Source organism: Clostridium sp. Ade.TY (assembly GCF_000498355.1).
Taxonomy (GTDB): Bacteria; Bacillota; Clostridia; order Clostridiales; family Clostridiaceae; genus Clostridium.
In genome coordinates, this window is record NZ_AVSV01000027.1 from 57672 (window position 1) to 115342 (window position 57671).

Consider the following 57671-nt stretch of genomic DNA (forward strand, 5'->3'; position numbering starts at 1 on the left):
TAGCTTGTAAGGAAAAGATTATGAATGAAATAATGAAAGTTCATCAATATGGTGTATCATGTGCTCCATCTATAGTACAATATGGAATGGTTGAAGGATTAAAATATGGATTTAATGATGTTATATTCATGAAAAATGAATTTTTAAAAAGAAAAAATTATGTAGTTAATAGATTGAAGAAAATGGGAATTGAAGTTAATAATCCAAAAGGAGCTTTTTATGTATTTCCATCTATAAAAAAATTTAATTTAACTTCAGAGGAATTTTGTGATAGACTTTTAGAAAAAGAAAAAGTTGCCTGTGTACCTGGGACTGCTTTTGGCAATAACGGTGAAGGTTATATTAGAATATCATATTGTTATTCAATTAAAGAGTTAGAAATTGCGCTTAATAAAATAGAAAACTTTATAAAAAGTATTTAGTATATAAAATTAATAAAAATACGTTTGTTATACAAAAATAACAAACGTATTTTTTATTTTGTAAAAATTAAAATGAAAGAAGATGTAAATATTAATTCAAAAAATAAATTTTATATGTAATTTAGATAAGTTTATTGGTGAAAAAATAAAAGTTTAAAAAGATAAACTTTCAAAATGTATATTTACTACGAACAAAAATGCAAATGTGTATTTGAAAATGAATATATTAAAATAAAAAATATTTTTACAAAATTTGTAATAAATATAGCGAAATGAAAATGAATTGAAATTCAAAAAATATTTACAAAATAGCCATATAAGTTATAGTAAACGTATTCAAAAATAATAATATCAATTAACTAAATAATAATAAAATTGGATTATCTTTAATGAATTAATAATAAAATACTATAAAAATTGTTATAATAAATTGACAAAACGACTATATATAATATAATTATTAATAACAGATAGATGTATATTTATTACAAAAATGGAATGGAGGGGGTAAAATGCTAAAGTACATAGGAAAAAGAGTTTTTACTAGTATTTTAACAATATGGGCAGTTGTTACTATAACATTCTTTTTGGTAAGAGCAATGCCAGGAGGACCGTTTGATGGTGAAAAAGTAACACCTGAAATGAAAGTTATATTAAATGAAAAATATGGATTAGACAAGCCTTTAAGCGAACAATATGGGATTTACATGAAAAATTTATTAAAAGGTGATTTAGGAGAATCAATGCAATTTAGAGGAAGAGAAGTAAAAGAAACAATAGAATATTCTTTTCCAAAATCTGCGAGACTTGGAATTGTTGCTGTAGTATTTTCCTTAGCAATTGGAACTCTACTTGGTGTAGTATCAGCATTAAAATCGGGAAAATGGCCAGATAAGGTATGTATGTTTATATCTACTTTAGGTATAACAGTACCAAGCTTTGTAATAGGAGCAGTACTTATTTATTTCTTTACAGTTGAGTGGAAGCTATTACCTGCTGTTGGGTTAAAAGGGCCAAGCTCTTATATTATGCCAGTTATTGCATTAGCAGGAAGTTCAATGGCATTTATAACAAGACTTACAAGAAGTAAACTTATTGATGTATTAAAATCAGATTATATAAGGACAGCTAAAGCTAAAGGTTTAAGTAGTAAAGTTGTTATATTTAAACATGCTTTAAGAAATTCACTTATTCCTGTTGTAACATATTTAGGACCACTTATAGCATCAATTTTAACTGGATCATTTGTTGTAGAAAAAATATTTGTTATACCAGGTCTTGGAAATGAATTTGTATCAACTATAACAAATAGAGATTATACTGCATTGCTTGGAGTTGTAGTATTCTTTTGTACATTAATTGTAGTATGCAATTTGTTAGTTGATATATTATACGTAATTATAGATCCAAGAATAAAACTAGATGATGTTGAAGGATAAAGGAGGCATAGTATATGGAAAATTTAGAATTTGATAAAAGTATGTTTGCTCCTGTATCACAAGAGGAAAAAACTTTTGAGAAAAATATAAGACCAAGTGTTGGATATTGGAGTGATGCTTGGAGAAGATTAAAAGCAAATAAAGTGGCATTAATATCTTTAATAATTATAATTGTTTTAGTTATCCTTGCTATAGTAGTACCTATAGTGTCTCCTTTTAAATACGATGCACAAAATCTAAAATTAAAAGATTTAGGACCTAATGCAACAAATTTTTTTGGTACAGATAAGCTTGGAAGAGATTTGTTTGTACGAGTTATGATGGGTGCTAGATACTCATTAATTATTGGAGGAGCAGCAGCTGTTATAAATCTTTTTATTGGAGTTATATATGGAGGAGTATCTGGATTTTTTGGTGGGAAAATTGACAATATAATGATGAGAATAGTTGATTGTCTTTATTCAATTCCAACAACTATATATGTTGTTATTATAATGGCTGTATTAAAGGATACTACATTTGATAAAACCGGAATACTTAGTATTATATTGGCTCTTTCTATTTCTTATTGGGTTGGTATGGCAAGAATAGTAAGAGGAGATATTCTTCAATTAAAACAACAAGAATTTGTTCTTGCTGCCAAAACATTAGGGGCATCTAAAAAGAGAATATTATTTAGGCACTTAATACCAAATTGTATGGGTTCAATAATAGTAACTATGACGCTTTTAATTCCTCAGGCAATTTTTACAGAGGCGTTTTTAAGCTTCATAGGATTAGGGCTTAATGCACCTCTTGCATCTCTTGGAACTTTATGTAATGATGCAATGCCTGCTATATATACAAATCCATATCAATTATTTTTCCCAGCAGCAATGATATGTTTAATAATACTTTCATTTAATATGCTAGGGGATGGATTAACAGAAGCGTTAGATCCAAAGCATCAAAGATAATAGGAGGGGTAATTATGAGTAAATTATTAGAAGTTAAAAATCTTAAAACCTCCTTTAATACGCATTTAGGAGATGTAAAAGCAGTAAGAGGAATTTCTTTTTATGTTGATAAAGGAGAAGCAATAGGAATAGTTGGTGAATCAGGATGTGGAAAATCTGTTTCAATGATGTCAATTATGAAATTATTATCAGAAAATGCAAATATAGAATGTGATGAAATATTATTTGATGGAGAAGATATAAGTAAATATAAGGAAAAGGAAATGGAGAAAATAAGAGGGAATAAGATGGGGATGATATTTCAAGATCCTATGACATCTTTAAATCCTTTGTATACAATAGGGACTCAACTTACTGAACATTTGATGAAGCATAAAGGTTTATCAAAAAAAGAGGCATATAAAAAAGGTATAGAGATGCTAGATTTAGTTGGAATTCCAAGTCCTGAAAGTAGGATGAAACAATACCCTCATGAATTTTCAGGTGGTATGAGACAAAGAGCTATGATTGCAATAAGTCTTATATGTGAACCAAATCTTATAATAGCTGATGAACCTACAACAGCATTAGATGTTACTATTCAAGCTCAAATATTAGATCTTATGAAAAATTTAAAGGAAAAGCTAAATACATCAATAATTCTTATAACTCATGATTTAGGTGTTGTTGCAGACCTTTGTTCAAGAATAAATGTAATGTATGGTGGAATAATAGTTGAAACAGGAAGTGCAGAGGATATTTTTTATAGAAGTAAGCATCCTTATACTTGGGGATTATTAAATAGTGTTCCTAATCCATTAAGTAAGCTTAGAGAAAAGTTAATTCCTATAGAAGGACAACCACCTGACCTTTTAAAACCACCAACAGGATGTCCCTTCGCAGAAAGATGTAAATATGCAATGAAAATTTGCTTGGATAAGCAACCACCATTGTTTGAATTGGAAAATGGACATAATTCAGCATGTTGGTTATGTCACGAAAATGCTCCTAAAGTTACATCAGAAACGGAGGTTAAGCAAAATGGAAAAAAATAATGAAGTTATTTTAGAAGTTAAAAATCTTTGTAAATACTTTCAAGCTAATAAAGGAATTTTTTCAAAAAAGAGTTATGTTAAAGCAGTTGATAATGTTTCTTTTTCTATAAAAAGAGGAGAAACTTTAGGTCTTGTTGGAGAGTCAGGATGTGGAAAGACTACAACAGGCAGAACTATATTGAAGTTATATGAACCAACAAGTGGAAATGTAATTTTTAATGGTGAAGATATAACAAATAAATCTGAAAAAGAAATGATTCCTTTAAGAAGGAAGATGCAAATGATATTTCAAGACCCATATGCATCATTAAATCCAAGAATGACAGTTGGAGATATAATTGGTGAGGCAATTGATATTCATGGATTATATAAAGGTAAAGAGAGAGAAGATAGAATAAGATATTTACTTGATAAAGTTGGGCTCAATGGAAGTCATATAAATAGATATGCACATGAATTTTCAGGTGGGCAAAGACAGAGAATCGGTATTGCAAGAGCTCTTGCTGTAGAACCAGAATTTATAGTTTGTGATGAGCCAATATCGGCGTTAGATGTTTCTATTCAAGCACAAGTTATAAATATGCTAGAAGAGCTTCAAGAAGAGCTTGGGCTTACTTATTTATTTATTGCTCATGATTTATCAATGGTTAAGCATATATCAACGCATATAGGAGTAATGTATTTAGGGCAAATGGTTGAAAAAGGACCTAGTGATGATGTGTATTTAAGACCGAAGCATCCATATACTAAAGCACTTTTATCAGCTGTACCTATACCAGATCCTAAATTGGCTAAAGAGAATAATAGAATAGTATTATCAGGAGATATACCATCTCCTATAGATCCAAAACCGGGATGTAGATTTTGTGGAAGATGTATGTATGCTATGGATATATGTAGTGAAGTAGAGCCGGTTCTTAAAGAAGTCGAAAAAGGGCATTTTGTTTCTTGTCACTTATTTAATGAATAATAATATAATAATTAAGGTAATTTATTATCTAATTGATAATTTAATTATAACTATATAAAAAGGGGGATAAAAAATGAAATTAAGTAAAATCAAAAAACTTTGTGCTGTAGCACTAGCTGTAGCATTAAGTGCATCTGTTTTTGCTGGTTGTGGAGGTTCAGGTGACCAAAGTAATAGTGGGGATGGTGCAGCAGTAGAACAAAAGCTTACTTACAACGTTGGGGCAGTTGTAGAAACTATTGATCCAGCTCTAAATACAGCTGTTGATGGGTCAACAATAATAGGAAATGCATTTGAAGGATTAACTAGATTAGATGAAAATGATAAGGCTGTACCTGGTGTTGCTAAAGAATGGAAAGTATCAGAGGATGGATTAACTTATACATTTAAGTTAAGAGATGATGCTAAGTGGTCAGATGGAAAGTCTGTTACGGCAAATGATTTTGCATATGCATGGAAGAGGGCACTTAATAAAAAAACAGCTGCAGAATATGCATATCAACTTTATTATATTAAAAATGCAAAGGAGTTTTATGAAGGAAAAGTAAAAGAAGCAGATCTTGGAATTAAAGTAGTTGATGAAAAGACTTTAGAAGTAACTTTAAATTCACCAACTCCATATTTTATAGAGCTTATGGCATTTCCAACATATATGCCAGTAAGAGAGGATATAATAAAAGAGCATGGAGAAAAATGGATAAACAAGCCAGAAACTTATGTGTCAAATGGTCCTTTCAAGTTAACTGATTTCCAAATGAAAGATTCTTATACTTTTGTAAAGAATGAAAATTATTGGAATAAAGATAATATAAAACTTGAAACTTTAGTTTATAAAATGGCTATGGATGAAACAAGTTCATATGCATCATTAGAATCAGGAGATTTTGATGTTATAAGTAATGTTCCAACTGAAAGAATAGAAGATGGACAGGCAAGTGGTCTAGTTAATATTTATCCAAATCTTGGAACATATTTCTTATGTGTAAATGTAAATAATGGATTAGATAAATTAGATAAAGAAGTACAAAAAGTACTTTCAGATAAGAAAGTTAGGCAAGCACTTTCATTAGCTATAGATAGAGTGTCTATAGTTGAAAATGTTACTAAAGCTGGTCAGGTTGCATCAGCTAGTTTTGTTCCAGCAGGTATTAAAGATCCAAATGGAAAAGATTTTAAAAATAATAAATTTGATCCAAAAAAGCAACAAGAAAATGTTGAAGAAGCTAAGAAAATATTAAAAGAAGCAGGATACGAAAACGGAAAAGGAATACCAACTTTAGAATTAATGTACAATTCAGAAGGAGCACATAAAGCTATAATGGAAGTTATTCAGCAAAACTGGAAGGATATTGGGGTTAATGTAGAACTTAAAAACCAAGAGTGGGCAGTGTTCTTAAATACAAGACAAAACGGTCAATATGAAATTGCAAGACATGGTTGGTCAGCAGACTATGCAGATCCTATGACATTCTTAGATATGTGGGTTAGTGGAAATGATGGAGATAAAAATAGTTGGGGAAATAATGATGCACATTTCTCAAATAAAGAATACGATGAATTAATTAAAAAGGCAAAAGTTGAATCAGATCCAAGTAAGAGATTTGAATTAATGAAACAAGCTGAAAAAATATTATTAGATGAAATGCCAGTAATTCCATTATATGATTATACTAAAGTATATGGAGCGCAAAGTTATGTTAAAGGTTATAGAGCATCAGCGCTTGGACAAATTTATTTTGATCAAGCATATATAGAAGCACATTAATAAAAATAGTGGAGCAAGAAGATTATAATTCTTGCTTCCTTTTTATATATATAAATATAACTATTTATATATAGGAGGAAATTAGGGGTTGGAAGTTAAAAGACTTAATAGAAGATATTATAAAAAGCTTCATAAATTATTGTGTGCATTAGATAAAGAAAGTGAATATATGCTTTTTGATGATGGAGAGAGAAATATAACAGAAGAAGAAGTTCATAAAATTCTATCAAATAGTATTGAAGATTCAATTTTTATTGGAGCGTTTAAAGGTGAAGAACTTATAGGGTATTTAAGCTCTTTTAGAGGGAAATATAATAGGATAAGGCATGTATCTTATAATGTAATTGGAATTAGAGATGGATATAGGGGAAAAGGAATAGGAAGAAAACTATTTGAGGAGTTGTTTGTTTGGGCAAATGAAAATAGTATAAAAAGGCTTGAACTAACAGTAGTATGCAACAATACTATAGCCATAAATTTATATAAAAAAGTTGGATTTAAGGTTGAAGGATTAAAGAAAAAATCAATTTTAAAAGATGATATATATTATGATGAATATTATATGAGTAAAATATTATGAAAAAAGATAGACAAAGATTATTCTTTGTCTATCTTTTTTATTATAAACCTATAACATTATCCATGTTATAAAGTCCAGGTTTCTTTATAGTACTCATATATTCACAAGCTTTTAAAGCACCTACAGCAAAAACATCTCTTGATATTGCTTTATGAGAAAGTTCAATAACTTCTCCAGTTCCAGCAAAGATTACATCGTGATCTCCAACAATTGAGCCACCACGTATTGCATGTATTCCTATTTCTTCTTTTTCACGTTTATGCTGTCCTTCTCTTCCATATACATATTTAGTTTCATCCTTTAAAGAATCTTTAATAGTATCAGCTAAAAGAAGAGCGGTTCCACTTGGAGCATCAACTTTTTGGTTATGATGTTTTTCTATTATTTCTATATCATAGTTTCCATATAACAATGGAGCTACTTTCTTTAATAGTGAATTTAATAAGTTTATTCCAAGAGACATATTAGCAGATCTAAATAGAGGTAATGTTTTACTCTTTTCCTCAATAAGTTTTAAATCTTCTTCTGAAAAACCAGTTGAGCATATAACAAGTGGCTTTTTAGTTTTTTCAGTAAGGTCTAATAATCCTTTTAATGCATCAGCTCTTGAAAAATCTAATAAAACATCATATTCTATATTTACTTCATTAGGTGAAGAGAATATTGTCATATTAGAATCTTTTTTTGGAAACTTATCTATTCCTGCAACTATATCAATGTCTTTAAAATCCTTTGCTACATTACATATAACAGTTCCCATTTTACCAGATATACCGTTTATTATTAATTTAACCATTTAAAATCTCCTTAGATTAATTTGTATTTTTTTAGAGTATCTTCTAATTGATTTTTTAAAGCATCATCCATTTCATATAAAGGAAGTCTTAAAGGTCCAACTTCTAATCCCATTAAGTTAAGAGCTGTTTTAACTGGTATAGGGTTAGTCTCTAAGAAAAGAGAATTGGCAAGATTTAAATACTCTAATTGCATTTTTGAAGCTTCGTGGCATTTACCTTCTAAATACATTTTTGTCATTTTGTGAGTTTCGTTAGGAATTACATTAGCAAGAACTGATATTACACCTTTTCCGCCAAGAGACATAATAGGGATTATTTGATCATCATTTCCTGAATAAATGTCTATTGTATTTCCACATATTTCTGCCATTTTAGCAACTTGGCTTAAATCTCCACTTGCTTCTTTTATAGCAACTACATTTTTAAATGTAGATAATTCTTTTAAAGTACTAGGAGTAATATTCATTCCAGTTCTACTTGGTACATTATAAAGAATTATAGGTATATTTATAGCATTATTTATAGCTTCAAAATGTTTTAAAAGACCTTTGTGATTAGTTTTATTATAATATGGAGTAATCACAAGTACTGCTGAAACTCCAACGCTTTCGGCATACTTACTCATTTCAATAGAAGCTTTTGTGTTATTAGATCCTGTACCTGCAATTACAGGAATTCTTCCATTTATAGTATCAACAGTAAATTTTATTACTTCTTTTTTTTCATCTAATGTCATTGTAGTTGCTTCACCAGTAGTACCACATATTATTATAGAATCAGTACCTTCTTTAACATGCCACTCTAAAATTTCTTTTAATTTATCATAATCTACGCCTGTTTCTGTAAATGGTGTAATTAAAGCAACACCAGATCCTTCAAAAATTGCCATAATAAAATCCTCCAATTCTATTTATTTTTTATTATTAATTCAGCAATTTGAACTGCATTTAAAGCAGCGCCTTTTCTTATATTATCAGCTACAACCCAAAGGTTTAAACCATTATCAATACTAAAATCTCTTCTTATTCTTCCAACAAATATATCATCTTTATCAGATGCTTCAAGTGGAGTTGGATATACAAGATTATCGACATCATCATAAACTTTAACACCATCAGTGTTTTCTAGTGCACAAATAACGTCTTTTAATTCAAATGGCTTTATAGTTTCTACATTTATGCTTTCACTATGAGCATTTAATACAGGAACTCTAACTGTTGTAGCAGTTATTTTTAAGTCATCAATATGAAGAATTTTTCTAGTTTCATTTATCATCTTCATTTCTTCTTTAGTGTATCCATTTTCTAAAAATACGTCTATGTGAGGTAATACATTACCAAAGATAGGCTTAGGGAATTTTTTAGGTGCTATTCCTTGTACACCATTTTCTAAATCTTCAATAGCTTGCATACCTGCACCTGAAACAGCTTGATAAGTAGAGTATATTACTCTCTTTAATCCATACTTATCATTTATAGCTTTTAAAACAGGCATAGCTTGTATAGTTGAACAGTTTGGATTAGCTATTATTCCATTATTCCATTTTATATCTTCAGGGTTTACTTCTGGAACAACAAGAGGAACTTTAGGGTCCATTCTCCAAGCACTACTGTTATCAATAACTATAGCACCATTTTTAGCAAATACTGGAGCAAAAGTTAAACTAGTATCTCCACCAGCTGAAAATAGAGCGAAATCAATTTTTTTAGATAATATATTTGAATCACAAGTTTCTTCTACAGTATATTCTTTTCCTTTAAATTCAACCTTTTTACCAGTAGATCTTTTTGAAGCAAAAAGATAAAGGTTATCTATAGGAAAGTTCCTTTCTTCTAAAATATTTAACATTTTTCTACCGACATTACCGGTAGCACCGACTACTGCAACATTGTACAATTTAATCCCTCCAATTTTATATATCTATTCAATATATGTATACAATAACTATAAATATTTATTAAAAAAATATCAAGTTTTATAATAAGAAATAAAATCAAAATATACATTGTTAAAAGAGTCTTAATAAATATATTGAGGTTATATACATTATTTTAAAATAATTTGGATAAAATAATTTAAAAGAATGGAGGGATTTATTTGAGTAAAACACCTTTAAAAAAAATTATAAAATCTAAATTAAAATCTAATAGAGAACTTACAGAAGCTGAAAAGTTAAGAGAAAAAATAAAATATGAAATAGCAGAAGAATTAGGACTAAAAGATAAAGTTGATGAAGGGGGATGGTCTTCATTAACTGCAGAAGAGACAGGTAGAATTGGAGGAATAATGACAAGCAGAAAGAAAAAGTTACACATACCAACAAATGATCAAATATTAGGTAGAAAATAAATGTTCATAATTTGTAATTAATTAGTTTGACTAAATTTATAATTAATTATAATATAAGTTATAATGTTTATATAAGTGAATGGGGGAATATTATGGCATATGGTGAGTTTGCTAAAATATATGATGAATTAATAAATGAAGATATTAATTATGATGAAATAGCATGTAGAGTTAAGGAATTAGCAGTTAAATATAAAATTAATAATGATGATTATTTAGATTTAGCTTGTGGAACTGGAAATGTTTCCTTAAGATTGGCTAAAGAATTTAAGAATTCCTTTGCAGTTGATTTATCAGAAGATATGCTCAGAGAAGCTTTTGAGAAATTTAAAAAAGAGCGTATTAAAAGTAGAGTTGTGTGCCAAGATATGACGGAACTTTCTTTAAACCATAAATTTGATCTTATCACTTCTGTTTTAGATTCAACAAATTATATATTAGAAGATGTTGATATTGAAAGTTACTTTAAAAGAGTTTATGATCACTTAAAAGATGATGGTATATTTATATTTGATATAAATTCATATTATAAGCTTTCCACTATATTAGGAAACAATATTTATACATATAATTCAGAAGATGTATTTTACTCATGGGAAAATACTTTTGAAGATGAAATAACTAGTATGTATTTAACTTTCTTTATAAAAGATGGTGATTTGTATGAAAGATTTGAAGAAGAACATTTTGAAAGAGCTTATAAAGAAAAGTTTATAGAAGATCTTCTTAATAAGTCAGGATTATGTGTATTAGGTAAATTTGAAGGATATACAGATAAAAATGTATCAGATTTATCAGAAAGAATATTATATGTAGTTAAAAAGAATATGGAGGTATAGTACATGAAAGATAAAATAATAAGAGGTACAGCTAAAGATGGAATGGTTAGATTTATAGGAGGAATAACTACTAACTTAGTAAATGAAGGAACAGCACTTCATGAATGTACACCAGTTGCATCAGCTGCTCTTGGAAGAATGCTTACAGCTGCATCATTAATGGGAGTACAATTAAAATCAGAAAAAGAGGCTATAACGTTAAGAATGAATGGTGGAGGTCCTGTTAATGGAGTAACAGTAACTTCTCATTCAAATGGAACTGTTAAAGGATTTATTGGAAATCCAAAAGTTGATATTCCATTAAAAGAAAATGGAAAACTTGATGTAAGCGGAGCTATTGGTAAAAATGGGTTATTATATGTAATAAAGGATATGGGACTTAAAGATCCATATGTTGGACAGGTTCCTATATACACAGGAGAAGTTGCAGAAGATTTAGCTTATTACTTTACTGTATCAGAACAAACACCATCAGCAGTAGCACTTGGCGTTTTAGTGGATAAAGATTTATCAATAAAAGCAGCAGGTGGATTTATAATTCAAATGATGCCAGATGCTGATGAACTTTTAGCAGATGTTATAACATATAGACTTCAAGATATGAAACCTATAACAACACTTATAGAAGAAGGAAAAACAATTGAAGATATTATAAAAGAAATATTTGAAGATATGGATCCTAAAATATTAGAAGAGATTGAACCTGAATATAAATGTGATTGTTCAAAGGAAAGAATAGAAAAAGCTTTAATAAGTATCGGAGCAAAAGACCTTAATGAGATATATGATGAAGGCAAAGATGAAGAAATAGTTTGTAACTTCTGTAATAAAAAATATAAAATAACTCATGATGAAATTGGAGAGTTAATTGAAAAAATAAAATAAAAATAAAAGAGAACTTTAAAAGTTCTCTTTTTTATTTTGGAGGCGCCACCCAGATTTGAACTGGGGAATAAAGGTTTTGCAGACCTCTGCCTTACCACTTGGCTACAGCGCCTTATATATTAAATTATATGCAAAAACTTATAAAAGATTACTAAATATATTTAAAAATAAAATACATTTTAAAATATATTAATGGATAAAATAAATTGAGAAGGGAGGAAGTAAGAATGAATGAAGTTTTAAATTTTAACAAAATAACTGATGAACTAATAAAAAATAAAGAACCATCAAAGTATTTTGAAGATATGTTTTTAAAAGGAAATTTGGATTTAGAACCATTTGATAAACTTAAAAAATTAAAGGATATACCTCAATCACAAATACATCATCCGGAAGGTGATGTATGGAATCATACAATGCTTGTTATAGATAATGGGGCTTATTATAAAAAATATTCTAATGATAAAAAATGTTTTATGTGGGCTCTATTATTACATGATATAGGAAAAATAAAAACAACAAAACTTAGAAAGGGAAAATGGACTTCATATAATCATGATAATGTTGGTGCTATTGAAGCTAAAGAATTTTTTATTAAATTAGGTGTAAAAGATAATGAATTCATAGAAAAAGTAGAAAATTTAATAAGATATCATATGCATTTTTTATATATAAGCAAAGATTTACATTTTGGAAATAAAGAAAAGATGGTTAAAGAAGTTGACCTAAATGATATATCCTTAGTTTTTTTATGCGATAGACTGGGAAGAGGGGGATTAAATAAAGAAGATAAGGAGAATGTAGTAAAAGATATAGAAGGTTTTATGGAAAAATACAACATAAATATAAATTGGTAAATAAAAAGCTATAAAATAATAATTTATAGCTTTTGTTATATAAAAAGAAACATTTTATATTAAAAAACGTACTATATATAGATGATTATATAGATAAAATACTACCTCTATCTATAAGTTTTGAATCTTTTAAAAATATAGGGATTACATTATGTTTTTTTAAAAATTCAATAATATCTTTTCCGTACTTATATTTGTTTAAATTACCAAAAAAGGCTAATTTATTATTACCTATCATTCCACAAGTACCACCTATGAATCCATAATCTAAACCTTCTAAAACAATATCGCCAGGTGGAACATATAAAGTGTCATATCCAGAGTTTGTTAAAGTATTATATATTATTTTATCTGATGTTATAAATGCTTTATCATAAATATTTACAACAGAACATTTTGTATAACCTTGAGAAACATTTAGGGTTATCTTATTTATTGAGTTTTTCAATATTGTATTATCTGTATACTTAATATTATGCATTAAAAAATTATCAGTAATTAGTGCATTTAATATTATATCTTTAGGATACTTAGAATCTAAAGATTTTTCAGATAGTATAAAATCTATAGAAAGATTTTTTAAATTATTTAAAAAATCACTATCCATATCTTTATGGACGACTATAAGTTTTGATTTTCTATCTAATATGTTCAATTGAATATCAACATGTCCATTTATTGCTTCGTAAAGTAAGTTGGATTTAGGAACCTTTATAGGTGTTATACCTTCTTTAACTAAATTAGAAAATTCTTCATAAGTAATTCTATAGTCAACAAAAGAATACATAAATATCCTCCTAATATTATAAATATATATTTAAATTACTACTAATATGTAAAAAAAGCAATAAATTTAGGAAGTTTTACAAACTTATTGTTAGTATAGTGATGATATATTCAATACATACTATTACTAAGAAGGGAGTGAAAAATATGCTTGTGCTAAAGTTAGCTTATATGGGAGATTTAGACTTTATAAAAGAGTTACAAGAATTAAAGGCCCTACTAAAAAGGAAAAATATAGTAATAGGTTTAGTTGAAAAAATTGAAGGTAAAACTCATCTTGTAAAAGTTATGTGTGAGGAAGAGTGTTATAATGAAGAGAGTTTTGAAAAAATTAAAATATATATAAGTGAACTTTTATATGAAATGGTTATAAAAAACTATAAAGAAAAAGAATTATTTGAGTTTTTGACAGATACGTATTTCTTTTTGAAACAAGAGGAGATATTAGAAGTAGAAACTATTATTATGGATATACTTTATAGAAAGAAATCTATAAAAGATGAAACTAGTGTTTATTGTGAAAATAAAATAAATATAATAATAACTAAAATAAAAGAATGTTTAGAAGAAAACAATGAATTTAATATAAATGGATTTATAACATTTAGAATGAGAGAACTTAGAAAATATATAGAATCTATTATAGATAAAATAATAGAGAAGTATATGGTAGAAAAAGAATATAAGGAATTTATAAAGTTATTAAAGTATTTTGTTGATATACAAGATAGTCGTATAGATAGAGTGAATATTTTTATAAGTGATACAGGAGACTATACTGTATTAGATCAAGATGATAATAACTTGTTTAGTGAATTTATAAAAGAACTATCAGATTGCAAACTTGGAATAGATGCAAATGTTGAAGATGTTATTATAAGTGGCTTAATAACTAATGCCCCAAAAAAAATAAATATTTATCAAAAAAAGTACTGTACAAATAAAGAATTTATTGATACAATAATAAATGTCTTTGGGGACAGAGTAAATTTTGTTGATGAAATGAGTTTGAATAAAAATTTAGATATCAATTAAAAAAGTGTTGACAAAGATTTAAAAATTAGATATTATAATCAAGTAAAGTAGAAACAGCCGTTTCTCACCTGCAAGCACTTAGGTAGCAAGTAAGGTTAGTTTATTCGATTTTAAAAGTATTGGATTAAACAGGACGGCTAAAGCCGTCCTTTTTTATATGTTTTAATTGTTAAAAACCGGAGGTGGAAGCTATTAGTAAAAATTATATAATAAACGAAGATATTAGAAAAAAAGAGATAAGAGTAATATCAAAGGATGGAGAACAACTTGGGATATTATCAAACAAGGAAGCTCTTAAGATGGCTGAAGAGCAAGAGTTAGACTTAGTTATGATATCACCAAATGCAAATCCGCCAGTTTGCAAAATAATGGATTTAGGGAAATTCATATATGAGCAATCAAAAAAAGAAAAAGAAGCTAAGAAGAAACAAAAAGTAATCAATATTAAAGAAATAAGAGTAAGTTTAACAATTGAGGAAAATGATATTGCAATTAAAGCTAAAAAAGCAAGGAAGTTCCTATTAGATGGAGATAAAGTCAAAGTTACTGTAAGATTCAGAGGAAGAGAAATGGAATTAGGTCACATAGCTGAAAGAATTCTAGATAACTTCGTAGGAAAGCTTGAAGATGTTTGTGTTATCGAAAAGAAACCAAAAAGAGAAGGCAGAAACATGACATTGATTTTAGGTCCAAAAAAGGCATAACTTTTGAGAGGAGGATTTTATCATGCCAAAAATGAAGACACACAGAGGTGCAGCAAAAAGATTCAGAAAGACAGGTACAGGAAAACTTAAGAGAGCTAAAGCTTTCAGAAGCCACATCTTAACTAAGAAAAGCTCAAAAACTAAGAGAAAACTTAGAAAAGGTGGATACGTATCAGTAGCACAAGAAAAAGTAATTAAGAAATTATTACCATACCTATAAGAGTTTAGACACAGGAGGTTTTGTTAAATGGCAAGAGTTAAAAGAGCAGTTAACGCTCGTAAGAATCATAGAAAAGTATTAAAACTTGCAAAAGGATACTACGGTGGAAAGAGCAAGTTATTTAAAACAGCTAACGAATCAGTAATTAGAGCATTAAGAAATGCTTACGTTGGAAGAAGATTAAAGAAAAGAGATTACAGAAGACTATGGATAGCTAGAATAAATGCAGCTACAAGAATGAATGGTCTTTCATACTCAAGATTCATGAATGGAATCAAATTAGCTGGTATAGATATAAACAGAAAAATGTTATCAGAAATAGCTATCAACGATCCAAAAGCATTTGCTGAATTAGTTGAAGTAGCTAAAAAGCACATAAACGCTTAATTGAAATGCGACTTAGGTCGCATTTTCTTTATATATAGATAAATTTATGAACTATTTTATAATTTGTTAATATATGCATAATAAAGCTTTAACAGAGAGATGATAGAATTTAATTGCTAATATTTTATATTATAATGTATATAATAAGTATTAGGTATAATATAGAGATATAAACCGTTGAGGTGATTAAATGAAAAAATTTTTTACTAAAAAAATGAAGTTGAGTGGAGTACAAATATTAGCACTAGGTTTTTTTGTCGTAATATTTGTAGGTGGTTTATTATTAAGTTTACCAATATCATCTGCAAATGGTGAAAGTACAAACTTTTTAGATGCGTTATTTACTTCAACATCAGCTGTATGTGTAACAGGTCTTGTTACTTTAGATACTGGTACGCATTGGAATGAATTTGGGCAAATAGTTATAATGCTTTTAATTGAAATAGGTGGATTAGGATTCATGTCTTTTGCAACATTTATTGCTGTCCTTCTTGGTAGAAAGATAACATTAAGAGATAGACTTATAATGCAAGAAGCTATGAATACATTCAATATACAAGGCCTTGTAAAGATGGTTAAGTATGTATTAAGTTTCACATTTGCAGTTCAGTTTTTTGGGGCATTATTATTATCAACTCAATTTATTCCAAGATTTGGATTGCTAAAAGGGATATATTTTAGTATATTCCATTCCATTTCAGCATTTTGTAATGCTGGTTTTGATTTATTTGGAGGGTTTAGTTCTCTTGTTGCATATTCAGGTAATGTTGTAGTTTTACTTACAATTAGTGCTCTTATAATAATAGGGGGATTAGGTTTTACAGTTTGGCTTGAGGTATATAATTATAGAGGACTTAAAAAATTATCTGTACATTCTAAAATAGTTATATTAATTACAGTTGTTCTTATAGTTGGAGGAACTATATTTATGTATTTATTTGAAATGCATAATCCTGAGACTATTGGAAATATGGGATTTGGTGACAAAGTTTTAAATTCATTTTTCGCATCAGTATCTCCAAGAACTGCAGGATTTAACAGTGTATCTACAGACGGAATGACAAATTCAGGAAAGTTTTTAACTATAATATTAATGTTTATAGGTGGTTCTCCAGGTTCAACAGCAGGTGGCTTAAAAACAGCAACGTTTGGAATCATAATTTTAACAGTAATTTCTGTTATCAGAGGAAGAGAAGATACTCAAGTTTTTGGAAGAAGATTTTCAAAAGGTTTAGTTTATAAAGCATTTGCTTTATTAATTATTGGAATGTCTTTAGTTATAGGAGTTACCCTTCTATTATCTATAACTGATCCTAATGAATCTTTTATAAATATTTTATATGAGGCAACATCAGCATTTGGAACAGTAGGGCTTACAACTGGAGTTACTCAAAGATTAAGTACTGCAGGTAAAATTATAATAATGATAACTATGTATTGTGGTAGAGTTGGTCCTATGACTGTAGCGTTGGCTTTAATAAGAAATAAGAAAAAACAAACACATAAATATCCAGAAGGTAAGATTTTAATCGGTTAGGGGATGAATTATTATGGTAAAAAAACAATTTGTAGTAATTGGTCTTGGTAGATTTGGATCATCAGTTGCTGAAACTTTATATGGACTTGGCAATGATGTTTTAGTAATAGACAAAGATGAAGATTTAATACAAGATATATCAGATAAGGTAACTCATGCTGTTCAAATGGATGCAACAGATGAAGGTGCACTTAGAACTTTAGGACTTAGGAATTTTGATGTTGCAGTAGTTACAATTGGTTCTAACATACAAGCAAGTGTAATGGTTACTCTTTTAGTTAAAGAACTTGGTGTTAAATATATCATTGCAAAAGGAAATAGTGATTTACATGCTAAAGTATTATATAAGATAGGCGCAGATAGAGTAATATTACCAGAAAAAGATATGGGAGTTAGAGTTGCTCATAATTTAGTTTCAGAAAGTATATTAGATTTTATAGAACTATCTCCTGATTATAGTATTATGGAAATAGAGTGTCCAGAAGAATGGAATAATAAAACTATAAGAGAATTGAAACTTAGAAGTAAGTATGGGATAAATGTTATGGCTATAAAGAGAGATGATGAAATAAATCTTTCACCGCCAGCAGATTTTGTAATTAACAGTAAAGATATTATAGTTGCAATAGGTTCTGCTGAAGATTTAAGCAAATTAGAAGGTATGATAGTTAAATTTTAATTAAAGAGGTAATTAGATTGATTTATATAGAAAGTAAAGAAAATGCTATATATAAAGAAATAAAAAAATTAAAAGAGCGAAAGAATAGAAATAAATCAAAAAAATATCTAATTGAAGGAATTAGACTTGTAGAAGAAGCACTTAAGGCTAATGCTAAAATAGAAGCAATATTTTTTATAAAAGATATTGAAGAAAAGGCAGAAGATTTATTACAAAAATATAATTATAAAGGCAAGGTTTTTGGATTAAATAAGCAACTATTTTTAGATTGTACATCAACTGAACACCCTCAAGGTATGCTTGCAGTTATATGTATGAATAGTAATGATAAAGAATTAAGTGGTAGTTTCTATTTACTTTGTGACAAAGTGCAAGATCCAGGTAATTTAGGAACTATAATTAGAACAGCTCATGCGGCTAATATAGATGGAATAATATTAACTAAAGGGACTGTTGATATATATAATGATAAAACTATAAGATCTACAATGGGCTCTATGTTTTATATACCTATAATTCAAGAAGATAGTGATTTAAAATATACATTAGGCCTTAAAAATAGAGGGTTTTCTATTGTTGCTACTTCACTTGAAGGAAGCAAAGACTTTTTCAGTGAAGATTTAACAGGTAAAATTGTAATAACTGTTGGCAATGAGGGAAATGGAGTATCAAAAGAAGTATATGATATTTCAGATAAAAAGGTAAAAATTCCTATGCCAGGAGGAGCGGAATCTTTAAATGTAGGAGTTGCATCATCTATTATTATTTATGAAAGAGTTAGACAAACAAGATAACTGTTGAAATTTTTATTAATAGTATGTATAATCTAATAGTATAAAATTACATTAAAAGACTAAGAAAGAGAGAGTAGGTATAAATAACTTTTTAAGGGAGAAATAGCCTTTGACTGTAAGCTGTTTTAAAAGCTTTATGCTGAAGTTCACTCTGGAGTTCTAACTATGAAATTTAATTAGAGTAGTGGTTAGCGGTTAGAACCGTTATATTTACGAGTTGGGTTTAATAAAAATTTTTTGTTAAACCAATTAGGGTGGTAACGCGGATATTCCGTCCCTTTTTATAGGGGCGGTTTTTTTTATTGTAAAAAATTTTGTTTTTAAAGAAAGGAGATTTTGAATATGCAAGAAAAACTTAAAAATATTCAAGAAGCAGCATTAAAAGAAATTGAAACTGCTACTACTTCTTCTCAAATAGAAGAAATAAGAGTAAAGTTTCTTGGAAAAAAAGGAGAACTTACAACTATATTAAGAGGTATGAAAGATGTTTCTAAGGAAGAAAGACCTATAGTTGGTAAACTTGTTAATGAAGTTAAAAGCGTATTAGAAGAAAAAATTGAAAGTGTTTCTAAGGAAATAAAAAATAAAGAAAAGAACGAGAAATTAGCAAGTGAAATTATAGATATATCATTACCAGGAAAGAAAAATAGAATAGGAAAAAGACATCCTTTAGATTTAACTCTTCAAAGTATGAAAAATATATTTGTATCAATGGGATTTACAATAGAAGAAGGTCCAGAAATTGAACTTGATAGATATAATTTTGAAGCATTAAATATTCCAAAAGATCATCCAGCAAGAAGTGAGCAAGATACTTTTTACATAAATGATAATCTTGTTTTAAGAACACAAACTTCACCAGTTCAAGTTAGAACTATGGAAAAACAAACTCTTCCAATAAAAATGATATCACCAGGAAAAGTTTATAGATCAGATGATGTTGATGCTACACACTCACCAATATTTTACCAAATGGAAGGTTTAGTTATTGATAAGGGAGTAACTTTTGCAGATTTAAAAGGAACATTAGAGTTATTTGCTAAGAAAATGTTTGGAGATAAAGTAAAGACAAAATTTAGACCACATCACTTCCCATTTACAGAACCTTCAGCTGAAATGGATGCTACTTGTTTCGTTTGTGGAGGAAAAGGATGTAAAGTTTGTAAAGGAAGCGGTTGGATAGAAATACTAGGTTGTGGAATGGTTCATCCAGAAGTTTTAAGAAATTGTGGAATAGATCCAGAAGAATATTCAGGATTTGCTTTCGGATTCGGAGTAGATAGAATGGTAATGCTTAAGTATGGAATAGATGATATAAGATTACTATATGAAAGTGATATGAGATTTTTAGATCAATTCTAGTAAATTTAATAAATCAGGAGGGAAGTTAAAATGAAAGTACCATATAGTTGGCTAAAAGATTATGTTGATATAAATGTAAGTGCTAAAGAACTTGGAGATTTATTAACTCTTACAGGTTCAGCTTTAGAAGGAGTAATAGTTCAAGGAGATAATATAAATAGAGTTGTTGTTTGTAAATTTAACTCTATAGAAAAGCATCCTGATGCAGAAAAATTAAGTATATGTCAAGTTGACATTGGAGATGAAGAAATACAAATAGTTACAGCTGCAACTAATATGAAAGTTGGAGATAAAGTACCAGTTGCTCTTCATAAATCAACATTAGCAGATGGAACAGAAATAAAAAAAGGAAAACTTAGAGGTGTTGTGTCAAATGGTATGTTTTGTTCAGAAGCAGAACTTGGCTTAAAAGGCGAAGATGAAGTTGATGGACTAATGATATTAGAAGAAGATGCACCAATAGGTGTAGAAATAAAAGAATATTTAGGTCTTAAAAAAGAAACTTTAGATTTTGATATAACATCAAATAGACCAGATTGCTTAAGTATGATAGGAATGGCAAGAGAAACTGCTGCAACTTTAAGAACTAATTATAGAATGCCAAATCTTGAGTATAAAACTTCAAGCGAAGCTAATATAAATGATGAACTAAAAGTTGAAGTTAGAGATGCGCTATGTAGAAGATATATGGTTAGAGGTGTTAGAAATGTTAAAATAGGACCATCACCTAAGTGGATTCAAGATAGACTTTTAGAAGCTGGAGTTAGACCTATAAATAATATAGTTGATATTACTAACTTTGTTATGCTTGAAACTGGAGAACCAATGCATGCATTTGATAAGAGAGAAATCAAATCAAATAAAATAGTTGTAGAAAGAGCTAAAGATAACGAAGAGTTTGTAACTTTAGATGAAGTTAATAGAAAACTTGATAGTAATGTTTTATGTATAAAAGATGATGAAAGAATAGTTGCAATAGCAGGAATAATGGGCGGCTTAAACTCAGAAGTTAAAAAAGATACAACAGATGTTTATTTTGAATGTGCAAACTTCGAAGGAACTAATATAAGAGTAAACTCTAAAAAATTAGGAATTAGAACAGAAAGTTCATCAAGATTTGAAAAAGACATAGATCCAAACTTAGCAAAACTTGCACTTGATAGAGCATGTGCTTTAGTATGTGAATTAGGTATTGGAGAAGTTATAGATGGGACTATAGATGTATATAACGAAGTTAAAGAAGAAGGACATATAACAGTTGATTCTAATTGGATAAATAAGTTCTTAGGAACAAATATATCAATAGAAGAAATGAAAAGATGTTTAGATTCAGTAGATTTAAATACAGAAATAAATGGTGAATTACTTGAAATTACAATACCAACATTTAGAATTGATATAGCAATAAGAGAAGATATAGCAGAAGAAGTAGCTAGAATATATGGATATAATAATATAGAAGGAACTATATTCAAAGTTCAAACTGAAAGAGAAGCTAAATACAAAAAAGAATTATTAGATGAAAAAGTTGTTGACATAATGATAGGTAGCGGATTAAATCAATCAATAAGTTATTCATTTATATCAAAGAAAGCATTTGATAAAATTGAATTAAGTGAAGATAGTGATTTAAGAAAAGTTGTAACTATTAAAAATCCTCTAGGTGAAGATTATAGTGTTATGAGAACAACAACTTTAGCTTCAATGATGGAATCTCTTGCAAGAAACTATACAAGAAATAATAGTGAAGCTTATCTTTTTGAAATAGGAAAAGTATATATTCCTTCAGAAGATGAAAATGAACTTCCAAAAGAAAAAAATGTTTTAACTATAGGAATTTATGGAGATGTAGATTACTTAGATTTAAAAGGAGTAGTTGAAAATTTAATTGATGGATTAGGAGTTAAGGGAGTTAAGTTCTTAAGAGAATCAGAAAATCCAACATTCCATCCAGGAAAAACTGCTAAACTTATAGTTGGTAGAAAATTTGAAGCTGGAGTATTTGGAGAAATACACCCAGATGTAGCTGAAAATTTTGGTGTAGAAGTTCCATGTTTTGTAGCTGAAATAGATTTAGATGAATTATATAAAAACTCAGAACTTGAAAAGAAATATAAAGCATTACCAAAGTTCCCAGCTGTTACAAGAGATATAGCTCTTTTAGTTGAAGAAAGTATATTAGTTCAAGATATAGAGGATTCAATAATAAAAGCTGGTGGAAATCTTGTTGAAAAAATAGAGCTTTTTGATATTTATAGAGGAGAACAAATTCCAGAAGGAAAGAAAAGTATTGCATATGCAATAGTATATAGAAGTGAAAATAAAACTTTAACAGATAAAGAAGTAAATAAAGTTCATGATAAAATATTAAGATCTCTTGAGCATAAGTTAGGAGCTATATTAAGAGAACAATAATAATTTTTAAAAGAGATAGATTTAATCTATCTCTTTTTTAAATAAAATAATAAATTTAATTACCTTTTTACTTTACATAATTGTACAAACTTAAAATATCAAATATAATTAATATAATAGGAAGATTATATTTTAAGAGGTGGAACATAATGGTGAAAATTACGGTTAACATAAATGGAGTAGATTATAACTTAAAAGGTAAAGAAAGTGAAGAATATTTAAGAGATATTGCATCTTATGTTGACGAAAGAATAAAAGAAGTACTAGCTAAAAATAAAATGCTTAGTATTTCACAAGCATCTGTTTTGGCGGCTGTTAATATTACTGATACACTATATAAAACAGATGATGAATTAAGAAACATAGCAAAGTTCAAAAATAGTATAGAAAAGGAAAATAACTTATTAACTAAAGAATTAGAAGATTTAAAAACTAATTTAGAAAATGTTAAGGAAGAAAATTTAAAAATAATAGATGGAAAAGAAAATACTATAAATGGATTAAAAGAAGATAGAGAAAATCTTTTAAGAGAAAGAGATGAATTAAAGAAACTAAATAAAGATTTAAAAATTATAAAAGAAAAAAATCAAATTAAGTTAAAGGAAAATGAAAAAGAAATAATAAACTTTAAAAATTACGTACACAAACTTAAAGAAGAAAACAATATATTAAAATCTGAAAATGAAAATTCTAAAATAAGAATAAAGGAAATAACAAAAGAGAGAGAAGAAAGTGAGAAAATATTATATAGGGAAATAAAAGATCTTGAATCTAAAAATGATAATAATAAAGAGTTAATAAATAATATTTCAAATATTAATAATCATCTTGAGAAAAAAATTGAAAATGCAGAAAAAGATAAGCTTGAACTATTAGAAAATTTAGATAAAGAGTTAAATGAAAAAGATAATTTGGAAAAAGAAATTATAACATTAAATGAAAAGATAAATGATTTTAATTCAGAAATAAAAAATAATGAACATATAATAAATGAATATGAAGAAAAACATAAAGATTTATCTATTAAATTAGAAGCAAATGAAGATAGTTTAAATAAATTGATTTTAGAAAAAGAAAAGCTTAATAATTCATTAAATGATGAAATAAGAAAAAGTAATGATATTACAAATGAATTAAATGAAATAGAAAAAGAAAAAAATGATAAAATAAATAATTTAAAATTAGAAATAGAAGCTTTAAATAAAGATATTAATGATAAAAAATTAATGATAGAAGAATTAACAGAAAAGGCTTGTAAATATAAAGAAGATAGAAATAAGCTTATAGAAGCTGGCAAAAGTACAAGAATGGCACTTCAAACTAGTAAATATAAAATTTTAGATTTAGAGAAAAAACTTATAGATGCTCAAATAGAGGTTACTAAAGTAAAGGCTAAAAATGAACCAGTTTTATTAAAAAGAAAATAAGAATAAAGTGCTGAGTAACTAAATTCTACTCAGTACTTTATTTTTGTGCCCTTATAAGTTAAACTAAAATAATACATAAGAGAAATTATTTTTTAAAATTTAGGAGAGATGAAAATGAATAAAATAGAAGTTTTAGCACCAGCTGGAAGTATGGAAAGCCTTTATGCTGCAATAAATAATGGTGCAGATGCTATATACTTAGGTGGAAATAAATTTTCAGCTAGAGCATATGCATCTAACTTTGACAATGAGAATATGAAAAAAGCTATAGATTATGCACATAGTTATGGAGTGAAAGTATATGTAACTATGAATACTTTATTAAAAGAAGAAGAACTTAATAAAGCATTAAAATATGCTGGATATTTATACGAAATAGGAGTAGATGCACTTATAATACAAGATTTAGGCTTAGTTAAATTAATAAAGGAAAAGTATAGTGATTTCGAATTACATGCCTCAACTCAAATGACTATACATAATGGGGAAGGTGCAATTTATTTTAAAGAAAGAGGTTTTCATAGAATAGTATTATCAAGAGAATTAACTTTTGAAGAAATAAAGCATATATCAAAAGATTTAAAGATAGAAACAGAAATGTTTGTTCACGGTGCCCTTTGCGTATGTTACTCAGGACAATGTTTAATGAGTTCTATGATTGGCGGAAGAAGTGGAAATAGAGGAAGATGTGCTCAACCTTGTAGAATGGAATATACATTAAAATCTAAAAATTCTGGAGAAAAAAGAGGCTATTTATTATCTCCAAAAGATATGTGTACTATAGAAGATGTTAAGGATATAATTGATAGCAATACATATTCATTAAAAATAGAAGGTAGGATGAAAAGACCTGAGTACGTTGCCGGAGTAGTTAGAAATTATAGAAATGCAGTAGATAAGGAACTTTTCAATAAAAAATTTGATGTGAAAAATGGAAAAGAAGAATTGCTTCAGCTTTTTAATAGAGAAGGATTTTCGAAGGCATATTTAAAAAAAGATGTTGGTAGAGATATGATGAGTTATAACTTCCCTAAAAATACAGGCGTTGTATTAGGAAAAGTAATAGAAAATGGTGAAATAATATTAGAAAGAAATGTATCTTTAGGTGATGGTATAAGAGTAAATGATGGGGGATTTACTTTAAGTAAAATAATAAAAAATAAAAATGAAGTAAAAGAAGCTAATAAAGGAGATAAAGTAAAACTGTTTCCTATAGATTATAAAAAAGGTGATATTTTATATAAGATGTCAGATAAAAAGTTAACTATTGAACTTTCAGATACGGTTAAGCCATATGGAAGAAAAATAGAATTAGAAGGTTATGTTACTTTTAAAGTTAACGAAGAAATGAAATTAGGAGTTCTGTTTAACGATAATTATTATGAAGTATTAGGAAGTATAGTTTCAGAAGCTACTAATAGACCTTTAGATAAGGAAAGAATTGAAAAAGCATTATTTAAGTCTGGGGATTATCCATATAAACTTAATAAAATCAGCTTTGTAGAGTTTGAGGACGGTTTTATAAGAGTTGGAGAACTTAATGAACTAAGAAGAGCATTGTTTGATAAAATAGTAAAAGAAGAATGTTCTAAGTATAGAAGAAATAGATATGGTAAAGAGGTAGAAGCTAAAGATATTTTTAAACAAACTGAAACTATAGAAGTTTTACCAAAAGTTATTTTAAAAGAGCAATTTGATGAATTAAAAAATGATTTTAATTATATTGCTGTTGATGTATTTAGTAGATATAAAAATTCAATTAAAATAGATGATTTAAAAGAATATAGTAAGACTAATAAATTAATACTTAAGCTTCCAAACATAATAAAAAGTGAATTTAATTCAGTTGTAAATATAATAGAAAAAGTAAAACCTTATATTTTTGGGCTTTTAACATCAAATGTTGGTATAATAAATAAGTATAAGACTGAATTTAAAATTATAGGTGATTATAAATTAAATATATTTAATAGTGAAGCATTGAATTTCTTTAAAGAAGATTTGGACATAATTACAATTAGTGAAGAATTAAATAGAAAAGAGATTAAAGCACTTTTAAAAGGTGTAAAATATAACTGTGCAAAAATGATATATGGTAAGACTGAACTTATGGTAAGTGAATATTGCCCTATAGGAAGTACGTTTGGATTAAAAGATACAAATAAAAAGTGTAATAGAGCTTGTGAAAAAGATGTATATACTTTAATAGATAGAGTTAATGAAAAATTTAGTATTATGACTGATGTATTTTGTAGAAGTTATATACTAAATTCTCTTCCTTTAAATTTAATAGAAGAAATAGATGATTTAAAAGAGATGGGAATTAATTCTTTAAGATTAGATTTTACAGATGAAACATCTAATGAAGTTAGAAAAGTAATTGATGAATTTAAAAACAATAAAGTTATAGATAGTAAAGATTACACAAAAGGTCATTATAGAAGAGGTGTAGAATAGAAGATGAATGAAAGAACATTTAGAGTTTTAGAATTTAAAAAAGTAAAAGAAAATTTAAAAAGATATTCAAAAACACAAATGGGAAAAAATATTATAGATAATCTTGTTCCTTATGAAACTAAATATGAAATGGAAGTAGCTTTAAAAGAAACAAAAGAAGCACTTGATATGTTAGTTTCAAAGGGAGCCCCTCCTTTTGAAGGATTATATGATGTTAAAGAGGCTATAGAAAGGGCCGGAAAAGGTGGAGTATTATCAGCAGGACAAATATTAAGAGTAGGTAATATGTTAAAGTGTTCTAGAAGGTTTAAAGAGTATGTTAAAAGAGATGAGCAAGAAATAGCATTCGAAAGAATAGAAGATTTAGCATATATATTAGAACCTATAAAAGATTTAGAAGATTACATAGATAGAGCAATTTTATCAGAAGATGAAGTAAGTGATAGAGCATCTTCTACATTAAGAAGTTTAAGAAGAAGTTTAAAAGAAAAGAACTCTTCAGTTAGAGAAAAAATAAATAGTATTGTTAGAAGTTACTCAAAATATCTTCAAGAAAATCTTTATACAATGAGAGGAGAAAGATATGTTTTACCTGTAAAGGTAGAGTATAAGGGTCAAGTTCCAGGAATTGTACACGATCAAAGTTCTACAGGAGCTACTCTTTTCATTGAGCCAATGAGCCTTGTTAATTTAAACAATGAAATTAAAGAATTAATGTTAAAAGAAAAAGCTGAAATAGATAGAATATTACAAGATTTATCACTTAAAATAGCAAGCAACATAGATATATGTAAAAGTAATAACGAGATATTAGGTAAATTAGATTTTATATTTGCTAAAGGTTCATATGCATCAAGTATAGATGGAACTTATCCAAACGTTAGCGATGATGGAAGATTTGATATTATAAGTGCAAGACATCCTCTTATTGATAAAAAGGAAGTTATATCATCAGATATATACTTAGGAGATGAATATAATGTAATAATGATTACAGGACCTAATACTGGTGGTAAAACAGTAACATTAAAAACTGTAGGATTAATACACCTTATGGGAATGTCTGGACTTTTAATACCAGCAAAAGAAGGGTCAACTATTGCATTTTATAAAGAAATATTTGCAGATATAGGAGATGAGCAAAGTATAGAACAATCTCTTTCAACATTCTCATCACATATGACTAATATCGTAGATATAATGAAAAAGGCAACTAGAGAATCTTTAGTATTATTTGATGAATTAGGAGCAGGAACTGATCCAACAGAAGGAGCGGCACTTGCAGCGGCTATAATTGATAATTTAAAAGCTAGAGGCACTAAAGTTATTGCAACTACACATTATAGTGAGCTTAAGGGATATGCTCTTAAAAATAGTGATGTGGAAAATGCTTCAGTGGAATTTGATGTAAAAACATTAAGACCAACATATAGACTTCTAATAGGAGTTCCAGGTAAATCTAATGCTTTTGAAATATCAAGAAGACTAGGTTTAAGTGAATCTGTAATAAAATCAGCAAAAGAATTTATATCTAATGAAAACTTACAATTTGAGGATTTAATAAGGGAACTTCAAGAAAAGAGCATAATAGCTAAAAGAGATGCAAGAGAGGCTATGAAGGCAAAAGAAGAAGCTAATGAATTAAAGAAAAAATTTGAAGAAAAAATAAATAAATTAGACAAAACTAGAGATAAAGTATACATGGAAGCAAGGAGAGAGGCTAAGAATATAATAGCTGATGCAAAAGAAGAAGCAGATGATATATTAAAAGCTATGAGGGAACTTGAAAAGCTTGGAATATCAGGTGGCGGAAGAAGTAGACTTGAAGAAGAGAGAAGAAAACTTAAAGAAAGTTTAGAATATAAAGAGAATGAACTTTATAAGCAAAAAGAACAAAAGGGAGAAGAGATAAAAAATATAAAACTTGGAATGGAGGCATACCTTCCATCATTAAATCAAAATGTAACAATACTATCTCTTCCTGATAATAAAGGAGAAGTTTTAGTTGAAGCTGGAATAATGAAAATAACAGCTAAAGCAAAAGATTTAAGAGCTATAAATAAACCGGATACAAAATCAAAACAAAAGAAGAAAAGAGAAATTAAATTAAATTTAAGTTCTGTAGAATCAAGAGTAGACCTTAGAGGCTTAGATGCAGAAGAAGCATGCTATAGAGCAGATAAGTATTTAGATGATGCGTATATGGCTAATTTAGGTGAAGTTACAATAGTTCATGGTAAAGGAACTGGTATACTTAGAAAAGCTATAAATGATATGTTAAAGAGACATCCTCATGTAAAATCATATAGATTAGGTGTATATGGTGAAGGTGGAGATGGTGTAACTATTGCTATACTAAAATAATAAAAGAGGATAGATTAAGTTCATAAGTAATCTATCCTTTTAACATAAAAATAACAAAACAAACCTTTACATGAGTTTGTTTAAAAAAAATTAAAGAATTGTTCTTTATTTTTTTCTTTTTGTAACTTATAATAATTGTAGATTTTTTTATAATAATGGGAAATAGAAACAGGAGAGATAATATGACAAAAAAAGATTCTTACGTACTAGTTATTGGAGCGTCCATAGTTGATATATTAGGATTTAGCAGAAACACATACAAAGGAAAAGATTCTAATCCAGGAAATATAAAAATATCACTTGGTGGTGTTTGTAGAAATATTTCAGAGAACCTTGCAAGAGTTGGTGTTAATACTAAGTTTATATCAATTATAGGTGATGATGAAAATGGAAGAAATATTTTATCACATTCAAAAATGATAGGTTATGACATGGAAGAGTCATTAATACTTGAAGGTGGATGCACTCCAACATATATGGCAATTTTAGATCATACAGGTGATATGGTTTCAGCAGTAGTTGATATGGAAAGTTTAGATGAAATGGATACTGATTTCATTGATTCTAAATGTCATATAATAGAAGGAGCGGAATATACTATACTTGATGCTGATGATGCTGAAATGCTTGAATACATACTTACAAAATATGAAGGAAAAACAAATTTTGTATTAGATCCGGTTTCAGCTGCAAAAGCTGAAAAAATAAAACATTTAATTAAATATTTCCACACAATAAAACCAAATAGATATGAAGCTGAAATACTTTGTGGTTTTGAAATAAAAACTAAAGAAGATTTGGAAAGAGCAGGAAAATACTTTCTAGATCAGGGAGTTAAAAATATATTTATAAGTTTAGATGCAGATGGTATATATTATACAAACGGAAATGAGTCAGGTAAAATAAAAGCTAAAGAAGTTAAAGTCAAGAATACAACTGGTGCAGGGGATTCATTTGTTGCAGGTGTTGGATATGGATATATGAATAATTTATCATTAAAAGATATTGTTAAATATGCAATAGCAATGTCAACAATAACTATTTCTCATGAAGATACTATAAATCCTAAGATGAGCGACGAGTATGTAGATGTATATTTAAATAAAATTGAGTGGGAAGAAAATACATATTAATTATAAAAGTAGCTAAAGGAAATTACCTTTAGCTATTTTTATAAATTGAGGTGAAAGAAATGATTATAATAAGTGCATGTTTATGTGGATGTAATTGTAAATATAATGGTGAAAATAACAAGAATGAACAATGTGTAAAATTATTTAAAGAAGGAAAAGCTATTTTAATATGTCCTGAACAATTAGGAGGCTTAAGTACACCTAGAACCCCATGTGAGATTATAGAAAATAATGGATTAATTAAAGTTGTTAATAAATTAGATGAAGACTTGACAGAAAATTTTAAAAAAGGTGCAGAAGAGGCGCTAAAACTTGCAAAGCTTGTAAATGCAAAGGTTGCAATACTTAAGGAGAATAGTCCATCTTGTGGAAGTAGCTTTATATATGATGGAACTTTTTCAAATAATAAAATTAAAGGTATTGGAATTACAGCTAAGAAATTTGTAGAAAATGGAATAAAGGTTTTTTCAGAAAATGATATTCCTAAAAATATTTAATTTATAACTTTTTTTATATTTAATAATGACACTCTATGTATAAATACTAACTATTTTAGGAATAATTAAAAAGAGTTTTAATAAAAATAGGAGGTATTTAGTATGACTGAATTAAATATAACAGAAAGAAAAAAGGTTACACATAGTGGTAGAAAAACTAGAAGAAAGGGGTTAGTCCCTGGAGTAGTTTATGGAAAAGAAATTAAAAATTTTATGTTTGAAGTATCTTCTTTAGAACTTGGAAGAGAAGTTGCAAATGTTGGAGAACATGGAGTTTTAAGTTTAAATATTAATGGAAGTAAAAAAGATGCATTAATAAAGGAAGTTCAAAGAGAACCTGTAAACCATGAGATAATACATTTAGATTTAGAACTTGTAAATTCTAATGAAAATATAGAGACTGAAGTACCTATACAATATTTAGGGGAAAAGTATTTAAATAACAAAGGAGCTGTGCTTCAAAAAGAAAGAGATTCTATAAAAATTGCTTGTAATTTAAATTCTATTCCAAAATCAATTAAGTTTGATGTAGCTAATGGAGAAAATGGTGATGTATTTAGAATTTGTGATTTAGAAATTGCTAGTGAAATAGATGTTTTAGATGATTTGAATTCTGTTATGGCATCAATATCAAATGAAAGAAAATTAACATCAGATTTAATGGAAGAAGAACAACAGAAGCAACAAGCAAATAGTTCAGTGAAAAGTAAATAAAATTAAAAATTATAATTTTATTTAAGCGGAGGATATAAACCTCCGTTTATTTTTATTAAAGAATTACTTTGTTAAAAGAATATTTTTTATATTAAAAGTAGAAATAAGTATAAGAGAAAATTTAAAATTGTATAGATATTTTAAGGAAAATATCTATGTAAGAACATAAATTATATTAATTTAGAGTAAAAACTTAGTGTTAAAGAAAATTTAAGTCAAAATATAAAAACTAACATTGAATTAACCAAGTCAAATGTGTTAAAATTTATACTTGAAAATAGATCATCTTTTGTTTTAAGACAACCAGGTAGTGAACCTAAGATGAAAGTATATCTTTCCATAAAATGTAGTAGTTTAGATGGAGCACAAAATGATATGGTAAGATTTAAAGAAAAGATAATTAACTTAATTGAAAGCAGGTTAAGTTTAATTTTAAGCTACCATATCAATAAAGATGGTAGCAATATTTTTATGTAGGTGGTGAATGTATGGATTACAAAGCATTATTCAAGGAAAAATTAAGTAAGCTTTTATTCTTAGAAATTGATAAGGAAGGATTTAAAAATATATTAAATATTCCAGAATATATTTCATTTAATAATAAAGAATTATTTTTACCAATAAGTTCTGAATACATAACAAGTAATATAGGAGATAAAATAAAAATAGAAAATTTACCTATATATTATTTTGTTGAAGGGATGCTTTTAACTTTAGGAGCTGATAGTGATATAAAATATGCAGATGATTATAATATATTACTTATGCAAATACCTCAAAGTGATGAGTGTGGAAAAAGTTTAGTTGCACAAAGAGTTAAAGAAGATAGATTAGATGATGCTTATCTTATATTAAAAGGCTTGCTTCAATTTGAAGAAAAAGAAGAATATATGGAAAAATTACTTCTTTTAGGTCTGAATTTAAGAGAGAAAGATAAAGGTTTTGAAGAAATTTTATTAGAAGATATTGAACAAGCTAAATTTATGTTTAGTAATATGAAAGAACCTTATTTATATAAAGCAATAATATTAAAAGATAGAAATGATTATGTTGGAGCAAAAGTAGAAATTAATGAGTATTTAAGAAGAGGCGGAGAACAAACTCCAGAAATTGAAATGTTAATGGATGATATAGAAAATGTAACAACATATGAAAAGGCTGTTGAACTTGTTGAGACTGAACCTGAAAAAGCTATTGAGTTATTTTTATCATTAGTAGATAAATTTGATAGCAATCCATTAATATATTATTATTTAGGTGTTTGCTTTAGAAAATTAGGTAAACATGATAAGGCTATATATTATTTAAGTGAAAGTATAAAAGTAGAAAGTGGAATACTTGAAGTTGTAAATGAATTAGGATTAAATTATGCTTGTATTGGAGAATATAATTTAGCTATACAATACTTCAAGAAAGCTTTTGAAGCTTCAAGAGAAGTAGAAATTTGTACAAATATAATAATGTGTTATTTGAACATTGGTAATATTAAAGAAGCTAAATTACACTTAGAAATTGCAAAAAAATTAAATAGTGAAGATGAAATCGTAAAAAAAATTGAAAAAGTATTAAGTAATGAAGAAGATAAATAAAAGTTTATTTTTTAGGAATACTAATCATATTAAGTTATGATTAGGAGTGATAATTGTGGAGTTTTATGATGTCATAAAGAAAAGACAAAGTATATCAAAATATAAAGGTGATGATGTTCTAAAAGGTAGCTTAGACAAAATGATTGATGCTGCTATGAGATCACCATCATGGAAAAATAGAACATCTTTTAAGTTTATAATAATAGATGATTATAACATTAAAGAACAATTAGGAAAGTATGTTTTAAATAAAGATTGTAAAGCAGAAGAGGCTTTGAAAAAAGCACCAGTTGCAGCTATAGTTATATCTGAACCAGAAAAGTCAGGGGAGATAGATGGTAAAGAATTTTATTTAGTTGATGCAGCAATTGCAATGGAACACTTTATATTAGCAGCAACGGCAGAAGGATATGGAACTATGTGGATTGCAGCTCTTGATGAAGATAATGTTAAAGAACTTCTTAATATACCTAAAGATTTTAAAGTGGTAGGAGTAACACCTATAGGAGTTCCTTTAGAAGTCAAAGAACATAATCCTAAAAAAGATATTAAAGACTTTGTTTTTAAAAATAAGTTTAATACTTCATATAATTAAAAAAAAATAGGCTCATAAAACTTGAGCCTATTAATTTTTAAGGAGGAATAAAATGTTATTTAAAGAATATAAAATAGAAAAATTTATAAATGAACTAGCATCAGATGCACCATCTCCAGGGGGAGGAAGTACTGCAGCCTTTGTAGGAGCATTAGCAGGAAGTTTAAATAATATGGTATACTCTCTTACAATAAATAAAAAATCATTTGAAATTTTAGAAGAAGAAAAGAAAAATGATATGATAAATTTTGAAAAAGAATGTAAAAAATTTATTGAAAATTGCATAGCATTTATGGATGAAGATAGACTTTGCTTTAATAATTTGATGAAATGTTATAAGCTTCCTAAATCTACAGATGAAGAAAAGAATTATAGAGAGACTGAATTAAAATCTAAAACTTATGAAGCTATGATTGCACCACTTAAAGTTTGTAGAGAATGTATAAAGTTTTATGAAAATATAGAGTTTGCAATAAAATATGGAAATAAGATGCTTGTATCAGATGCGGGAGTTTCAGCGAGTTTATTACATTCAGCAATAGAAAGCTCTATAATAAATGTAAAAGTTAATTTGAACTCTCTAAAGAATGAAAATTATTTTAATGAAATAAAATTAGAGTTAGAAGAAATATTAAATAAATCTCGTAAGTATAAAAATGAAATGTTAGAAGAAGTAAATAATAAAATATTTTGTTAGAAATGATTATAGAGTGAAGAATTATCTTCACTCTATAATCATTTTATTAGGTAAATCATTTAAAGATTTAAATTCATAGCCATCTTGTTGTAGAGAAATAATTAAATCTTTTAATATTTTAGTATTTGTATCAGATACAGCATGTAATAACATAATACATCCTGGGTGAACACCGTTTTTAATTTTTTTTATAGCAAACTCAGGATTTGGTTGATCATTAACTAACCAATCTCTGTATGCAAAACTCCAGAAAATTGTTTTATATCCTAATTGAGAAGTTTTATCTAGTGAGTTTTTAGAGTATTTTCCCATAGGTGGTCTAAAAAATTTTGGCATATCTTCACCTATAAGAGATTTGTATGCTTCATTTACACTATTTATTTCATCGTTAAATTTAGAAATATCCTTTATACTTGGCATTGAAGGATGTGTATTTGTATGATTGCAAACAAGGTGGCCTTCTTTAACCATACGAGTAACTGTATTGGCCTGAGAAGTTATATATGGTTTAACAACAAAAAAAGCTGCCTTAACATTTAAAGATTTTAGAATATCTAGAATTTCTTCTGTATTTCCCTTTTCGTACCCTTCATCGAATGTTAAATATAATTCTTTCTTTGTTGTATCTCCTACATAAAAAGAATTACTGTCATTTAAAAATGATGCTGATTCTTTAGGAGCTTCTGGTGTTTTATTTTTTTCTCTAGAAACAAAATACCAATTAAATTCAGTATTATCATTGGAAGAAACTGTTAATGGTGTAGCACCTATTAATAAAATTAAAATAAATGAAAAAAGAAATAAAAGTTTTTTTAAGTGTTTCTTCAATACAAAACCTCCTTTCTAAATATCATACTTAGTATTAGGAAAAATTTAAAAAATAAACATGGTAATATTTAAAATTTAATTATAAAAAATTCAGAAGTTGAAAATTAATATTATGTAGAGTATAATTTATTAGTATTAGTAAAAGTTAGAAAGGAATGTACATAATGAAGTTAGGAATCGTAGGTTTACCAAACGTTGGTAAGAGTACTTTATTTAATGCTATAACAAAGGCAGGAGCGGAGTCAGCAAATTATCCATTCTGTACTATAGAACCAAACGTTGGAGTAGTTAGTGTGCCAGATAAAAGATTAGATGTATTAGAAAAAATGTATAATACTAAAAGAAAAGTATATACTTCAATAGAGTTTTATGATATAGCAGGATTAGTTAAAGGAGCTTCAAAAGGTGAAGGATTAGGAAATAAATTCTTATCACATATAAGAGAAGTATCTGCTATAGTTCATGTTGTTAGATGTTTTGATGACGGAAATGTAGTTCATGTTGAAGGATCAGTAGACCCAATAAGAGACATAGAAACAATAAATTTAGAGCTTATTTTTTCGGATTTAGAAGTTTTAGAAAGAAGAATGGAAAAGGCTGTTAAGCTTGTAAGATCAGGAGATAAAACAGCAAAAGCGGAATATGAAATAATGGAAAGAGTTAAAGCTCATTTAGAAAATAATTTACCAGTTAGAACTTTAGAAGTAAATGAAGATGAAGCAGCATTTATAAAATCTCTATTTTTAATAACATCAAAACCAGTTTTATATGCTTGTAACGTTTCAGAAGATGATGTTGTAAGTGGAAATACTCATAATGAATATGTGAAAAAAGTAGAAGAATATGCTAATAATGAAAATTCAGGTATTGTTATAGTAAGTGCTAAAATAGAAGAAGAGTTATCAGGACTTGAAGATGATGAAAAAGAAGAGATGCTTGGAGAGTATGGATTAACTGAATCAGGACTTGATCAACTTATAAGAGAAGGATATAAACTTTTAGGACTTATAAGTTATTTAACAGCTGGAGTTCAAGAAGTAAGAGCTTGGACTATAAGACAAGGAACTAAGGCACCTCAAGCTGCTGGAAAAATTCACTCAGATATTGAAAGAGGATTCATTAGAGCAGAAGTTGTTTCATATGATGCTTTAGTAGAATGTGGATCTGAAGCTGCTGCTAAGGAAAAGGGGCTTTTCAGATTAGAAGGTAAAGATTATGTTATGAAAGATGGAGATGTTGTAAACTTTAGATTCAATGTTTAATAAAATATAACTTTATTATAAAAATAAAAGGTGGAGAATATTCTCCACCTTTTTTTATTATTTATGGCGGGAATATGTAGGAATCGAACCTACCTATGACGGTATTAGCGCCATAACACGGTTTTGAAGACCGGTAAGTACACCAGAACTTATCTACTCCCTCGACAGAGATATTTTATAAAAAATATAATGAAAAGTCAAACTATATAAAAATATACCTTTTATAGGAAGGAAATTAATAATAATTATAGAATAACTATAAACAAGTGGTTAAAAATAGGAGATAGTAGTTGAAAGTATGATAAAATAAAGGTAAAGTATAATAGAGAAAGTGAAAATATGTATTAAAAATAAATTTAAACAGAATAATATAAATTATTAATTAATTTTATATAATTTAGTAGCTTACAATTATAGCAAAAAGAGGAGAATAATATATGGAATTTAAACACGTTTCGGTTCTTTTAAATGAATGTTTAGAAGGATTAAATATAAAAAAAGATGGTAAATATGTTGATTGTACATTGGGTGGAGCAGGACATTCATCTCAAATAATTAAAAGATTAGATAAGGATGGACTTTTAATTGGAATAGACCAAGATAAAGATGCTTTAAAAGCGGCATCAAAAAGGTTAGAAGAATATGATAATAAAATATTAGTGCATAATAATTTTTATAATATAGGAGAAATAATAGATAGTTTAGATATTGGACATGTGGATGGAATTCTAATGGACCTTGGAGTATCATCATATCAATTAGATGAAGGTGAAAGAGGATTTAGCTATATGCAAGACGCACCTTTAGATATGAGAATGAATAGAGAAAACGAATTTTCAGCTTATAATGTTGTAAATGAATATAGTGAAGATGAACTAGTTAAAATTATAAAGGATTATGGAGAAGAAAGATTTGCTAAAAGAATTGCAAATTTTATAGTGGAGAGAAGAAGTGATAGTCCGATAAAGACAACTTTGGAATTAGTTGACATAATAAAAAGTGCTATACCGGCAAAAGCAAGAAGGGAGGGGCCACACCCTGCAAAAAGAACTTTCCAAGCTATAAGAATAGAAGTAAATGGAGAACTTAGAATACTAAATAAAGCTATAGAAGATGGAGTGGAAAGATTAAATAAAGGCGGAAGAATGGCTATAATAACATTCCATTCATTAGAAGATAGAATAGTTAAATTGAAATTTAGAGATCTTGCAAATCCATGCAAGTGTCCTAAAGAGTTTCCTATATGTGTTTGTGGCAAAACACCAACTGTTAAATTAGTAAGTAGAAAAGCAATAGAGCCAAGTAAAGAAGAGGTTACAGAAAATCCAAGAAGTAGAAGTGCAAAGCTTAGGGTCATTGAAAAGCTATAATTAAAATATTATGTTATAATTTTAAGGGGATGTGAATAAAGTGATAGTAAAGGATTTTGATTATGTTAGAGGCAATACTGCAGTAAAACCTCAAAGAAAATACGATGACATAAAAAAAGATAAGCAAAGAAAAAATCAAAGAAATAACAAAAAGAAAAAGTTAGCTACATTACAAAAAAAGAAAAAAATAGCTGGAACTATCCAAGTAGCATTAGTTATATTCATTTTAGGGGTTGCTACAATTTGGAGAGATACTAAAGTTTATAATTTACAAACACAAGTTGGAACTATAAATAGTGAAATAAAAACTATGAATTCTGAAAATGAAGCATTAAGGGTAGATTTATTAAAACATTCATCACTTAAAGGAATAGAATCAAAAGCTAAAAATAAATTAGGTATGCTTCCACCAGCTAAAGCTGATAAGGTAGATATAGACCTATCAAAAGATTGTTTAAATGGGTTAGAAAGATAAATTTAAGTGATTTTTAAAAATATTTGGATGCACTTTCTATATTTTAAAGTGCATCCAAAGTGTTTTAGCAATTATACGGAGGAGTTAAAGTGAAAAAGAGAGGCTTTGTTGATAGAGCGCTAACTAGAAAAAGAATTAGATATGTAGTAGGAGGCTTAAGCGTAATATTTGCAATTTTAACAATTAGATTATCATATATAATGATTGTTAAGAGGCAAGAATATGCAGCGAGAGCAGAAGAACAATGGACAAGTGAAGTTAAAATTGATGCAAGAAGAGGAAGAATATTAGATAGAAATGGAGCAGAACTTGCAGTTTCAGCAAATGTTTATAGAGTAGATTTTGATTTAAACTCTATAAGAGCTTATTTAAAAGATAATAAATTGACAAATAGTCAAATAGCGCCTAAGATAGCAGCGGCTCTTAATATGAAAGAAGAGGATGTTTTAAAGAAACTTGAAACTAAATTGCCAAGTGGTGCACCAGCAGGTTCAGCTACTTTAGTAAGAAGAATAGAAAAGGGAGAAGCTGATAAAGTTAAGGAGTTAAAAATACATGGAGTTTTAGTATCACCTGATACTAAAAGATATTATCCGAATAATAATTTTGCAGCACATCTTTTAGGTAGTACTAATATAGATGGACAAGGTTTAACTGGAGTTGAACTTCAATATAATAAAGAATTATCAGGAATACCTGGAATGAGAATAGCAGAATTAGATAGTAAGAGTAATGATTTACCATATACAATATCAAAGTTTGTTCCTCCAGTAGAAGGAAAAGATGTAGTATTAACTATAGATGAAAATATTCAATTTTTTGCAGAAAAAGCAGCAGAAAAAGCATTAAAAGATAATAAAGCAAAAGCAGCATCAGTCTTAGTATTTAACCCTAAAAATGGTGAAGTATTAGCTATGGCAAATAAACCAGATTTTGATCCTAATAAGCCTTTTGAAGGTGCAAATAACTTTGCTGGAAAAACAGAATATGATAAAGTTCAAAAAATGTGGAGAAATAGACTTGTAAATGATACATTTGAACCAGGTTCTATATTCAAAGTAATAACAGCAGTTGCAGCAATGCAAGAAGGTGTTGTAAAACCAGATGATACATTTGTATGTAATGGAGGTTTGAAATTTGGAAATAGAACAATAAAATGTTGGAAAACTACAGGTCATGGAAAGTTAACATTCCCAGAAATAATTCAAAATTCATGTAATGTTGGATTTATGGAACTTGGTGAAAAAATTGGTAAAGATACATTATATAAATACATTGATAAATATGGCTTTGGTAAAAAAAGTGGTATAGATTTACCAGGTGAAGCTCCTGGAATAATAAAGAATCCTAAAAATATTTCAGCAACAGATTTAGCAACTATATCATTTGGACAAACTAATACTGTAAACTCTGTTCAATATATGGCAGCATTTAATGCTGTTGCAAATGGTGGTACACTAATACAACCACATGTAATGAAAGAAATAACACATAAAGATGATAGTGGAGTTGAAGTTGTAGATAAAAAATTTGAACCAACAGAGAAAGTTGTTTCAGATAAAGAAACAACAGCGCAACTTAGAAAATATTTAGAAAGAGTTGTTACAGCAGGTTCTGCAAAGGGAACATTTATAGAAGGATATCATATTGGTGGAAAAACTGGTACAGCTCAAAAAGTTAATCCGGAAAATGGTACTTATGAACAAGGTAAATATATATCTTCATTTGTAGGTATGGCTCCTGTTAGTGATCCAAAGATAACTGTTATGATAACAATTGATGAGCCAAGTAATGGAGCATATTATGCAGGGGTTGTAACAAGTCCTGTAGCGAAATCTTTATTTACTGATATTTTTAATTATTTAGAAAGTGACTTTTCTAAAGAGAATGATTCAGCTATAATTAGAGATGCTATAATACCAGAGGTAAGAGGTAAAAGTATAGAAGAGGCTAAAAAGATTTTAAAAGATTCAAAGTTGGATTATAATATAGAGGGAAATGGAACAACAGTAAAGAGTGTAAAACCATATCCAGGTTATTCAGTTAAAGAAGGTACTAAGGTAACATTATATACTAGTGGAAATGACAATAATAAAGAAGCTGTTATAATGCCTGATGTTAGAGGTTACTCAAAAGATGCTGCCTCAAATCTTTTAAAGAGTCTTGGAATATCTGCTACTTTTGAAGGTGAAGGTAAAGTAACTGATCAAAATGTACCAAGTGGAGAATTAATTAATAAAGGAACTAATGTTAAGTTAACATTAAATTCAGATTATAAAGATTAAATTCTTTAATTGTTATAGCATGTAGGGGTATCCTTACATGCTATTTTAAAGAGTAAATGTAATTATAGCTAAGTAAAGTGCATAATATTAAAGGAGATGATTAAATGAATTTAGCTAAATTATTAGATGGGTTAAATTACAGATTAATAAAAGGAGATATAAAAGGAGATATAAATAAAATTAACTATGATAGTAGAAAAGTAGAAGAGGGAGATGTCTTTGTATGTATAAAGGGATTTGCAAGTGATGGACATAAGTTTATAGATAGTGCAATAAAAAAAGGAGCTAAAGTTATTGTTTGTCAAGATGAAATAGCTTTAGATGAAGATATTACTGTAATAAAATTTAATGATACTAGAAAAGCACTTGCAAGTATGGGAGCTAATTATTATGGAAATCCTTCAGAAAAGTTAAATATAATAGGAATAACAGGAACAAATGGTAAAACTACAACGGCATTTATGATAAAAAGTATATTAGAAAGTTTAGGAGAAAAGGTAGGGCTTATAGGAACAATTGCTAATTACATAGGAGAGGAACAAATAAAAGCTGAAAGAACAACTCCAGAATCATTAGAATTACAGGAACTATTTAGCAAAATGGTTGAAAAAGGTGTTAAGTATTGTGTTATGGAAGTATCTTCACATTCATTAGAATTGGATAGAGTTTATGGTGTTAACTTTAAAACATCAATTTTTACTAATTTAACGAGAGATCATTTAGATTTTCATAAAACATTTGAAAATTATTATAAGGCAAAGTATAAATTATTTCAAAGAACAGAAGTAAGTATAATAAATATAGATGATAAATATGGTGAAAGAGTAACAAGAGATTTACAAAATGAAAATATAAATAATTATTTAACTTATAGTATAAATAAAAATGCCGATATAAAGGCAGAAAATGAAACTTTAGAAAGTATGGACATAATGTTTGATGTAAGAGTCAAAAATGAAGAGGAAAAAGATATGTTACTTCCTATTCCAGGAGAATATAATGTATACAATGCATTAGGAGCAATTGGGGCATGTTATTCACTTGGAATATCATTAAAAGATATAAAAAAAGGATTAAAAGAAATAGTAGTACCTGGTAGATGTGAAAGAGTTGCTAGAAAGTACAATCTTCCATTTGAAATAATAATAGATTATGCTCATACTCCAGATGGATTAGAAAATATATTAAAGACTGCAAGGCAATTTACAAAAGGAAACTTAATATCAGTATTTGGTTGTGGTGGTGATAGAGATAAAGTTAAGAGACCACAAATGGGTAAAATAGGTGTAGATTATTCAGATATTGCGATAATAACATCAGATAATCCAAGAAGTGAGGAACCAGAAGCAATTATAAATGATGTAATTAAAGGAATAGATAAAGATAATTTTATTAAAATAATAAATAGATATGAAGCTATAGAAAAAGCTATAAATATTGCTAAAAAAGATGACGTAATTGTTATAGCTGGTAAAGGACATGAAACATATCAAATTTTAAAGGATGAAACAATACATTTTGATGAAAGAGAAGTAATAGATGAAATTTTAAAAAAGAACTAGAGGTGTAATTATTATGGAAATGACATTTGATGAATTACTAAAATATAGTAATGGAGAAATAATATTAGACAATGAAAATAAAAAATTTAACAAATTATCTACTGATACTAGGAAAATAGAAAATAATAATATATTTTTAGCATTAAAAGGTGAAAATTTTAATGGAAATAAATATGTTAAGGAAGCTTTTAATAAAGGAGCTTCAATAGCTATAGTTGATGAAGTTTTATTTGATAGTGAAGAAGTGAATGGTGTTGTAATTAAAGTTAAAGATACAAAAAGAGCTTTATTAAATATTGCAAAAGGTTACAGAGAAAAATTAGGAATAAAGGTAGTTGGAATAACAGGATCAACTGGAAAGACTTCAACTAAGGATTTAGTAAGTGCATTTTTAAGTGGAAAATATAAAGTATTTAAAACAAAAGGAAACTTTAATAATGAAATTGGACTTCCGCTTATGGTATTAGAATTAGATAGTTCAATTGATGTTGCTGTTCTTGAAATGGGAATGAGTGATTTTAATGAAATTCATAATCTTTCAGAATGTGCAAATCCAGATATTGCTATGATAACAAATATTGGAGTATCACATATAGAAAACTTAAAAACTAGAGAAAATATATTAAAGGCTAAGATGGAAATAACTGATTTCTTTAATAAAGATAATATTCTTATATTAAATAATGAAGATGATATGCTTCAAACTGTTAATAGTAATATGTATGAAATAGTAAAAATTGGTTATAATCAAGGTTGTGATTATTTTGCTGAAAATATCAAATTAGGAAAAGAAACAACATCTTTTGATTTTAATTATAATGGAGAAAAACACACAATAACACTTCCTATGGTAGGTGCTCATAATGTTTTAAATGCATTATTAGGAATTGCAGCATCATATAAATTAGGATTAACAGTTAGAGAGATAAAAGAAGGTCTTAAAAATTTAGAAGCTACATCTATGAGATTAGAATTTATAGAAAGTGAAAAAGGAGTAGAAATAATAAATGATTGTTATAATGCTAGTCCAGATTCAATGAAAGCAGCTTTAGATGTATTAAAGAGTAGAGAAGGAAAAAGAAAAATTGCAATACTTGGTACTATGAGAGAACTTGGAGATGAAGCTTCTAGATGTCATAAAGAAGTTGGAGAGTATGCAAAAGATAGAGTTGATTTACTTATGGTATGTGGTGAACATATAGATGATTTTAAAGAAGGTTTTGAAAAAGATAAAATAAAATTATATAATACAAAGGTAAGCTTAATAAACGACTTAAATTCAATTATTAAACCTGAGGATGTTGTATTAGTCAAAGCATCAAGAGGAGAAAAATTCGAAGAAATAGTCGAAGAATTAAAAAATATAAAATAACAACGAAGGAGGTGAACTGCTAAAGTAAATTATACTTTAGTAGTAAAGATGGGGGATTTTTTTAGTAGTTTTAGTAATCCAGTCACGATATTAGCATTAGCGTTAGTATTAGGTTTTATTATATCAATAGTATTAGGACCTATATTTATACCAATGCTACACAAATTTAAATTTGGCCAAAACATAAGAGAAGAGGGTCCAAAAAGTCATTTTAAAAAAGCAGGTACACCAACAATGGGTGGAATTATATTTATAATATCTGTTACTATTGTAATGCTTGTTATGAGATATAAATTATCAGATGAAGGAATGATAATATTATATTCAATGATAGCATTTGGATTTATTGGATTTTTAGATGATATGTTAAAAATAATACACAAAAATAATTTAGGATTAAGAGCATGGCAAAAAATGCTATTACTCTTATTATTTTCAATAGCTATGGCTTATTATAGCTATAATGTTCTTGGAACAAGTATAGTAGTTCCATTTCTAGGAGTACAATTAAATCTTGGAATAGTATATATTCCATTTGTAATTTTATATTATGCAGGAGCAACAAATGCTGTAAATCTTACTGATGGATTAGATGGATTAGCATCAACAGTTACTGTTATAGTTTTATTATTCTTTAGCATAGTATCTTATAAACAAGGAAGCTATCAAATAACAGTATTTTGTGTAGCTTTAATAGGAGCACTTTTAGGTTTCTTAAAGTATAATAAATATCCAGCAAAAATATTTATGGGGGATACTGGATCATTAGCCTTAGGTGGTGCTGTTGCAAGTATTGCATTACTTTTAAAAAATCCGATAATTCTTGCAATAGTTGGAGGAATATATGTTTTTGAAACTTTATCAGTAATAATACAAGTAGTTTCTTTTAAAACAACTGGTAAGAGAGTTTTTAAAATGGCTCCAGTTCATCATCATTTTGAACAATTAGGATGGTCAGAAAAGAAAGTAGTATTTGTATTTTCATTAGTAACTATTATCCTTTGTATTATAGGAGGTTTATCACTTTAGTAATATATATCGGAGGAAGTTTGTATGAGGAAAATAAGACCCAAAGGGAAGAGAATGGGTGAAATTGATTATGGTATATTTTGTACTATAATATTATTACTTGCTGTTGGGGTTGTAATGGTATATTCAGCAAGTTCGTATTATGCTATGTTTCATAATAATGATAGTATGCATTATTTAAAAAGACAGGTTATATGGAGTCTTTTGGGTATTGCATCTATGATGTTTATGATGTCTATTGATTATCATAAATTAAAAAAAATAATAATGCCATTATTACCTATAACAATAATAGCTTTGTTAGCTGTTTTTGCTTTTCCAGGCGTTAATGGAGCAAAAAGATGGATTCAACTTGGGCCACTTTCATTCCAGCCGTCAGAGCTTGCGAAATATGTAGTAGTACTTTATTTGGCAATGTTTTTAGAAAGAAAAGGCGATGTTATAAAGAGTTTAAAAAAAGGAGTAATTCCCTGCTTTTTAATTGCAGGAATATTTGCAGGTTTAGTACTTGCTGAAAAAAACTTAAGTATAGCATCGGTAATTATGATAGTTACATTTATAATGGTTTATTCAGCAGGAGCAAGAGATAGGCATATGTTTGGACTTGTTATGCCAACACTTGGGATAGCAGCAGCGGCATTTGCATTTTTAGAACCATATAGAAGAGCTAGAATGCTTAACTTTATAAATCCTTGGAAAGATCCAGCAGGTAATGGATATCAATTAATACAATCTTTTTATGCATTAGGTGCTGGAGGAGTAACTGGTCTTGGACTTGGTCAATCAAGACAAAAAATGCTGTATATGCCAGAACCTCATAATGACTTTATATTCTCTATAATAGGAGAAGAATTAGGCCTTATTGGTTGTATATTAATAATATTATTATTTGTTATATTTGTTTGGAGAGGTATAAGGGTTGCTATAAAAGCAAGAGATACATTTGGAAGTCTTTTAGCTATAGGTATAACTTCAGTTATAGCTGTTCAATCTATTATAAATATAGCTGTTGTAACAGGATCAATGCCTGTAACAGGAGTACCACTTCCTTTTATAAGTTATGGAGGAACATCACTTGTAATTAATTTAATAGCAATGGGAATATTACTTAATATATCAAGGCAAGTTGAAGGTAAAGAAAAAGTGAAAAAAGCAAAAGAAAGAGAAGCTTAGTAGTGATATCACTACTAAGCTTTTTAATGAAAATTATAAACAATAATTAATTGGTTGTTAAGAAATTTGTAATGAAAAATTAGGTTAAGAATGGTATTATAGTAATGTATATAAAAAATAGGTGAGGATAGGTAAAAGTATGGGAGCATCAGAAAATAAATATATAAAGAAGGCAAGAAAAAAAAGAATTATAAAAAGAACTATCTTTATATTAATTTTAGTAATAATAGCGTTAGGTTTACTTATTACAAAGTCAAAGATATTTTTAATAAAAAATATAGAATTAGATGGAAAAAATTTAGTTTCTAAAGATGTTATATCAAATGAACTTCAAAATATAAAGGGAGAAAATATATTTTTTGTTAAGAGTGATGATATAAAAAAGGCTCTTAAATCAGATCCTTATATAAATGAAGTTTCTATATCAAGAAAGTTTCCATCAACACTTAAAGTTAATGTTACAGAGAAAAATATAGCTTATTATACAAAAACTAGTTCTGGATATGATATTATAAGTTCTGATTTTGTTCTTTTAGAAAAGGTTAATGATATAAAAGGAAGAAAATTAATAGAGTTAATAGGATTAAATTCAGATAATGAAACTTTAGGAAGTAAATATATAAATACTAAAGATGACACAAGATTAGAAGATTTTCTTAAAGAGCTATATAAGATAAATCAATCAAATACTACAAAACATAACATAACAAAAGTAAATGTTTCAAATCTTAATTCTATAATAGTATATTTTGGTGATACTGAGGTAAAAGTTGGAAATGGGGAGAATTTAGTAAAGAAGATGAATGATGCATTAAATATTTTAAATGGATTAGAAGAACAAAAAGTAAATATGAAAAAAGGGTATGTTGATGTAAGTTTTGAAGGGGCTCCTGTAATTAAACAAGGAAAATAGAGGAGGTTATATGTAAATGAAGAAATCAGTTTCACAGATTTCTATTGCAGCAGTATGTGCTATATTAGGTTTTTTGTTAGCATATCAGTTTAAAATATTAAAAATAAATAATGAGACAGGAATAGAAAGCTACAATAAAAGTGATATAATTGCAGAAATTGATAGTTTGAAAAAAGAAAAAGAAGAGCTTCAAAAGAAAAACAATTCTTTGAGCGAAGAATTAAAAACTTTAGAAGAAGCTGCTTCAAAAGAAGGAAATGTTGGAAAAGAAATAAAAAATCAATTAGACTCGGCTAGAATGCAATTAGGACTTATAGATGTAAAAGGTCCTGGAGTTACAATAAAAATAACTCCTAAAACATCAATTTTTGGTAGTAATACAGAAGAAATGGGAAGAGGAATTACTGAAGAAGAGCTAGTACATATAATTAATTTGCTTTGGTATTCAAAAGCAGAGGCAATTTCAGTAAATGGATATAGAATAACTCCACAAACTGGTATAAAGAATTCAAGTAACTATATATGGATAGGAAGTGCAGGTAAGGTTAGTCCAAAGGAACCTATAATTATAAAGGCTATAGGAGATAAAGCTAGGTTAAATGTTGGATTGAATTTTCCAGGCTCATTAGATTTTGGAGCACTTCAAAATTATAATTGTGAAGTAGAACAAAGTGATAATATAGTTATAGATAAAACAACTCAAACTATAAAAAGTGATTATTTAAAACCAGTTGACAAAAAGGAGGAGAAGTAATGGTACCATTTATAGGATTGTTAATAGGTATAGTTTTTGGATTTATATTTGATGTTAATATTCCAGATAAACTTTCACCTTATATGTCTGTTGCTATACTTGCATGTTTAGATTCGGTATTTGGAGCTATAAGAGCTAATTTATCAAAGAGTTTCCAAGCAGATATATTTATTTCTGGTTTTTTTGGGAATGCATTATTAGCAGCAGGGTTAGCATATCTTGGAGATAAGCTTGGAATACCTATTTATATTGCAGCAGTAATTGTATTTGGAGGAAGGATATTTAATAACTTTGCAATAATAAGAAGATTGTTAATAGAAAAACTTAGAACACGAAATAGAGAGAAAAAGGTATGAAAATAAAGGGTGGATTTATAGTTTTTATTGCAGCTATATTTTTAGGAATGCTTATATCTTTTAATGTTAATTTTAATAAGATAATAGAGAGAAATTTAAGTTTAAGTGCAAAACAATATAAAGATGCAATAAATGAAAAGAGTGATTTATATAAAGAGGTTGAAAGTTTAAAAGAGAATAATATTAAAACACAAGAAACTATAAATAAATATAAATATGATGATAAAAAGCAAGATAAAATATTGGATAGTATGAAATTACAACTTAAAGATTATGGAATGATAACAGGCCTTTCAGAGGTTCAAGGTTCTGGTCTTTTAATAAAGATAAATGATGGAAATATTAATTTGAATAAAGATACAGATTTTGAAACAAAATCAAAAATATTTCATGATAATGATATGGCATTGGTTTTAAATGACTTAAGAAAAGCTGGTGCTGAAGCTATAAGTATAAATAATCATAGGGTTATACCTGGGACAGGAGTTATATGCAATTGGGCTTTTTTAGGGTTTGGAGATGATTCTACAGAATATGCACCATTTTACATATATGCGATAGGTGATCCAGAAGTTATGAAAACTTCTTTGTTAGAGGAAGGAAGTCATATTAGAGAGCTAATGATTAGACAATTATCTGTAGATATAGAAGAAAAGAAGAATATAGTTATGCCTGCAGCTTTAAGTATTAGAAATAATGAATACATGAAGGAATATGTAGGTAATTGATAAAAAATATGAAATATACAAAAAAATATATATAAATTAGAGGAATTTGAAAATAAATGAAGAATAATACTTAATAGAGTAGAAACTATTAATTAAGGAGGCTTTTATGAGTATCAAGCAGAATATAGAAACAATTGAGAATAATTTACCTAAAAGCGTTAAATTATTAGCAGTTTCTAAAACTAGAACTATAGAAGAAATGGAAGAAGCATATGATTTTGGCTTAAGAGATTTTGCAGAAAACAAAGTTCAAGAATTAGTTAGAAAAGAAGAATTATTTCATAAAGATGTAAAATGGCATCTTATAGGTAACTTACAAACTAATAAAGTGAAATATATTGTCGGAAAAGTTCATTTAATTCATTCTCTTTCAAGTGTCAAGCTTTTAGAAAAGATAGAAGATGTGTTTGGAAAACATAATATTATAGCTAATACTTTAATTCAGATAAATATAGGTAGAGAAGAAAGTAAAACTGGAGTTTTACTTGAGGATTTAGAAGAACTTATTATAAAGATTGAACAATGTAACTTTGTAAAAGTTAAAGGTATAATGGTTATAATCCCAAAAGGAAATGATGAAAGTAATAGAAATTACTTTAAACAAACTTATGATATATTTTCAAAATTAAAAGAAAGAACTTTTAATAATATAAGCATGGAAATATTATCAATGGGAATGACACATGATTATAAAATAGCAGTAGAAGAAGGTTCTAATATGGTTCGTATAGGAACTGGAATATTTGGAGAAAGAAATTATAATATTTAGGAGGAATTTATATGGCAAATATGATATCAAAAATGAAAAATATTTTAGGGTTTGGAGATTTTGATGAAGACTTTGAAGATGAAGAGTTTGAAGATGAGTTTGAAGAAAAAGGAGAAGAAAATGTTGCAATAGACGAAAATATTGAACCAGTTATTTCTGGAAAAAGATCAAATAAGGTTGTAAATATTCATACTTCAGCTTCAGCTAAAGTTTTAATAACAAAGCCTACTGCTTATGAAGAGGCTATGGAAATATGTGATGCTATAAGAAATAGAAGAATAGTAGTAGTTAATACAACTAATCTTGATATAAGAACAGCTCAAAGATTATTAGACTTTATTGGTGGTTCTTGTTATGCATTACATGGAGATATTCAAGAAATTGAAAAAAGAGTATATCTTCTATCACCTTCAAATGTTGAAGTAACTAGTGAATTAAAAAGTGAGTTAACTTCAAAAGCTTTATTTAATTGGTCTAAATAATAGGAGGATAATATATGCAAAGCTTTTTAGCTAATTTTATTAATTCTCTTTTCCGAATAATAGAATTAGCAATTATTTTAGAGTGTATACTATCTTGGGTTGTAAGAGATAGAAGTAATGGAATAATGGGTCTGATAACAAGTTTTACAGAGCCTATTTTAAAACCATTTAGAGCTATACAGTATAAATTTTTAGGTAATTTACCAGTGGATTTATCTCCTATATTTGCAATTGTTGTATTAGATTTAATAAGACCTTTAATATTATCGATTTTAATAGGTGTTTTTTGATATGGATAGAGAAACTATAAGTAAAAAATTTATAGGTGAAGATAAAAATAAAGCTATAAATTTATATGAAAAAATGATTATTTCATATGAAAAAAATATTCCTATGTTTGGAAATGAATTTTACACTCCAAACATATGGAAATTTTTTTGTAGTGAAATAAAAATAAATGGATTAGAAATTACAAATGATGGACTTTTTAAAGATTCAGAAAGACGTATGATATGTTTTAATAATATTTTTTATTTATCTTTTCCAATAAAACTTCTAAAAATAACAGTAAACACAAAATTTAATAAAGTGTTTCATAATCAATATTTAGGAAGTATATTATCATTAGGATTAGAACGTGATAAAATAGGAGACTTAATAGTTAAAGATAATTCTTGTTATGTGGTAGTGCATGAGGATATAAAAGATTATATAATAAATAATTTAGTCCAAATTGGAAAAGTAAAATGTAAAGTTGAAGAAATATTTGAAAGTATAAATGAGATAAATTATGAATTTGAAACAAGTACAATAATGATTTCTGCTATGCGAATAGATGCTGTAGTATCAAAAATCATAAATAAGTCCAGAAATATAGCTCAAAGTATGATTGAAGAAGGATTAGTACTTGTAAATTATTCTACTATAAGAGACAAAAGCTTTGAGGTAAAAAGGGAAGATAGAATAACAATAAGAAAATATGGAAAGTACATACTTGGGGAATGTACTGGCTATACGAAGAGTGGTAAATGTAAAATAGATATAAAAAAATATACATAGTAGAGGTGTGAAAATAATGAAATTAACTCCAATGGATATAAATAATAAGGAATTTAAGAGGGGACTTAGAGGATATATTCCAGATGAAGTAGATGAGTTTTTAGATGAAGTTGTCGACAATTATGAGGAATTATACAAAGAGAATTCAAAGCTTAAAGAAAAGTTAGAAATTTTAGAAGAACAAATAGAACATTATGCTAAAATAGAGTCAACTATTCAAAATACTTTAGTTTTAGCTCAAAATGCTGCAGACCAAGCAAAGGAAAGTGCACAAAAAGAAGCAGAACTTATAGTTAAAAATGCAAATGAAACAGCACAAAGAATAGTAGATAAAGCTCATAATGATGTAATTCAAATAAATGATGAGTTTGATAGAGTAAAACAAGAATTTATTAAGTTTAGAGCTAAGTTTAGAAACTTTATGAATACGCAATTAGAAACATTTGATGATTTAGAAAAAGATATCAATAAAAATTATTCAATTACAAGTACTATAGAGGAATTAGATATTAAAGATGTGACTTATAGAGATGAAGAAGTAGTTGATAATGGAGTTGAAAGTGTTTCATCAAATGAGTTAGATGAAATAAAAAGTTTTTTTGCAAATAAAGAAGAATAAAATTAGCGGCATTCAAAGTAATGCCGCTAATTTTTATATATTGATATAGTTGAGTAAAATTATACTATATATTATAATTGTTTAAGTAATAAAGTTTTAGGAGAATTTTAAAATGGATGAATTAATATATAGTATAACTAATGAAGAGAAAAATAATAGAATTGATAAATATCTTTTGACTAAACTAGAAGGTAAATCAAGAAGTTTTATCCAAGGACTAATAGAACGAGAAAAAGTATTAGTAAATGATAAAAGTATAAAAAGTAATTATAAGCTAAAAGAAAATGATAAAATTAAAGTGATTATGGAAGAACCAAAGGAATTAGAAGTTGAAGCGGAAAATATTCCTTTAGATATAATTTATGAAGATAAGGATGTAATAGTTGTAAATAAGCCAAAAGGAATGGTGGTGCATCCAGCTCCTGGAAATTATACAGGGACATTAGTTAATGCAATTTTATATCACTGTAAAGATTTATCAAGTATAAATGGAGTTATAAGACCTGGCATAGTTCATAGGATAGATAAAGATACTACAGGTATACTTGTTATTGCTAAGAATGATGATACACACAATAAGTTATCAGATCAATTAAAAGAACATTCTATGAAAAGGGAATACTATGCGTTAGTTGAAGGTAGAATGAAGCAAAATGATGGTACTATAGATAAACCTTTAGCTAGATCTAAAAGAGATAGATTAAAAATAGCTATATGTGAAGATGGTAAAAGAGCTGTAACGCATTATGAAGTTATAGAAAGATTTAAAAATTCTACATTAGTAAAATGTGTCTTGGAAACAGGAAGAACTCATCAAATTAGAGTACATATGGCATCTATAGGATATCCACTTGTTGGGGATCCTACATATGGATTTAAAAAAGGAAAATTTAAGACTGAAGGACAAATGTTACATGCTAAAACATTAGGATTTATTCATCCTTCAACTTCAGAATATATTGAATTTTCATCAGAACTTCCAGAAAATTATAAAACCTTATTAGATAATTTAAGAAAAGATAATATATAGAAGGAGGATAAAAATGCAATTAAAAGCAAATTTATTAGATGATAAAGCTATAAAGAGAAGTTTAATAAGAATTTCACATGAAATAATTGAAAAAAATAAAGGCGTAGAGGATTTAGTTTTAATTGGAATAAAAAGAAGAGGATATCCTTTAGCTAAAAGAATAGCTGATTTTATAAAAAATATTGAAGGGGTAGAACTACCTGTTGGTTCTGTAGATATAACTTTATATAGAGATGATTTAAGCAAAGATAATGAAAATCCAGAATTAAAAAGTATAGACTTAGGAGTAGACATAAAGAATAAAAAAATAATAATAGTTGATGATGTGTTATATACTTGCAGAACAGTAAGAGCAGCTATAGATGCTATAATAGATGTAGGAAGACCGAATATAATTGAACTTGCAGTTCTTATAGATAGAGGTCATAAAGAATTGCCTATAAGAGCTGATTTTGTAGGAAAGAATATACCAACATCTAAGGAAGAAGTTGTTGGGGTGAAAATTCAAGAAATAGATGGAGAAGATTCAGTAAAAATATATCAAAAGGAAGTTTAATTTAAACTTAAAGGAGCGAAATTAATGGAATACAAATTAATTGCTACTACTACCTTTGGAATAGAAGGAGTAACTGCAAAGGAACTTAAGGCTTTAGGTTATGAAGGTTTAAAAACAGAAAATGGTAAAGTACATTTTGAAGGAGATGAAATGGATATAGCAATAGCAAATATTCATTTAAGAACAGCAGATAGAGTTTTAATAAAGATGGCTGAATTTGAAGCTAGAAGCTTTGAAGAATTATTCCAAGGAACAAAAAAGGTAAATTGGAGTAAAATAATTCCAAAAGATGGAGTTATGCATGTAGTTGGAAAATCTATAAAATCAACTCTTTATAGTGTTCCAGATTGCCAATCAATAGTAAAAAAAGCTATAGTAACTCAAATGAGTGAAGCTTATGGAATAAGTCAATTTAGTGAAGATGGGCCAGTATATAAAATAGAAGTTGCTATATTAAAAGATAAGGTGACTCTTACAATAGATACGTCAGGAGTTGGACTTCATAAAAGAGGCTATAGAGAACATGCCGGAGCTGCACCTCTTAAAGAAACATTAGCATCTGCAATGGTTTTATTATCAAGATGGAAAGAAGATTACATATTAGTAGATCCATTTTGTGGTTCAGGAACTATACTTATCGAAGCATGTATGATTATGCAAAATATTGCTCCAGGATTAAATAGAGAATTTGTATCTGAAAAATGGCCAACAATGCCTCCTAATATTTATGATCAGGTAAGAGATGGAGCAAGAAAAGCTATAAAAAATAAACCACTAAAGCTTATTGGATACGATATAGACCATAGAGTTTTAAAAGTAGCTAAAGATAATGCTAAAAAAGCCGGAGTATCTGAATATATAGAATTCCAAGAAAGGGATTTTAGAGTATTTTCAAATAAGCATAAATATGGTTTTATAATATCAAATCCACCATATGGTGAAAGATTAAGTGATGAAAGAGAAGTAAAAGAACTTTATAGAATATTTGGTGAATATAAGAAGAAATATTCTGAATGGGAATTTAATATACTAACATCATATGAAAATTTTGAAAAAGCATTCAATAGAAAGTCAACTAAAAATAGAAAGCTTTATAATGGTAAGTTAAAGTGCTATTATTATCAATATTTTGATAATAGTTTAATAAAAAATCAAGGTGATACTTTAATGCAATGTTTAATATAATAAGAAAGTCTAGAAACTTTATTTAGTTTCTAGACTTTTTGTATTATTTATTTAAATTAAGGTTTTCAAAATTTTTAGGTTCTACATACATAGTGTAATTTGTATGATAAATAACCATTCCAGGTTTAGCCCCATTTGGCTTTTTTAAATTTTTTACTAAAGTATAATCTACAGGTACTTTTGATGAGGTTTTAGCCTTACTATAAAATGATGCAATAACGGCAGCTTCCTCTAGCGTTCTATCAGGAATTTCAGTAGCACATACTATAACGTGAGACCCTGGTATATCTTTAGTATGTAGCCACATAAAATTTTTATTTGCAAATTTAAGGCTTAAATAATCGTTTTGTAAATTGTTTTTACCAACATATATATCAATATTATCAGAAGATATAAAATGAAGAGGCTTTGATTTACTTATTTTCTTTTTATTTGACTTTTTAAATTTTAAATAACCTGTTTCCATAAGTTCATTTTTAATTTCTTCAATTTCATCATAAGAATCAGCATTTATTATGTTAGTAAGAACTGAATTTAAATAAATTAACTCATCTTTATTTTTTGATAGCTGAATTTTTGCTTCTTCTTCAGCTTTTTTTAATTTATTATATTTTTTGTAATAAATTTGAACATTTTCAGATGGTGTTTTATTTGGGTTTAATTTGATTGTTTCATTAGGAGAATTTTCTTCATAAAAGTTTTGAACTTCAACAAATTTATTACCTTTTTTAAAGCTATAAATATAAGAAGTTAATAAATCACCTTTAATTTTAAAATCATCTTTGACTAAACAATCCTTTAAAGTTAAATTAAGTATCTTATCTTTTTTATTACAACGTTCTATATTTGTATGAATCAGTTTTTGTAAGTTTTGAGATCTACTGTGAAGTCGTTCTTGTTTATCTTTTTTAAAATAAAAATCATCTAACATTTCTGATGGATCTTTATAATTTATTTTTTTTAGATTTTTATATACATTTTGTAAATCTATTGAATAAAAATCTTTGAATAAACCATTAATATCAGTATATATATTAAATTGTACATTAGTTTTTAAATTATTAAATAAATTTGTAACAAATTTGTATAACCTTTCTGAATCTATTGAGTTATAATTATCATTAGAAAGTTTTGAAAATATTTCTTTAGAAAGTGTTTTACTAACTCCAGTAAAAATATTAAAGAATAGATTTTCATTAACTTCATAAGAGTTAAAGTTTATAATATTTTCAAAGTCTTCCTTGGAAAAATTAAAAGGATTTAATTTTTGAGATTTTGGTGGATATACATAAGTAACACCTGGATATAAAACTCTAAAACTATTTATATCAGGAGTTATATGTTTTATTGATTCCATAACTTTAAAGTCTCGTTCACGAACGAGTGTTATGTTTGAATGTCTTCCCATTATTTCAATTATTAATTGGTACTTGCTATCAAAACCTAACTCATCCCTAGAAGATATATGAAGAGTTACTATTCTATCATTATCTTTTTGAGTTATATTGGTTATAGTACCTCCAAGTAAATATTTTCTAAGAACCATTAAATATAATGGTGCTTTAATAGGATTGCTTTTTTGAATATTAGTAAGATGCAATCTAGCAAATTGTGATGATGCTGATATTAGTAGTTTAAGATTTTTTCTATTTTTTCTTAATGTTAAAATAACTTCATCTTTTTCAGGCTGATTTATTTTATCTATTTTAGAATCTATAATAGAATCATTTAAATTATTAATTAAACTTTTTAAAAATATACCGTCTAATGCCACATTTATCGTCCTTTCTTTTAATTAATTTAAGGATAGTATAACACTAAATAAAGGTAAGAATCAATTTTATATATAGTTTATAGGAGGAATAAGAAATGAAGTTTACAAAGATGCAAGGTATTGGAAATGATTTTATATTCATTGAAGATTTAGATAATAAATTATTTGAGAATGAAATTTTAATTGCAAAAAAATTATGTGATAGACATTTTGGGATAGGAGCAGATGGTTTAGTTGTAGTTAGAAGACTAGATGATTTAAAAATGAAAATGACTATTATAAACAGCGATGGATCTAGAGCAAATATGTGTGGAAATGCAATAAGGTGCTTTGGAAGATATGTTTATGACAAGGGATATGTTAAAGATACAAAATTTACTGTAATTACTGATGATGGTGAAAAGGTGATTGAACTTATTGAAAAAGATGAAAGTGTAACTGGGGCTAAAGTCTACATGGGTAAGCCATCATTTAAAGGGGAAGAAATTCCATTAGTAAATAAAAAAGATTTAATAAAAGAAGAAGTAACTATAAATAATAATATATATGAACTAACTTCATTATTAATGGGAGTACCACATACTATAGTAATAGATGAAAATAATAAATATAATGTTTTAGAGGGAAAATATATAGAAAAATTTGATTATTTTAAAGAAGGAACAAATGTAAATTTTGTTAAAATAATTGATGAGAAAACAATAAGAGTAGATACATGGGAAAGAGGAGCTGGAAAAACTTTAGCTTGTGGTACAGGAACGTGTGCATCAGCTGTTGTAACTAATAAATTTGGACTTACTAACAATAAAGTATTAGCAAAACTTCCAGGTGGAGAGTTAATTATAGAGGTTTTAGAAGATGGGGTTTATATGACAGGCAATGCCGAGTATATATGTGAAGGTAAAACATTATAAAACATAGATAAAGAGGGAGTATAATGGATGCGTTAAAAAGAGTACCAATAAAAATACCTATATATATACTATTTATTTTAAGTTTATCTTTTATAGTAACTTCATGTAGCAATAAAACAGATAGCGGGAATTTAGATGTTAATTCAGAAATTATAAATTTGGAAAGTGGTTCTGTATTATTAGATAACAATGGTAAATACAAAGTCCTTAACTTAAAAGATAATAAATATCAAGGTATAGAAAGTGATAAAGTTATTATAAATTTTAATAAAGAAAGTGGGACGTATGTTTTTACTAAAGATGGTAAACACTATATTTCTTATAAAGAAAAAGAAATAGATATAAAAGATAGTAATTATAATTTTATAAAAATATCTTATGATGGAAAATATGTTTCTTATATGAGTTATGATAATGGATATAACTTAAAAGTGATTTCTTTAGAAGATGATAAAGAAATTACTATACAATCTAAAGTTGCAATCTCAGGAAATTTATATGATTTTATAAATAATGATAAACTTGTTTATTATGGAATTTCAGATGATGGAACTAATGGAGTGTTTACTTATGATTTGAAAAATAATAAAGAAGAGCTCTTATATAAATTAAATGGTGGCGGATATGTTGACTTTTTAAAAGGAGATTTAAATAATGTTTTTATACTTCAACAAAAAGCTAATAATGAAAAGGAATTATTAGAAATAAATGCTGGAGATAAAAGTATATCTAATATATCAAATTTATTTAAATCTATAAATGATTTAGTTAAAAAGGATGGAGAGTATTATATATTAGGAGAGCCTTTAAATGATACAAAGTCATTATATAAACTAAAAGATAAAACTATCAATAAACTTGTTTTTTCATTTCCAGCCAGTATAAATATGG

58 protein-coding genes, 2 tRNA genes and 2 other annotated features (2 of these 62 cut by a window edge) are annotated in these 57671 nt (G+C 27.4%); of the genes, 52 read left to right on the forward strand and 8 right to left on the reverse strand.

All coding sequences use genetic code 11. The features are described from left to right. From O212_RS0109955 to O212_RS0109985, 7 genes are all read left to right on the forward strand, one after another. A protein-coding gene (locus tag O212_RS0109955; RefSeq protein WP_024614963.1) for an aminotransferase class I/II-fold pyridoxal phosphate-dependent enzyme crosses the window boundary here: on the forward strand, positions 1-422 show its final stretch. Its footprint begins 712 nt before the window's first position; only the last 422 of its 1134 coding nucleotides appear in the window; its start codon lies off the left edge, out of view; the stop codon is at positions 420-422. A gap of 512 nt (positions 423-934) precedes the next feature. Beyond that, positions 935-1861: an ABC transporter permease gene (locus O212_RS0109960; RefSeq protein ID WP_024614964.1), complete on the forward strand. Its 927-nt coding sequence runs from the start codon at positions 935-937 to the stop codon at positions 1859-1861. A 14-nt stretch (positions 1862-1875) separates the two neighbouring features. Then, entirely contained in the window at positions 1876-2817 is a 942-nt protein-coding gene (locus O212_RS0109965; RefSeq protein WP_024614965.1) for an ABC transporter permease, read from the forward strand. A 14-nt stretch (positions 2818-2831) separates the two neighbouring features. Continuing rightward, positions 2832-3851: an ABC transporter ATP-binding protein gene (locus tag O212_RS0109970; RefSeq protein ID WP_024614966.1), complete on the forward strand. Its 1020-nt coding sequence runs from the start codon at positions 2832-2834 to the stop codon at positions 3849-3851. Further along, positions 3838-4821: a dipeptide ABC transporter ATP-binding protein gene (locus O212_RS0109975; RefSeq protein WP_024614967.1), complete on the forward strand. Its 984-nt coding sequence runs from the start codon at positions 3838-3840 to the stop codon at positions 4819-4821. Before O212_RS0109970 ends, O212_RS0109975 begins: the two co-directional genes overlap by 14 nt. Before the next feature lie 73 nt (positions 4822-4894). Then, on the forward strand, positions 4895-6586 hold the full coding sequence (locus O212_RS0109980; protein WP_024614968.1) for a peptide ABC transporter substrate-binding protein: 1692 nt from the start codon (positions 4895-4897) through the stop codon (positions 6584-6586). Between the two features lie 88 nt (positions 6587-6674). After that, positions 6675-7166 (forward strand): GNAT family N-acetyltransferase, encoded by a 492-nt coding sequence (locus O212_RS0109985; RefSeq protein ID WP_024614969.1) that lies wholly within the window; start codon positions 6675-6677, stop codon positions 7164-7166. 40 nt (positions 7167-7206) lie between these two features. Here the strand turns inward: O212_RS0109985 and dapB are convergent, their stop codons facing one another. From dapB to O212_RS0110000, 3 genes are read right to left on the reverse strand one after another with little or no spacing between them, the layout of a single operon-like run. Further along, positions 7207-7962, reverse strand: a complete 756-nt coding sequence (gene dapB, locus O212_RS0109990) for a 4-hydroxy-tetrahydrodipicolinate reductase (RefSeq protein ID WP_024614970.1) — start codon at positions 7960-7962, stop codon at positions 7207-7209. Between the two features lie 11 nt (positions 7963-7973). Continuing rightward, on the reverse strand, positions 7974-8846 hold the full coding sequence (dapA, locus tag O212_RS0109995; protein ID WP_173391486.1) for a 4-hydroxy-tetrahydrodipicolinate synthase: 873 nt from the start codon (positions 8844-8846) through the stop codon (positions 7974-7976). A 23-nt stretch (positions 8847-8869) separates the two neighbouring features. Continuing rightward, positions 8870-9859, reverse strand: a complete 990-nt coding sequence (locus O212_RS0110000; RefSeq protein ID WP_024614972.1) for an aspartate-semialdehyde dehydrogenase — start codon at positions 9857-9859, stop codon at positions 8870-8872. Between the two features lie 201 nt (positions 9860-10060). Between O212_RS0110000 and O212_RS0110005 the strand changes: the two genes are divergently transcribed. The 3 genes from O212_RS0110005 to hslO all read left to right on the forward strand — a co-directional run bounded on the left by O212_RS0110005 (position 10061) and on the right by hslO (position 12036). Further along, a complete protein-coding gene (locus tag O212_RS0110005; RefSeq protein WP_024614973.1) occupies positions 10061-10312 on the forward strand; it encodes a small, acid-soluble spore protein, alpha/beta type in 252 nt (83 codons plus the stop codon). A gap of 92 nt (positions 10313-10404) precedes the next feature. Next, positions 10405-11151, forward strand: a complete 747-nt coding sequence (locus tag O212_RS0110010; protein ID WP_024614974.1) for a class I SAM-dependent methyltransferase — start codon at positions 10405-10407, stop codon at positions 11149-11151. Between the two features lie 3 nt (positions 11152-11154). Then, positions 11155-12036 (forward strand): Hsp33 family molecular chaperone HslO, encoded by an 882-nt coding sequence (gene hslO, locus O212_RS0110015; RefSeq protein WP_024614975.1) that lies wholly within the window; start codon positions 11155-11157, stop codon positions 12034-12036. 37 nt (positions 12037-12073) lie between these two features. Here the strand turns inward: hslO and O212_RS0110020 are convergent. Continuing rightward, positions 12074-12148 (reverse strand) — tRNA-Cys (locus O212_RS0110020). 115 nt (positions 12149-12263) lie between these two features. On the opposite strand from O212_RS0110020, the gene O212_RS0110025 reads away from it, so the two are divergent. Next, positions 12264-12893: an HD domain-containing protein gene (locus O212_RS0110025; protein WP_024614976.1), complete on the forward strand. Its 630-nt coding sequence runs from the start codon at positions 12264-12266 to the stop codon at positions 12891-12893. An 85-nt stretch (positions 12894-12978) separates the two neighbouring features. On the opposite strand, the gene O212_RS0110030 is transcribed toward O212_RS0110025, so the two are convergent. Then, positions 12979-13680 (reverse strand): DUF6873 family GME fold protein, encoded by a 702-nt coding sequence (locus O212_RS0110030; protein WP_024614977.1) that lies wholly within the window; start codon positions 13678-13680, stop codon positions 12979-12981. A gap of 146 nt (positions 13681-13826) precedes the next feature. On the opposite strand from O212_RS0110030, the gene ytxC reads away from it, so the two are divergent. The 19 genes from ytxC to O212_RS0110125 all read left to right on the forward strand — a co-directional run bounded on the left by ytxC (position 13827) and on the right by O212_RS0110125 (position 34285). Continuing rightward, positions 13827-14714, forward strand: coding sequence for a putative sporulation protein YtxC (gene ytxC, locus O212_RS0110035; protein WP_024614978.1), 888 nt, complete (start codon positions 13827-13829; stop codon positions 14712-14714). A 39-nt stretch (positions 14715-14753) separates the two neighbouring features. Continuing rightward, positions 14754-14875, forward strand: a sequence feature (ribosomal protein L20 leader region). A gap of 21 nt (positions 14876-14896) precedes the next feature. Beyond that, entirely contained in the window at positions 14897-15418 is a 522-nt protein-coding gene (infC, locus tag O212_RS0110040) for a translation initiation factor IF-3 (RefSeq protein WP_024614979.1), read from the forward strand. 22 nt (positions 15419-15440) lie between these two features. Continuing rightward, positions 15441-15638, forward strand: a complete 198-nt coding sequence (rpmI, locus tag O212_RS0110045; RefSeq protein ID WP_024614980.1) for a 50S ribosomal protein L35 — start codon at positions 15441-15443, stop codon at positions 15636-15638. A 27-nt stretch (positions 15639-15665) separates the two neighbouring features. Continuing rightward, the gene (rplT, locus tag O212_RS0110050) at positions 15666-16025 is read left to right on the forward strand and encodes a 50S ribosomal protein L20 (RefSeq protein WP_024614981.1); all 360 of its coding nucleotides are present in this window, start codon (positions 15666-15668) and stop codon (positions 16023-16025) included. A gap of 190 nt (positions 16026-16215) precedes the next feature. Further along, positions 16216-17562, forward strand: coding sequence for a TrkH family potassium uptake protein (locus O212_RS0110055; protein ID WP_024614982.1), 1347 nt, complete (start codon positions 16216-16218; stop codon positions 17560-17562). A 13-nt stretch (positions 17563-17575) separates the two neighbouring features. Then, positions 17576-18241 (forward strand): TrkA family potassium uptake protein, encoded by a 666-nt coding sequence (locus O212_RS0110060; protein WP_024614983.1) that lies wholly within the window; start codon positions 17576-17578, stop codon positions 18239-18241. Between the two features lie 17 nt (positions 18242-18258). Beyond that, positions 18259-19035 (forward strand): RNA methyltransferase, encoded by a 777-nt coding sequence (locus O212_RS0110065; RefSeq protein ID WP_024614984.1) that lies wholly within the window; start codon positions 18259-18261, stop codon positions 19033-19035. A gap of 52 nt (positions 19036-19087) precedes the next feature. Then, positions 19088-19317 (forward strand) — a binding site (T-box leader). Between the two features lie 60 nt (positions 19318-19377). Further along, a complete protein-coding gene (gene pheS, locus O212_RS0110070) occupies positions 19378-20397 on the forward strand; it encodes a phenylalanine--tRNA ligase subunit alpha (protein ID WP_024614985.1) in 1020 nt (339 codons plus the stop codon). A 30-nt stretch (positions 20398-20427) separates the two neighbouring features. Beyond that, positions 20428-22812 (forward strand): phenylalanine--tRNA ligase subunit beta, encoded by a 2385-nt coding sequence (gene pheT, locus O212_RS0110075; RefSeq protein ID WP_024614986.1) that lies wholly within the window; start codon positions 20428-20430, stop codon positions 22810-22812. A gap of 149 nt (positions 22813-22961) precedes the next feature. After that, a complete protein-coding gene (gene zapA, locus O212_RS0110080; RefSeq protein WP_024614987.1) occupies positions 22962-24239 on the forward strand; it encodes a cell division protein ZapA in 1278 nt (425 codons plus the stop codon). A 114-nt stretch (positions 24240-24353) separates the two neighbouring features. Further along, entirely contained in the window at positions 24354-26696 is a 2343-nt protein-coding gene (locus O212_RS0110085) for a U32 family peptidase (protein ID WP_024614988.1), read from the forward strand. A gap of 3 nt (positions 26697-26699) precedes the next feature. Next, positions 26700-29060 (forward strand): endonuclease MutS2, encoded by a 2361-nt coding sequence (locus tag O212_RS0110090; protein WP_024614989.1) that lies wholly within the window; start codon positions 26700-26702, stop codon positions 29058-29060. 182 nt (positions 29061-29242) lie between these two features. Beyond that, on the forward strand, positions 29243-30193 hold the full coding sequence (locus tag O212_RS0110095) for a carbohydrate kinase family protein (protein ID WP_029699307.1): 951 nt from the start codon (positions 29243-29245) through the stop codon (positions 30191-30193). Between the two features lie 59 nt (positions 30194-30252). Continuing rightward, positions 30253-30690: a DUF523 domain-containing protein gene (locus O212_RS0110100; RefSeq protein ID WP_024614990.1), complete on the forward strand. Its 438-nt coding sequence runs from the start codon at positions 30253-30255 to the stop codon at positions 30688-30690. 102 nt (positions 30691-30792) lie between these two features. After that, a complete protein-coding gene (locus O212_RS0110105) occupies positions 30793-31404 on the forward strand; it encodes a 50S ribosomal protein L25 (RefSeq protein ID WP_024614991.1) in 612 nt (203 codons plus the stop codon). A 255-nt stretch (positions 31405-31659) separates the two neighbouring features. Continuing rightward, a complete protein-coding gene (locus tag O212_RS16580) occupies positions 31660-31881 on the forward strand; it encodes a hypothetical protein (protein ID WP_152524865.1) in 222 nt (73 codons plus the stop codon). An 11-nt stretch (positions 31882-31892) separates the two neighbouring features. Next, on the forward strand, positions 31893-32993 hold the full coding sequence (locus tag O212_RS0110115; protein WP_024614992.1) for a tetratricopeptide repeat protein: 1101 nt from the start codon (positions 31893-31895) through the stop codon (positions 32991-32993). A 55-nt stretch (positions 32994-33048) separates the two neighbouring features. Next, positions 33049-33588 (forward strand): nitroreductase family protein, encoded by a 540-nt coding sequence (locus tag O212_RS0110120; protein ID WP_029699309.1) that lies wholly within the window; start codon positions 33049-33051, stop codon positions 33586-33588. Between the two features lie 52 nt (positions 33589-33640). After that, positions 33641-34285: a cyclodeaminase/cyclohydrolase family protein gene (locus tag O212_RS0110125; protein WP_024614993.1), complete on the forward strand. Its 645-nt coding sequence runs from the start codon at positions 33641-33643 to the stop codon at positions 34283-34285. A 27-nt stretch (positions 34286-34312) separates the two neighbouring features. Here O212_RS0110125 and pdaA read toward each other — a convergent pair whose 3' ends face one another. Beyond that, a complete protein-coding gene (gene pdaA, locus O212_RS0110130) occupies positions 34313-35113 on the reverse strand; it encodes a delta-lactam-biosynthetic de-N-acetylase (RefSeq protein ID WP_024614994.1) in 801 nt (266 codons plus the stop codon). Between the two features lie 164 nt (positions 35114-35277). On the opposite strand from pdaA, the gene ychF reads away from it, so the two are divergent. Further along, complete coding sequence (gene ychF / locus O212_RS0110135) at positions 35278-36375, forward strand: redox-regulated ATPase YchF (RefSeq protein WP_024614995.1); 1098 nt, start codon at positions 35278-35280, stop codon at positions 36373-36375. 64 nt (positions 36376-36439) lie between these two features. Here ychF and O212_RS0110140 read toward each other — a convergent pair. Further along, positions 36440-36536, reverse strand: a tRNA-Sec gene (locus tag O212_RS0110140). Between the two features lie 276 nt (positions 36537-36812). On the opposite strand from O212_RS0110140, the gene rsmH reads away from it, so the two are divergent. The 19 genes from rsmH to O212_RS0110235 all read left to right on the forward strand — a co-directional run bounded on the left by rsmH (position 36813) and on the right by O212_RS0110235 (position 54092). Next, positions 36813-37745, forward strand: a complete 933-nt coding sequence (gene rsmH / locus O212_RS0110145; RefSeq protein WP_024614996.1) for a 16S rRNA (cytosine(1402)-N(4))-methyltransferase RsmH — start codon at positions 36813-36815, stop codon at positions 37743-37745. A gap of 40 nt (positions 37746-37785) precedes the next feature. After that, the gene (locus tag O212_RS0110150) at positions 37786-38220 is read left to right on the forward strand and encodes a cell division protein FtsL (protein ID WP_024614997.1); all 435 of its coding nucleotides are present in this window, start codon (positions 37786-37788) and stop codon (positions 38218-38220) included. Between the two features lie 89 nt (positions 38221-38309). Further along, positions 38310-40505, forward strand: coding sequence for a stage V sporulation protein D (locus O212_RS0110155; protein WP_024614998.1), 2196 nt, complete (start codon positions 38310-38312; stop codon positions 40503-40505). 104 nt (positions 40506-40609) lie between these two features. Beyond that, positions 40610-42067 (forward strand): UDP-N-acetylmuramoyl-L-alanyl-D-glutamate--2,6-diaminopimelate ligase, encoded by a 1458-nt coding sequence (locus O212_RS0110160; RefSeq protein WP_024614999.1) that lies wholly within the window; start codon positions 40610-40612, stop codon positions 42065-42067. Positions 42068-42080: 13 nt separating this feature from the next. Further along, entirely contained in the window at positions 42081-43439 is a 1359-nt protein-coding gene (gene murF, locus O212_RS0110165) for a UDP-N-acetylmuramoyl-tripeptide--D-alanyl-D-alanine ligase (RefSeq protein WP_024615000.1), read from the forward strand. A 48-nt stretch (positions 43440-43487) separates the two neighbouring features. Further along, positions 43488-44468 (forward strand): phospho-N-acetylmuramoyl-pentapeptide-transferase, encoded by a 981-nt coding sequence (gene mraY, locus O212_RS0110170; RefSeq protein ID WP_024615001.1) that lies wholly within the window; start codon positions 43488-43490, stop codon positions 44466-44468. A gap of 24 nt (positions 44469-44492) precedes the next feature. After that, the gene (spoVE, locus tag O212_RS0110175) at positions 44493-45641 is read left to right on the forward strand and encodes a stage V sporulation protein E (protein WP_024615002.1); all 1149 of its coding nucleotides are present in this window, start codon (positions 44493-44495) and stop codon (positions 45639-45641) included. A gap of 139 nt (positions 45642-45780) precedes the next feature. Continuing rightward, positions 45781-46554, forward strand: a complete 774-nt coding sequence (locus O212_RS0110180; RefSeq protein WP_024615003.1) for an FtsQ-type POTRA domain-containing protein — start codon at positions 45781-45783, stop codon at positions 46552-46554. 16 nt (positions 46555-46570) lie between these two features. Continuing rightward, positions 46571-47308 carry a DUF881 domain-containing protein gene (locus tag O212_RS0110185; RefSeq protein WP_024615004.1) on the forward strand — a complete coding sequence of 246 codons (738 nt, stop codon included), beginning with the start codon at positions 46571-46573 and terminating at the stop codon, positions 47306-47308. Next, entirely contained in the window at positions 47308-47664 is a 357-nt protein-coding gene (locus tag O212_RS0110190) for a DUF1290 domain-containing protein (RefSeq protein ID WP_024615005.1), read from the forward strand. The genes O212_RS0110185 and O212_RS0110190 overlap by 1 nt, the downstream gene beginning before the upstream one ends. Further along, positions 47661-48392 carry a DUF881 domain-containing protein gene (locus O212_RS0110195; protein ID WP_024615006.1) on the forward strand — a complete coding sequence of 244 codons (732 nt, stop codon included), beginning with the start codon at positions 47661-47663 and terminating at the stop codon, positions 48390-48392. Before O212_RS0110190 ends, O212_RS0110195 begins: the two co-directional genes overlap by 4 nt. 106 nt (positions 48393-48498) lie before the next feature. Continuing rightward, positions 48499-49161 carry a YggS family pyridoxal phosphate-dependent enzyme gene (locus tag O212_RS0110200; protein WP_024615007.1) on the forward strand — a complete coding sequence of 221 codons (663 nt, stop codon included), beginning with the start codon at positions 48499-48501 and terminating at the stop codon, positions 49159-49161. 11 nt (positions 49162-49172) lie between these two features. Beyond that, positions 49173-49643, forward strand: coding sequence for a cell division protein SepF (gene sepF / locus O212_RS0110205; RefSeq protein WP_024615008.1), 471 nt, complete (start codon positions 49173-49175; stop codon positions 49641-49643). Between the two features lie 14 nt (positions 49644-49657). Next, positions 49658-49933 carry a YggT family protein gene (locus tag O212_RS0110210; RefSeq protein ID WP_024615009.1) on the forward strand — a complete coding sequence of 92 codons (276 nt, stop codon included), beginning with the start codon at positions 49658-49660 and terminating at the stop codon, positions 49931-49933. Between the two features lies 1 nt (position 49934). Beyond that, complete coding sequence (locus tag O212_RS0110215) at positions 49935-50702, forward strand: YlmH/Sll1252 family protein (RefSeq protein ID WP_024615010.1); 768 nt, start codon at positions 49935-49937, stop codon at positions 50700-50702. A 16-nt stretch (positions 50703-50718) separates the two neighbouring features. Beyond that, positions 50719-51321, forward strand: a complete 603-nt coding sequence (locus O212_RS0110220; protein ID WP_024615011.1) for a DivIVA domain-containing protein — start codon at positions 50719-50721, stop codon at positions 51319-51321. A 112-nt stretch (positions 51322-51433) separates the two neighbouring features. Continuing rightward, entirely contained in the window at positions 51434-52351 is a 918-nt protein-coding gene (locus O212_RS0110225) for an RluA family pseudouridine synthase (protein ID WP_024615012.1), read from the forward strand. Positions 52352-52364: 13 nt separating this feature from the next. After that, a complete protein-coding gene (gene pyrR / locus O212_RS0110230; RefSeq protein ID WP_024615013.1) occupies positions 52365-52907 on the forward strand; it encodes a bifunctional pyr operon transcriptional regulator/uracil phosphoribosyltransferase PyrR in 543 nt (180 codons plus the stop codon). 24 nt (positions 52908-52931) lie between these two features. Further along, positions 52932-54092, forward strand: a complete 1161-nt coding sequence (locus O212_RS0110235; protein WP_024615014.1) for a class I SAM-dependent RNA methyltransferase — start codon at positions 52932-52934, stop codon at positions 54090-54092. Positions 54093-54135: 43 nt separating this feature from the next. Here O212_RS0110235 and O212_RS0110240 read toward each other — a convergent pair whose 3' ends face one another. Next, complete coding sequence (locus O212_RS0110240) at positions 54136-55866, reverse strand: NFACT RNA binding domain-containing protein (RefSeq protein ID WP_024615015.1); 1731 nt, start codon at positions 55864-55866, stop codon at positions 54136-54138. Positions 55867-55961: 95 nt separating this feature from the next. Here O212_RS0110240 and dapF point away from each other — a divergent pair, with 95 nt between their 5' ends. Continuing rightward, a complete protein-coding gene (gene dapF, locus O212_RS0110245; protein ID WP_024615016.1) occupies positions 55962-56780 on the forward strand; it encodes a diaminopimelate epimerase in 819 nt (272 codons plus the stop codon). 23 nt (positions 56781-56803) lie between these two features. Then, positions 56804-57671: the 5' portion of a hypothetical protein gene (locus tag O212_RS0110250; protein ID WP_024615017.1), read on the forward strand. It continues 149 nt past the right edge of the window; 868 of the gene's 1017 nt are visible here — the first part of the coding sequence; its start codon is at positions 56804-56806; its stop codon lies off the right edge, out of view.

Bases quoted from the DNA above. Each gene is read 5' to 3' on its own strand.
- O212_RS0110030 (WP_024614977.1), bottom strand. From the start codon at position 13,680: ATGTATTCTTTTGTTGACTATAGAATTACTTATGAAGAATTTTCTAAT.
- O212_RS0110105 (WP_024614991.1), top strand. From the start codon at position 30,793: ATGACTGAATTAAATATAACAGAAAGAAAAAAGGTTACACATAGTGGT.
- ychF (WP_024614995.1), top strand. From the start codon at position 35,278: ATGAAGTTAGGAATCGTAGGTTTACCAAACGTTGGTAAGAGTACTTTA.
- rplT (WP_024614981.1), top strand. From the start codon at position 15,666: ATGGCAAGAGTTAAAAGAGCAGTTAACGCTCGTAAGAATCATAGAAAA.
- O212_RS0110185 (WP_024615004.1), top strand. From the start codon at position 46,571: ATGAAGAAATCAGTTTCACAGATTTCTATTGCAGCAGTATGTGCTATA.
- O212_RS0110085 (WP_024614988.1), top strand. From the start codon at position 24,354: ATGAATAAAATAGAAGTTTTAGCACCAGCTGGAAGTATGGAAAGCCTT.
- O212_RS0110200 (WP_024615007.1), top strand. From the start codon at position 48,499: ATGAGTATCAAGCAGAATATAGAAACAATTGAGAATAATTTACCTAAA.
- O212_RS0109965 (WP_024614965.1), top strand. From the start codon at position 1,876: ATGGAAAATTTAGAATTTGATAAAAGTATGTTTGCTCCTGTATCACAA.
- O212_RS0110210 (WP_024615009.1), top strand. From the start codon at position 49,658: ATGCAAAGCTTTTTAGCTAATTTTATTAATTCTCTTTTCCGAATAATA.
- O212_RS0109975 (WP_024614967.1), top strand. From the start codon at position 3,838: ATGGAAAAAAATAATGAAGTTATTTTAGAAGTTAAAAATCTTTGTAAA.
- O212_RS0110160 (WP_024614999.1), top strand. From the start codon at position 40,610: ATGAATTTAGCTAAATTATTAGATGGGTTAAATTACAGATTAATAAAA.
- murF (WP_024615000.1), top strand. From the start codon at position 42,081: ATGGAAATGACATTTGATGAATTACTAAAATATAGTAATGGAGAAATA.
- O212_RS0110125 (WP_024614993.1), top strand. From the start codon at position 33,641: ATGTTATTTAAAGAATATAAAATAGAAAAATTTATAAATGAACTAGCA.
- O212_RS0109970 (WP_024614966.1), top strand. From the start codon at position 2,832: ATGAGTAAATTATTAGAAGTTAAAAATCTTAAAACCTCCTTTAATACG.
- O212_RS0110235 (WP_024615014.1), top strand. From the start codon at position 52,932: ATGGAATACAAATTAATTGCTACTACTACCTTTGGAATAGAAGGAGTA.
- O212_RS0110190 (WP_024615005.1), top strand. From the start codon at position 47,308: ATGGTACCATTTATAGGATTGTTAATAGGTATAGTTTTTGGATTTATA.
- sepF (WP_024615008.1), top strand. From the start codon at position 49,173: ATGGCAAATATGATATCAAAAATGAAAAATATTTTAGGGTTTGGAGAT.
- O212_RS0110055 (WP_024614982.1), top strand. From the start codon at position 16,216: ATGAAAAAATTTTTTACTAAAAAAATGAAGTTGAGTGGAGTACAAATA.
- O212_RS0109960 (WP_024614964.1), top strand. From the start codon at position 935: ATGCTAAAGTACATAGGAAAAAGAGTTTTTACTAGTATTTTAACAATA.
- rsmH (WP_024614996.1), top strand. From the start codon at position 36,813: ATGGAATTTAAACACGTTTCGGTTCTTTTAAATGAATGTTTAGAAGGA.
- dapB (WP_024614970.1), bottom strand. From the start codon at position 7,962: ATGGTTAAATTAATAATAAACGGTATATCTGGTAAAATGGGAACTGTT.
- O212_RS0110060 (WP_024614983.1), top strand. From the start codon at position 17,576: ATGGTAAAAAAACAATTTGTAGTAATTGGTCTTGGTAGATTTGGATCA.
- hslO (WP_024614975.1), top strand. From the start codon at position 11,155: ATGAAAGATAAAATAATAAGAGGTACAGCTAAAGATGGAATGGTTAGA.
- O212_RS0110220 (WP_024615011.1), top strand. From the start codon at position 50,719: ATGAAATTAACTCCAATGGATATAAATAATAAGGAATTTAAGAGGGGA.
- O212_RS0110180 (WP_024615003.1), top strand. From the start codon at position 45,781: ATGGGAGCATCAGAAAATAAATATATAAAGAAGGCAAGAAAAAAAAGA.
- O212_RS0110025 (WP_024614976.1), top strand. From the start codon at position 12,264: ATGAATGAAGTTTTAAATTTTAACAAAATAACTGATGAACTAATAAAA.
- zapA (WP_024614987.1), top strand. From the start codon at position 22,962: ATGGTGAAAATTACGGTTAACATAAATGGAGTAGATTATAACTTAAAA.
- O212_RS0110225 (WP_024615012.1), top strand. From the start codon at position 51,434: ATGGATGAATTAATATATAGTATAACTAATGAAGAGAAAAATAATAGA.
- O212_RS0110010 (WP_024614974.1), top strand. From the start codon at position 10,405: ATGGCATATGGTGAGTTTGCTAAAATATATGATGAATTAATAAATGAA.
- O212_RS0110115 (WP_024614992.1), top strand. From the start codon at position 31,893: ATGGATTACAAAGCATTATTCAAGGAAAAATTAAGTAAGCTTTTATTC.
- O212_RS0110100 (WP_024614990.1), top strand. From the start codon at position 30,253: ATGATTATAATAAGTGCATGTTTATGTGGATGTAATTGTAAATATAAT.
- ytxC (WP_024614978.1), top strand. From the start codon at position 13,827: ATGCTTGTGCTAAAGTTAGCTTATATGGGAGATTTAGACTTTATAAAA.
- pheS (WP_024614985.1), top strand. From the start codon at position 19,378: ATGCAAGAAAAACTTAAAAATATTCAAGAAGCAGCATTAAAAGAAATT.
- dapF (WP_024615016.1), top strand. From the start codon at position 55,962: ATGAAGTTTACAAAGATGCAAGGTATTGGAAATGATTTTATATTCATT.
- mraY (WP_024615001.1), top strand. From the start codon at position 43,488: ATGGGGGATTTTTTTAGTAGTTTTAGTAATCCAGTCACGATATTAGCA.
- O212_RS0110095 (WP_029699307.1), top strand. From the start codon at position 29,243: ATGACAAAAAAAGATTCTTACGTACTAGTTATTGGAGCGTCCATAGTT.
- spoVE (WP_024615002.1), top strand. From the start codon at position 44,493: ATGAGGAAAATAAGACCCAAAGGGAAGAGAATGGGTGAAATTGATTAT.
- O212_RS0109980 (WP_024614968.1), top strand. From the start codon at position 4,895: ATGAAATTAAGTAAAATCAAAAAACTTTGTGCTGTAGCACTAGCTGTA.
- pheT (WP_024614986.1), top strand. From the start codon at position 20,428: ATGAAAGTACCATATAGTTGGCTAAAAGATTATGTTGATATAAATGTA.
- pyrR (WP_024615013.1), top strand. From the start codon at position 52,365: ATGCAATTAAAAGCAAATTTATTAGATGATAAAGCTATAAAGAGAAGT.
- O212_RS0110090 (WP_024614989.1), top strand. From the start codon at position 26,700: ATGAATGAAAGAACATTTAGAGTTTTAGAATTTAAAAAAGTAAAAGAA.
- O212_RS0110215 (WP_024615010.1), top strand. From the start codon at position 49,935: ATGGATAGAGAAACTATAAGTAAAAAATTTATAGGTGAAGATAAAAAT.
- O212_RS0110195 (WP_024615006.1), top strand. From the start codon at position 47,661: ATGAAAATAAAGGGTGGATTTATAGTTTTTATTGCAGCTATATTTTTA.
- rpmI (WP_024614980.1), top strand. From the start codon at position 15,441: ATGCCAAAAATGAAGACACACAGAGGTGCAGCAAAAAGATTCAGAAAG.